Origin of the sequence: Paenibacillus sp., assembly GCF_048976745.1 — a bacterium.
Taxonomy (GTDB): Bacteria; Bacillota; Bacilli; order Paenibacillales; family Paenibacillaceae; genus Paenibacillus.
Map to the genome: position 1 here is coordinate 115,344 of NZ_JBHGUU010000014.1, position 57,671 is coordinate 173,014.

Here is a 57,671-nt window from a genome sequence, read left to right on the forward strand (position 1 = left end):
AAACATATGCCCACTTCTCCGTGTCCTTGAACAAGGATATTGTGGATCATACGTTCCAACCGACGGGATTTGACGGTTATGGTATCGGAATCACGACTTCGGCCAAAGATCCGGTACGTATTATCAAATTCATGGATTGGCTTGCTTCCGATGAAGGTCAGGTCCTGAGAAACTGGGGCGTTGAAGGCCAACATTATCAAGTCGAGAATGGGAAACGCGTCATTCCGGCTGACGTACAAGATCGCAAAACCAATGATAACTCTGCGTTTACGAAAGAATCAGGTGTAGGCATGTATAACATATTTAGCGCCAGATACGGTGATGGTGTGAAAGATGCCACGGATAACTACTACACAACGAACTTCCCTGAACAGATTCAAGCTGGTTACACTGCCGCTGAGAAGGAAACGTTGAAAGCGTATGGTATCACAACATGGAAAGATTTCTATCCTTCCGAAGAAGATCTGAAGCTGAAAGATTGGGGCGCAGCATACAACATGCCTGTACCTTCTGACACGGATTACAACGTAACGTTCCAGAAAACACAGGATATCGTCCGTAAACGTATTCCAGAGGCTATTCTTGCCAAACCAGAGAACTTCGACAGCGTATATGATGGTCTTCTGGCTGAACTCGATAAAGCGGGTGCAGTAGAGATGGAGAAACAATACACGGTTTGGATTAAGGAACGTGTAGCTCTCTGGACTGGAAAAGATGTGAAATAAGTTTGAAAACCAAGCATAAAAGCTATTGATTTTCATAGCGAAAAAAGCCCTTGAGAAAGGGCTTTTTTTATTGTTGACGTAGGGTGGTGGATAGCCTATAATCTATCATGTAAGCACTTTCAGTAAGCGTTTTAAGTTTATTTTCGAAAACGTTTTATGTCTGTTAGAAGAAAGATTTTTTCCTGTTTCCGAATCGAGGCGTCAGCTTCATACAAACGTCGGAATGAATGAGATCAAAAGCATATTTAGAAAAAAGTGGTATCCTCAGGCATAAAGCCTGTTATACAGATAAAACCTTCATAAATAATAGGGGGAACTAGACAATGAGAGGCAAAATGAAAGGTAATACACCCAAGACGTTTGCAATGTTGATGCTTGCAAGTGCGATGTTGGTCACAGCTGGTTGTGGGAATTCGGGTACGAAAGAGACTACGGAATCCAGTGGAACCGAACCAATTACAGTCTCGTTTTTTGGGGCAGATGCTAGTCCGAGCTGGAACAAGATGCAAGATGCAGTCGGGAAAGAAATTACCAAGCAAACAGGCGTTACAATTGAAGCAGAGTATGATGTAAACAATGGCGGTGATCAGAAGGTTGCACTTATGGCTGCCAGTGGTGATTACCCTGATATGATTTTCCCTAAAGGTAACTTGTCTAAGCTTGTGGATGCAGGGGCGATGCTGGATCTGACGGATCTGATTGAAGAACATGCTCCGAACCTGAAAAAAATCTATGGCGACCAGATGAACCGTCTGAAATACAGCACGGAAGATCAGGCGATATATACAATCCCAACGAACATGGGTGTAGATAATGTTGTGTTTGATGCAGGTGGTGGATTCGAAATTCAACAAAGAGTACTGAAAGAGCTTGGATACCCTGAAGTGAAAACACTTGAGGATTATGAGAACGTCCTGAAAGCCTATTATGAAAAACATCCAACCATTGATGGTCAGCCCACTATTCCCTTGACCTTGAATGCAGATGACTGGAAGATCATGATCACGGTAACGAACCCTGCATTCCAAGCAACGGGTGCACCGGACGATGGTGAATATTACATTAACCCCGAGACGTATGAGGCGATGCTTCACTACAAACGTCCAGAGGAGAAAGAATATTTCCGTTGGTTGAACAAAATGTATAATGAAGGACTCCTGGACAAAGATGCATTTGTTCAAAAAGATGACCAATATAAGTCCAAAATTGCCAGTGGTCGTGTACTCGGTCTGATTGACCAAGAGTGGAATTATCAAGAAGCGGAGAATGCACTCAAATCTGCGGGCAAGGACGATGCCACATATGCTCACTTCTCCGTGTCGCTGAATAAGGACATTGTGGATCATACGTTCCAACCAACCGGATTTGATGGGTATGGTATCGGGATCACAACTTCGGCTGAAGATCCGGTTCGTATCATTAAATTCATGGATTGGCTTGCTTCTGATGAAGGACAAGTATTGAGAAACTGGGGAATTGAAGGTCAACACTATAACGTAGAAAATGGCCAACGTGTGATCCCTGCCGAGATTCAGGATCGTAAAACCAATGACAACTCGAATTTCACTAAAGAAACAGGCATCGGATTGTATAACGTATTCAGTGCGAGATACGGTGATGGTGTGAAAGATTCCACAGAAAACTACTACACAACAAACTTCCCTGAGCAGATTCAGGCAGGTTACACTGCAGCTGAGAAAGAGACGTTAAAAGCGTATGGCATTACAACATGGAAAGATTTCTATCCTTCCGAAGAAGATCTGAAGCTGAAAGATTGGGGCGCAGCATACAACATGCCAGTACCTTCAGGTACAGATTATGAAGTAACGTTCCGTAAAACACAGGATATCGTTCGTAAACGGATTCCGGAAGCTGTCCTGACTACACCAGCGAACTTTGATGCTACCTATGACGCCTTCCTGGCTGAATTGGACAAAGCAGGCGCAGTGGAGATGGAGAAACAGTACACCGTCTGGGTGAAAGATCGTGTCTCCTTATGGACAGGAAAAGATGTAAAGTAACATGGATTAAAGAGAATCCATGTTACAAAAAGAGGCCCCCTATATAGGGGGCTTTTTTTGTAGGATGATATGATGATTTGCATTGACGCAAATTTTGAAATCACATATAATTTTATTATTGTAAGCACTTACCGAAAACGTTTTACGTCATTAATGATTTTATAGCTGATTCAGGAACAGGAGCTAATCATGTCCCAACACAATAACCAAACTAAAATCAATCGTTTATGGTATCGACAACCGGCACAACGCTGGGAAGAAGCGCTGCCAATTGGAAACGGCCGTCTTGGAGGCATGGTGTATGGCGGCGCAGCGGATGAACGAATTCAGCTCAATGAAGATACGTTATGGTCAGGGTTTCCACGGGATACGATTCAATACAGCAGTCAGCGGTATTTGAAGCAGACGCGTGAGTTGATCATGTCTGAACAGTATGGTGAAGCTGAGGATTTGTTGAACCGTGAAATGCTCGGCCGCGATGTGGAGGCTTACCAGCCAATGGGTCATTTTCTATTGCATCATGAGGGTCTAGAGGATCTTTCGTATGATGCTTTTGAACGTGAACTTGATCTGGAATTGGGTATTGCAGGTACGACCTACTCGTGGAAAGGAACTCGTTATGTACGTGAAGTGTATTCCAGTACTTCGGATGATCTGATGGTCTGCACACTGAGTGCTGATCGGAAGGGTGCTGTGAGTGTAAGTGTTACGCTAGACAGTCCCCATCCTTATCGTATTGAGACTTCAGGAGATGCACTAACCATGTTCAGTCGGTGCCCAAGTCATGTGGAGTCCAATTACTTCAGGGATCACCCGGAATCCGTCCTCTATGAAGAGGATCGGGGAACCGCTTACGCTGTGCGTTTAGCAGTTAAGGCAACAGGGAAGCAGGCAAAGGTCTCCAATCTGGAAGGCAAGTTACATATTACGGGTGCTGATCAGGTTGTTTTCTATCTGGCAGCGGCTACGTCCTTTGAACGTTACGATGTGTTGCCTGTGAAGGGTCATCTTGTATTGGAAGAGGAATGCAAGGAGATGATCTCCAGAGCGATCACCCATGACGCGGAAGTGCTTCGTGACCGACATGTTCAAGATCATCGTGCGTTGTTTAACAGAGTCTCTATCGATTTAGGGGTATCGGCTAACGCCGAATTACCTACGGATGAGCGGCTGCAAGCTTATCAGGCAGGGGAACAAGACCCGGGACTGGAGGCACTTTATTTTCAATATGGAAGATATCTGTTAATGGGCAGTTCGCGTCCCGGCAGCCAGCCTGCCAATCTGCAGGGAATCTGGAACCATCAGGTAGAACCGCCATGGCATAGTGACTACACAATCAACATCAACACGGAGATGAATTACTGGCCGGCAGAAGTCTGCAATCTCAGTGAATGTCATGAGCCGCTGTTTGATATGCTGACCGATCTCAGTGATACAGGACGCAGAACGGCGCGGATTCTGTATGGTGCCCGTGGATGGACTGCCCATCACAACGTGGATATCTGGAGAACCTCTACGCCGACAGGTGGAGATGCTAGCTGGGCTTTCTGGCCGATGGGCGGGGTATGGCTTACCTCGCATCTATGGGAGCATTATCAATTTACCGGTAATCAGCGTTTTCTTGAGGAACGTGCCTACCCCATCATGAAAGAGGCTGCGCTGTTCTGTCTCGATTGGCTGGTGGAAGGGCCTGATGGTTATCTGGTTACGATTCCATCCACTTCACCAGAGAACAAGTTTCTCACTGATGCTGGAGAGGCGCGGAGTATATCCATGGCTTCAACAATGGATATGAGCTTGATTCGTGAGCTGTTCAGCCGCTGCATTGAAGCCGCGAAGCGATTGAATATGGATGAGTCATTGGCAAGTGAGTGGAGTGAGGCCCTGGACAAACTCTATCCATTCCGAATTGGAAGCGAAGGACAATTGCTGGAGTGGTTTAAGGATTTTGCCGAATTCGAGCCAGGGCATCGTCACGTCTCCCATCTGTATGGACTGTATCCGGGGGAGCAGATCAATCGTGTGCACACACCGGAACTGGTGGAAGCAGCACGAATATCGCTTGAACGTCGTATCTCACAAGGTGGCGGGCATACAGGATGGAGCTGTGCATGGTTGATCAATCTGTATGCACGACTGCTGGATAGCAGCCAGGCACATCAGTTTGTACGCACATTGCTCGCCCGATCCACACATCCGAATCTGTTTGATGACCATCCACCATTCCAGATCGATGGTAACTTTGGTGGTACGGCCGGAATCGCCGAGATGTTATTACAGAGCCACTTGAACGAGTTACATTTACTGCCGGCATTGCCTGAACTCTGGACCCAAGGCCATGTGGAAGGACTTCGTGCACGGGGTGGTTATACGGTAGCTATAACGTGGACGGACAACAAGCTTGCGTCAGCGGTTATTCAAGCAGATCAAAGTGAATCGCTGACCCTTCGCAGTGCCTATCCGCTGCGTGTGGAAGGAAATGAACAAGCGAAGGCAGAGCTTACGCCTAAGGGCGATTATGTAATTATTTTAACGATGACCGCAGGACAGACGATCCGCGTGTCATCATGAGACGGAGGAGCCAACCATGACCATTTTTCAATTTCCACAAGATTTTCGATGGGGTACAGCAACAGCTTCCTATCAAATAGAAGGAGCGGCACAGGAAGGTGGACGCGGGGTATCCATCTGGGATACGTTTGCTCGCACACCTGGCAAGGTATTTAACGGAGACAATGGGGATGTCGCGTGTGACAGTTACCACCGTTATGAGGAAGACATCGAACTGATGAAAAAACTCGGGATTAATACGTACCGGTTCTCCATCGCGTGGCCGCGCATTATTCCTGACGGAGATGGGGAGATCAATCGGGAAGGATTGGACTTCTACCATCGCTTCGTGGATGCATTGATAGAGGCTGGTATCGAACCGTTCCTCACCCTGTATCACTGGGATCTTCCGCAAACGCTGGAGGATGACGGGGGCTGGGGCAACCGTAGAACTGTAGACGCTTTTGTGAAATATGCCGAAGTGATTTTCAAAGAATTCTCGGGCAAAATCAACTTCTGGCTGACATTTAATGAACCATGGTGCATCGCGTTCCTGTCGAACCTTCTTGGGATTCATGCGCCAGGAAACAAAGACCTGCAGACGTCAATTAATGTGGCACATGGATTGCTGGTTGCTCATGGTAAAGCCGTTCAATCCTTCCGTCGCTTGGGAACAACCGGTCAGATTGGTATTGCTCCGAACGTATGCTGGGCTGAGCCGTACAGCAAATCTCCTGAAGACCAGGCAGCGTGTGACCGATCAATTGCGCTTAATACCGACTGGTTCCTTGATCCGATCTACAAAGGATCGTATCCGCAATTTATGGTGGACTGGTTCGCAGAAGCGGGGGCTACCGTACCAATTCAGGAAGGCGATATGGAGATTATCTCGCAACCAATCGATCTGCTCGGCATTAATTATTACACGATGGGAATCAATCGCTTCAATCCGGAAGCAGGCGTTCTGCAATCGGAGGAAGTCGATATGGGCCTGACCAAGACGGATATCGGCTGGCCAGTGGAATCACGTGGTTTGTATGAATTCATGCATTACTTGCAAAAGTATGGCAATGTAGATGTGTATATCACAGAGAATGGCGCTTGCATTAATGATGATTTGGAGAATGGAAAAATCAACGATGATCGCCGAATTTCATATTATGAGCAGCATTTGGCTCAAATTCATCGCATCATTAATGATGGCATTAACCTGAAAGGGTATATGGCATGGTCATTGATGGATAACTTCGAGTGGGCAGAAGGCTACCGGATGCGTTTTGGTCTTGTGCATGTGGACTATCGCTCACTCGTGAGAACGCCGAAAGAGAGCTATTACTGGTATCAGAATGTCATCAAGAATAATTGGTTGGAGACACGGAACTAAGGGTATCCCATTTTGTATGAAAAGCCTAAAAAGACGGTAACATTGGAATATTCCAATGTGCCGTTTTTTTGTGTTTTTTACAAATCCAAATGAGTAGTTCATAAAGGTTTCATAAGGTCAAGTGCAGTTCCTGTTATGAAGAGACGTTTTTTGGGTTATAAGAAGTATGAAAGAAATGAAAAACGTTTTGTCAACGGTAGAAATCAAAATAAAGTGTCCAAATTGAGAATAAAATTTGAACATTTGTTGACTAAAATTCATACTGATGTGGTATATTGGTATAAGGAAAGCACTTACAAAAAGGGAAAAGGAAGTGTTTACTATGGCATCGAAGACAGCAATGGTCAGCCAATTGGAGCGCAAAGACAAAAATATGCGGCGCGCCGTCTTGACGATGACAGTTCTGGCATGGATCGCACTCATTACGGGAGTGGTCATGTGTCTGATTAATCTGAATGACTTTAATGATCGTAATCTTGGTTTGATGGTTGGTATTGGATTCCTTGTAGGTAGTGTGTTTATTTACGTTATTGCCAAAGCGATTGGCCTTGTTCATACACGCCGGGAAGACGAAGGCGCCGATTGATTATAATCCTGCGTTAATTCGTTCATAATAAGACTGGATAAGTTCCCGGAATCCAGTCAATAAAGCCCTTTGCGGATTCGTTGACACTGTTCAACGGGACTGCAAAGGGTTTTATTTTGTGACTTGAAGTGTAAAGATTACAATGTGCAAATATCAACCATGCAAGCGATTTGTGAGAAAAAATTCACACATTTAAGGTGTAAAATCGACAAATTTGTTAACAAGAACAAAAAAGTTGTTCATTTCTGATATCTTTAGTAGGAAGAGAGTAGTATACTGATTTTTCAGTATGAGCGAATTTAAGGAGAGGGGATCAAAATGAACAAGAAACCTAGGTCGCTAATCCGGATTATCATTCCGGTTGTCCTGACGTTGGTTACAATTGCATTGATTGTCTGGCCAATGCTGGCAGGCGGGCAGTACGTTGTTCTGGATCCGAAGGGGCCAATTGGCGCTTCGCAGAGAGATTTGATTGTCATCTCGACAATTTTGTGTGCTGTCATCATTGTGCCAGTACTCATTTTGTCTGCCGTAATCGTATGGCGTTACCGTGAGAAACCGGACAACAAAGCAGCATATGAACCTAACTGGGCTCATAGCACCAAAGCGGAGGTTGTATGGTGGACGATTCCAATTATTATTATTGGAATACTTGCAGTTGTAACGATTCGTTACACGTATGTTCTGGAGCCTTCGAAGCCGTTGGCTCACGAGAAAGCACCAATTACCATCCAAGTGTCTTCACTGGACTGGAAATGGCTGTTTATGTATCCTGAGCAAGGGATTGCAACGGTCAACACGCTGAATATTCCGGCAGACCGGCCCGTGAAATTTGAACTCACTGCGGATTCACCGATGAACTCATTCTGGATTCCGCAACTTGGAGGACAGATTTATACGATGTCGGGTATGGCGATGACCTTGTATCTTCAGGCAGATCATGAAGGCAAGTACTGGGGTTCAGGCGCTAACTTCACAGGTGAGCATTTTGGAGAAATGCGTTTTGATGTGAATGCTACATCAGACGACGATTTTGACAAATGGGTAACTGAAGTGAAACAGAATTCTCAGCCGTTGACTACAGAAGGTTACGCTGCACTGGCTAAACCGGGAACAAGCAATGTTGCTTATTATTCTGCCTTCCCAGAAGGATTGTTCCAAAATATTGTGACCAAGTATGTTGTAGATGGTCAAAGTGCTCACAGTAAGCATGGAAGTTCAAGTGAAGCTTCTGGAGCCATTCAAAGTCAAACCGATGTGTCCAATCAAGATGAGGACAAGAGTGCTAACTAAAGATTCGAAAGGAGGCCCCCAATGTTAGAGAGACTTAAAGAGTTTGCATCGGAGTTTTTCGTAACTGGCGACCCGCTGATCTATGGAGCAGATGTGGCCATCGGTATTACGATGATTACTATCGTAACGGTGCTGACTTATTTCAAAAAATGGGGCTGGCTCTGGCGTAACTGGTTAACTACCGTCGATCATAAAAAGATCGGTATTATGTATATCATTGCTTCCATTATCATGTTGTTCCGTGGTGGTGTGGATGCATTGATGATGCGTCTGCAGCTGGCTATGCCTAACATGGATTTCTTACATCCTGAACATTATAATCAGGTCTTTACAACTCACGGCACGATCATGATCTTGTTCATGGCGATGCCATTTATGTTTGGTCTATTTAACGTTATCGTGCCATTACAGATCGGAGCAAGGGACGTTGCCTTCCCGTTTCTGAATGCATTGAGCTTCTGGTTATTCTTCCTGGGAGCAATGCTGTTTAACCTGTCCTTCGTTATCGGTGGTTCACCGGATGCGGGATGGTTGAGTTATCCACCTCTATCGGAGCTGTCACACAGTCCGGGGGTCGGACAGAACTTCTATATATGGGGTATACAGATATCGGGTATCGGTTCCCTGGCTACCGGTATCAACTTCCTGGTTACCATCATTAAAATGCGTGCGCCAGGCATGAGATGGATGAAAATGCCGATGTTCACATGGTCGGTATTCTCCACATGTATCATGATCTTGTTTGCATTCCCGATCTTGACCGTGACACTTGCATTGTTATTCCTCGACAGGTTTGCCGGGGCGCATTTCTTCACACTTGATCTGGGCGGTAACCCAATGATGTATATCAACTTGATCTGGATGTGGGGTCACCCTGAGGTATACATTGTCGTTGTTCCTGCTTTTGGTATATTCTCCGAGGTGGTAAGTACTTTCTCGAGGAAAAAACTATTTGGTTACAAGTCAATGGTATTTGCAATGTTAATCATCAGCTTCCTGTCCTTCTTCACATGGGCGCATCACTTCTTCACGATGGGTTCCGGAGCGGACGTGAATGCATTCTTCGCCGTAACTACGATGTTGATTGCTATTCCAACAGGGGTTAAGATATTTAACTGGCTGTTTACCATGTATCGAGGAAGGATTCGCATGGCGACTCCGATGATGTGGACACTTGCCTTTATCCCGTGCTTTATTGTCGGGGGTATGACAGGCGTTCTGTTATCCGTTGCTCCTGCTGACTTCCAGTTCCACAACAGTTACTTCCTGATTGCCCACTTCCACCAAGTATTGATCGGTGGCGTTGTCTTCGGATACTTCGCTGGTTTGTATTACTGGTGGCCTAAAATGTTCGGTTTCCAACTCGAAGAGAAACTGGGCAAATGGGCATTCTGGACTTGGAATATTGGTTTCTATGTCTGCTTCATGCCGCAGTACGCTGTCGGTCTGATGGGTATGACACGTCGTCTGAGCACATACGGCTGGGATACCGGCTGGTGGGAACTGAACTTCGTATCCACAATCGGGGCATTCCTGATGGGTGTCGGATTCCTGTTCCAAGTTGCACAAATTGCAGACGGTATTCGCAAATACAAAACACTTAAAGCTTCCGGCGATCCATGGGATGGTCGTACGCTCGAGTGGTCGATTCCTTCACCAGCTCCTGAATATAACTTCGCTGTTACACCACGCGGAGATGATTTGGATGAGTGGTGGGAAGAGAAAGAACGTCGCGCCAAAGGCATTCATCCGCCAGAGCCTGTATATGAGCCAATTCATATGCCTAAGAATTCTTCGATTCCGTTCATTATGTCTGTCTTCTGGTTTGTTGCCGGTTTTGGCTTCGTATTCGGATGGCTGTGGATGGCGATTCTCGGACTTGCTGGCGTAGGCATCTGTATGATCGCCCGTTCATTCTCTTACGATACGGATTATTACATTCCGGTCGACGAAATTAAGCGTACCGAAGCGTCGTTAAGGGGGTCGGTATAGATGGCTCAAGCAGCCGCTAAGCACGGTGAGAATCATGCGCATGGTCATGACCATGGCCACCATGATCCACAGGAAATGAAAATTCTCGGATTCTGGTTCTTCCTGATTTCCGACGTTATCTTGTTCTCCGTATTGTTCGCAACCTTCATTGTGTTGCGTGACAATTCGGCGGGCGGACCGATTTTGTCCGAACTGATCAAAATGCCTGGCGTTATCGCTGAGACATTTATCTTGCTCACCAGTTCATTTACAAGCGGACTTGCCGTTCTGGCAATGAATCAGGGTAAAGTGAAACAATTGATTAACTGGCTGATTGTTACAGCCGTTCTGGGTGCAAGCTTTATCGCCCTGGAGGTTTACGAGTTTGTTGAGATGGTTCACGAAGGCTTTAGTTACACGACGAGTGCAGCATCTGGTGCATTCTTCACCCTCGTGGGTACTCACGGACTTCACGTATCGCTTGGTCTGATCTGGATGATTGGACTCATGTTCCAACTGAAAAAACGTGGAATTACTGACGTTACTCGCGGTAAAATCAACGTGATCAGCTTGTACTGGCACTTCTTGGACGTCGTATGGATCTTCCTCCTGTCGATCGTCTATCTCATGGGGGTGATGTAGATGGCAGAGCACAACTCACATGATTCCCACGGCCATGAACAACATGGCTCACTGAAGTCTTATGTCATCGGCTTCATTCTGTCTGTCGTACTGACAATCATTCCACTTGTGGTGGTTTTGAACGACATGATGGGCAAAACAGGAACACTCGTTGTGATTCTTGGTACAGCAGCACTTCAGTTTGTGGTTCAACTCTTCTTCTTCATGCATATCCGTGAAACAGAGAAACCACGCTGGAATGTAATGGCCCTTATATTCGGATTACTGATTATGATGACCATCGTAATTGGTTCAATCTGGATCATGCTTAACAACGCTGTTGCACATTAATATGTGAATCAAAGAAGATCTCCCGGTCTGTGTTACAGACTGCGGAGATCTTTTTTTTGTTCTTATTTAAGAAATAAACACCGTTAGTAATTAATGATATGAATTATTTTCGAAAATAAAGGTACACAAAAGATACATAATGAACTAAAATGAACTTATATGAACATTATCAAGCTCATTACCAACTAATTTAAATGACGAAAGGAATGGATTAATAATGGAAAATCGTTATGCTGCACATCCCAATGAAGTGAAAACGTATGATACATCTCGCCTGCGTGAGGAATTTTTGATGGAGCAACTGTTTGCAACCGATGAATTGGTAACGGTGTATTCTCATGTGGATCGTTATATTGTGGGAACGGCTGTACCTGAGAGCAAGGACATTACCCTTGAAGTGAACCTGAAAGATATCGGAACGAACTTTTTCCTGGAGCGTCGTGAAATCGGTATCATTAATGTCGGTGGTCACGGAACAGTGACAGCGGACGGACAAGGTTATGAGATTGGAGCGAAGGAGTGTCTCTACATCGGTAGAGGTGTGAAGGAAGTTGTGTTCACGAGCAGTGACAAGGCTCAACCTGCCCAATTCTATTTTGTATCCACACCAGCTCACCACACCTATCCAACGGTAAAAGCAACGCAAGAACAAGCTCAGCCGAATCATCTGGGCAGCATCGAAACTTCCAATGAACGTACAATCTATCGTTACATTCACCAAGGAGAAGGTGGAATTCAGAGTTGTCAGTTGGTAATGGGTATTACCGAACTCGACAAGGGGAACATGTGGAACACGATGCCTGCACATACCCATAACCGCCGTTCCGAAGTATACTTGTACTGGAACTTGCCTGAAGATGGTGTTGTATTTCATATGATGGGTGAGCCAAACGAAACACGCCATCTGGTTGTACGTGATCGCCAGGCGATCATTTCCCCAAGCTGGTCCATTCACAGTGGTGTGGGTACAAGCAATTACACCTTCTGTTGGGCGATGGCTGGTGAGAACCAGACGTTCGAAGATATGGACGGCGTAGCCATGAAAGACCTGAAATAATAAATTACAGATGTCTGAGTTAAATTGACAGGGTAGACACTAGAACGGAGGGTACAGAAAGGACCAGAAGAAGCGAAGCTAAAAACTTTTTGGAAAAAAAGCTGCTTCGGAAGCATAAGCTTGCCTTTATCCCCAAATTTTTTCCTTTAAAAAAGGGATTAAAGAAAATTTGGGGATAAGAGTGATCGGAAGGTTTTCTGTACCCAAAGTGTACGTGTGAAACTGCCATTTGACTCAGGTAGTATAGGAAGTTGATTAGGATGAATCCATTGAAAAGACATGAAAAAATTATGGAGGCTCTGCTGGAGCGCCAGGAAGTAACCGTCAGTGATTTGAGTGAGTTGTTGCAGGTGACTGGGAAAACAGTCCGAGAGGATCTCGACAAGTTGGAGAGTATGGGACTGCTCGTACGTGTCCATGGTGGTGCAATGCTGGCTCAGAATGACCAATATGGCATCTTGAATAGCCGCGGAGTTACCGAGAAGCATCATTCGGAGAAAACGGAGATTGCTGAACGTGCCCTGGCTTACATTCAACCTGGAGATATCGTTGCTCTGGATGGTGGCAGCACCACGCTGGAGATGGCCAAACGTCTCGATAATCAGCCACTGACAGTCGTGACCAATGACTTGTTCATTATTGCGGAGCTTACCAAGAAGGAACAAGTGCGACTGGTTGTGCCTGGCGGGGCTCGTGTACGGAATATGCTGGTGGGCGATGATACAGCTACCTTTATCTCCGGTCTTAACATTCATAAAGCTTTTATATCCACGACAGCCCTTCATCCGGAATTTGGACTATCCATATACACGGGAGATCTGGTTCCTTTGAAAAGAGCAATGATATCTGCCTCGCAGCAAGTATATGGCGTTGTGGATCATTATAAATTCGGACAATTTGCACTGCGAACTTTCGCCAAGTGTTCGGAACTGGACTACATTATCAGTGATAGTCGTTTGGATGAAGAGACAGCTGCCTTATACGAGCAGAGCGGTGTCACAGTGGATTATCAAAGTTAACCTCATTCATGTTTCATGGGATTAAAGAACAGACGGATCTATGGATTGCATATCACAACCATGCGGAGGGAATCATTCATGAACCCATTTGATTTAAGCGGACAAGTTGCACTGGTAACAGGTACCTCGGGAGGACTTGGACAAGGGATGGCCATTGGCTTGGCGGAAGCTGGTGCTGATGTGGTGCTGGTCTCTTATTCCAAACCTGCAGAAACGGCAAGTGCCATTGAAGCCCTTGGGCGCAAAGCTTATGTGATTGAAGCGGATTTAAGTCGTGAAGATGAGTTGTCGGCTGTGTTCGAACAGGCGCTTGCGTTCCAGGGCAGAATTGACATTCTCGTCAACAATGCCGGAATCATTCGTCGCACACCTGCGGCTGATCATGCAGGGCAGGACTGGCATGATGTAATTGGTCTGAACCTGAACACTGTATTTTTCCTGAGCCAATTGGCTGGCAGACATATGATTGAACGCGGAAGTGGCAAAATCATTAATATTGCATCCATGTTGTCCTATCAAGGTGGGATCAACGTGCCAGGGTATACAGCCAGTAAACATGGCGTAGCCGGTTTAACCAAAGCACTCGCCAATGAATGGGCAGGGAAGGGAATCCAGATTAACGGTATCGCACCTGGTTATATGGAAACCGATAATACGACCCAGATCCGTGCGGATGAGAATCGGTACCGGGATATTACAGCCCGTATTCCTGCAGGACGTTGGGGAACACCGGAAGATCTGAAAGGCCCGGTTGTCTTTCTGGCATCTGCCGCTTCGGATTATCTGAATGGTCATGTGCTGAATGTCGATGGCGGCTGGATGGCACGTTAATCACTTGATCATTGGATTAGTATAAGGAGGCAGTGAGATGAAACTTGGTATTCTGGCGCATACATTTGGCAAACAGCCTACAGCACAACTTGCGCAGACGATTGCGGATAACGGTTTTAATTCCGTACAGCTGGCGCTTGCCAAAGCATTATCCGATGTGGACTCATCAAATGGCAAGCTGAGTCCCGGTCTGGCGAATGAGATTGGAGATCAATTTGCACAGCGTGGGGTGAAGATTGCGGTACTGGGTTGTTATATTAATCCGATTGATCCTGATCCGGTAACACGGCGTGCGGACATTGATCGATTCAAGGAGCATCTGCGTTATGCCCGGGATTTTGGTTGCAGCATGGTGGCAACGGAGACCGGAAGCTTGGACACGTATCAGGATACGCATCCGGATGGATATGAAGAGAAGGCATGGAGCGTGCTGAAAGAAACGGTTGAGGAGTTGGCTGAAGAAGCGGAGAAGTGGGGCGTGCATGCGGCGATTGAGCCTGTGTCCACGCATACCCTTCATACTCATGAACATATGACCCGTTTGTTTGAAGAGATTCCTTCATCCAATCTGGGAATGCTGTTCGACCCGTGTAATCTGATCAAACAGCCACATGCAACTGATCAAGGGGCTTTTTTGCGTGAGGTGATGGAATCGCTGTATCAGCGCATGATTGTGATTCATGCGAAGGATGTAGCCTTCGATGCACAGGGTGAGAAGTTCAACCCAGTACCTGGGGCAGGCATACTGGATTACCCGTTATTTTTTGAATTGCTAAAAACGTATAAGCCACATATCGATATTTCACTTGAAGGTGTAACTGCGGAGGAAGCTGTGCCTGCGGCCAAACATTTGCGTGAAGTATGGAGTGCAGTTCGGGTCTAACCAAACCCTGGATGAGGTATAACATACCGAAGCCAAAGTAGCTGAAAAACCTTTGCGAGGGCAAAGGTTTTTTTGGTACAGAAATTAATCTTGTACATATTTAATATTTCTTATCGGAACAATCGGAAATAAGTCTTTTCAAATGCGACATCTTGTGAGAGAATATGGAAAACATATGCCACCATGCGAAGACATCCGGAACGTAAAGAACCTATATATCGAGGGAGGATTCAGATTTATGTCAAACGAACGTGAGCTTTCATTTGAAACATTGGCAATTCATGCCGGCCAGGAGATTGATCCAACCACCAACGCACGAGCTGTACCCTTGTATCAGACAACATCCTATGGATTCAAGGATACCGAGCATGCAGCTAACCTGTTTGGTTTGAAAGAGTTTGGCAACATCTATACCCGTTTGATGAATCCAACAACCGACGTGTTTGAGCAACGGATTGCCGCGTTGGAAGGCGGAGCGGGTGCATTGGCTACAGCTTCTGGTCAAGCGGCCATTACGTTTTCACTTCTGAATATTGCTGGTGCAGGCGATGAGATCGTGTCTTCGGCGAGTTTGTATGGAGGTACATATAATTTATTCTCGACGACTTTGCCGAAACTGGGTCTGGACGTGAAATTTGTGGATTCGAGTGATCCCGAAAATTTCCGTGCAGCAATTACGGAGAAAACGAAGGCATTGTATGCCGAAACAATCGGTAATCCGAAGGGGAATGTATTGGATATTGAAGCGGTGGCCGCCATCGCCCATGAACATGGCATTCCTTTGATCGTGGATAATACATTCCCAAGTCCGTACCTGCTTCGTCCAATCGAACATGGAGCGGATATTGTCGTTCACTCTGCAACAAAATTTATTGGCGGTCATGGTACATCCATTGGTGGCGTTATCGTGGATAGCGGAAAATTTGACTGGAAAGCAAGTGGGAAATTCCCTGGATTGACCGAGCCGGACGCCAGTTATAACGGTGTGGTATATACGGAAGCGGTCGGACCGATTGCTTATATTATCAAAGCTCGTGTACAACTTCTACGTGACTTGGGTGCAACGATCTCTCCATTTAACTCATGGTTGTTGCTGCAAGGACTGGAGACATTACATCTGCGTGTAGAGCGTCATAGTAGCAACGCCCTTGCGGTTGCGGAATTCCTTGAGAAACATGAGGATGTGTCTTGGGTAAGTTATGCAGGTCTGCCGAGCCATGATTCTTACGAGCTTGCACAGAAGTATCTGCCAAGAGGACAGGGTGCCATTCTGACCTTTGGAATCAAAGGTGGTGCGGACGCGGGTCGCAAATTGATTGAAAGTGTCAAACTGTTCTCTCACCTTGCGAACGTGGGAGACTCCAAGTCACTGATCATTCACCCGGCAAGTACAACTCACGCGCAGTTGACCGAAGATGAACAAACTGCGGCAGGCGTTAATCCCGAGTTGATTCGTCTGTCTGTGGGTACGGAGAACATTCAAGACATTATCTATGATCTGGAGCAAGCGATCAAAGCAAGTCAGGGTGCAAGCGTAGGCGCGTAAATGGTATCGGGTGGATGTGAAAATTCACTTAAGCGATATGCCATAGAATGGTCAAACGTATATCAATAGATGCTTCAAGCCGTTGTCCTCCGGGACAGCGGCTTTTTGCCTTTTTGAACACGCATTTAGGATTAACCGTCGCAAATTACCCATTTACAAATGAGGATCACAGGCATATACTGATTAAAAGTTGTATTGGGTAAAAATAATTGCATAAGTACAAAAATGATTATCATTCTCATTCGAGATTATTGCAAAATCATTCACAAAACCATGCTGCTGCGGGATTCCCGCAGCAGCATGTGTCATTTTTAGGGCATTAACAATGGCTCTCATTCTCAATACAACTTCATTTATGGAAGCGGAACTTGAGCACACTCATGATCCGCAAACCTACCATTCGAAAGGAACGTGATTTATATGCAAGCGATACATCAACCTCTACACAGACAGAACCAATCAGAACAACGCTCATCCCAAACACCCGGTCCCAATCGTGGCAAGAAGCCTGATTTTCGAGCCATGGTACAGAATAAAGAGATGCAATCTGCATTGGGCAGCGGGCTGTTGATGCTGATTGCCTGGGGAACTGCACCGTATTTTGGTACCTTATCCATCATGCTCTACATTGTGGCGTATGCCGTTGGCGGTTGGACCAAAGCGAAGGAAGGCATCGAGACACTGGTCAAGAACCGTGATCTGGATGTAAATCTGCTGATGATTGCCGCATCCCTTGGGGCAGCAGCCATCGGTTACTGGAATGAAGGTGCAATGCTTATCTTTATTTTTGCACTCAGTGGTGCGTTGGAAAGTTATGCGACAGAGCGCAGTCATAAGGATATCTCATCGTTGCTTGCGCTGAAGCCGGAGACTGCATTGCGAATTGAGGACGGACAGATGAACCTTGTGGCTATCGATGATCTGCAGCCGGGTGACTTGCTGTTGGTCAAACCGGGAGAACTCATCCCAGCAGATGGTGTCGTGTACCGGGGAAGTTCTTTTATCAATCAGTCGTCCATCACTGGAGAATCCCTGCCCGTGGACAAAGTTGCGGGAGATGAAGTTTATGCAGGTACGGTAAACGGGGAGGGCGCCTTATACGTAGAGGTCACCAAATCGGCTGAAGGGTCAGTGTTCGGCAAAATCATTAAACTGGTGGAAGAAGCGCAAGCGGAAGTACCGGATTCCCAGCGTTTTATGGAGCGGTTCGAAGGAATATATGCACGAATTGTTGTAGGCGTAACTTTACTCGTGATTGCTGGAACTCCATTGCTGCTTGGTTGGACATGGAATGAGGCATTCTATAAAGCAATGGTATTTCTGGTTGTTGCTTCGCCTTGTGCACTGGTGTCCTCGATCATGCCTGTCATGTTGTCCGCAATGTCCAGCAGCGCCCGCCGTGGTATTCTCTTTAAGGGAGGTGCTCATATGGAGAATATCGCTCGCACGCGGGTCGTGGCTTTTGACAAGACAGGTACATTGACCATGGGCACCCCGCAAGTCACAGATATTATTACAGCTGAACATGTAGATCGCACCCAGCTGTTAGCCGCGGTGGCAGCGATTGAGAACATCTCCATGCACCCCTTGGCTCGTGCCATCGTAGATCAGGCGAACAAGGAGAACATTACCCTTCAGGAAGCGGAACACGTACAGGCCCTAACAGGCTGGGGCATCGAAGGAACAGTGAACGATGTGATCTGGAGCATTGGCAAAACAAATGGGTTGGAATCGATGCAGTCTTCTGAATGGAATGATGTACGCTCCCGTCTTGAGGGGGAGGGAAAAACCGTATCCGTTGTGATGGCTGATGGTGAATTGGTCGGGCTGATCGCCATGCGGGATACGGTACGGCCTCAGGCAGCAGCTGCGGTGAGAAAGCTTGAAGCGATGGGTGTTAAAGTTGCGATGTTAACAGGAGATCGAGTCAGATCCGCTTCTGTGATTGCGCGTGAAACGGGAGTAAGCATGGTCTATGCAGACTTGCTGCCAGGAGATAAAGTGAAGCAGGTCCAAATGCTCCGCAAACAGTATGGTCCTGTGCTGATGGTAGGGGATGGCGTAAATGATGCACCAGCACTTGCGGCTGCCACTGTGGGTATGGGGATGGGATTATCGGGTAGTGGGACTGCACTGGAGGTCGCTGATGCGGTACTCATGAACGACAACATTGAAGAGATCGCTTGGGTGATTGGGCAGGCTCGTCGAGCACAGCGCACGGTGAAGCAGAATATGTTCTTTGCCATTACCGTTATTCTGGCTTTAATTGCGGGTAACTTCCTCCAAGACGTTGCATTGCCTCTAGGTGTGGTAGGTCATGAAGGCAGTACAATTCTGGTTATTCTGAATGGCCTTAGGCTGCTGAGGTAATCAGATTTTGGAGAGGAAAATGGTTACTAGGTTTCGCTGTAATATGCGGTGCCTCTGACAGACGATCCCAGTAATTTCATGGAATCTTCATTTGTGGCAAAACAAAGAACCCGGTCGACAGTCATGGACTGTTCACTCGGGTTCTTTATGTTGTGATTATACGGGATATCTTATTCGTTGTAATGTAAGTATTCGTTCTGCAATCAGAACAGTTCGGTCAGACCGATCATTGTGATGAGTCCGAGTAAAAACGAGATAGTTGCTACACGTGCATTACCGTCACCGTGACTCTCAGGAATGAGTTCCTTATAAACGATGAACATCATCGCACCGGCTGCAAATGCCAAACCATAAGGGACAAGGCCGGCTACGAGACTGCTTAATGTGTAACCAAGCATAGCTGTAATTATCTCTACCGCTCCAGTCAGGGTGGCAATACCCAGCGCTTTGAAGCGGCCAATGTTCTGATTCACTAAGAAAAGGGCTACCAGGAATCCTTCCGGTGCATTCTGCAATCCAATGGAAAAGGCAATGAGATTGCCCAAGTTCTCATCCGAGCTTGCGTAGCTGACTCCAACGGATAACCCTTCAGGCAGATTATGCATGGTAATGGCTGCAATAATCATGAAGGCTTTGGCTTCAATTTTAAAAGGCATTTTCTCGGGATTCTCCAGATCAACGTGTGGGATCTTCATCTCCAGCACCAGTAGAACCAGGCTACCAAGCATAATGCCAAATGCGAGTACAAAGAGATTTGATTGCCCAAGCGCTTCGGGAATGAGATTATACACCGAGGCCGAGGTCATAATACCCGCGGCGTATGCCAGCAAGATATCACGGAGACGGTGCGATATTTTGCGCATAAATAGAATCGGTACGGCCCCTAGGCCAGTAGACATGGCTGATATAAAACTGCCAATGAGTGCATCGTTCATGCTTCCATTTTCCCTCCTGATGAAGACTTCTTCATAATCGCTGCCGAGCATTGACACCGTACATAAAAGAGATCATAATGAACAACAGATTAGAATGATTATAAATTAGAATTCCGTTTCTGCATAGGGCCATTGTCATTTCACAGGCAAGTCTTGTGGACATGATCTAGGCTTTTCGTTCTAGTGTATGCAAAAGCATAGGCTTTTGATGCCGGAGGGACTAACCTTTTGCAGAACCCGGGGGAGGAACTATACATGTATAAATCAATTATTATTGGAACAGGCCCTGCAGGGCTGACAGCAGCAATCTATCTGGCACGTGCCAACCTGAACCCACTCGTTATTGAAGGACCACAACCTGGTGGCCAACTGACAACAACAACTGAAGTGGAGAACTTCCCAGGTTTCCCTGATGGCATTATGGGTCCTGAACTGATGGACAACATGCGTAAACAAGCTGAGCGTTTTGGTGCTGAATTCCGCACAGGTTGGGTGAACAACATCGACATGAGCGAGCGTCCATTCAAGATCCAAGTTGAAGGGATGGGGGAACTTGTATCCGAAACATTGATCCTGTCTACAGGTGCATCTGCTAAATACCTGGGTATCCCTGGTGAAGAAACGAATGTAGGACGCGGTGTCAGCACATGTGCAACATGTGATGGATTCTTCTTCCGTAACAAAGAAATCATCGTTATCGGTGGTGGCGACTCTGCTCTTGAGGAAGCAAGCTTCCTGTCCCGTTTCGGTTCCAAAGTAACGCTGGTACACCGTCGTGAAGAACTGCGTGGCTCCAAAATCATGCAGGATCGTGCACGCAGCAACGAAAAAGTAGAAATGGCTTTGAACCGTACACCACTCGAAGTACTTGCTGGCGACAACGGCGTAACCGGATTGAAAGTGTTGAACAATGAAACAGGTGTAGAAGAAGTGATTCCGGCAAGCGGCGTATTCGTAGCCATTGGTCACACACCAAACACCGGATTCCTTGGCGGACAGATCACTACAGACGAACACGGATATATCCTGACTACACCAGGCACATCCGAGACAAACATCCCAGGCGTATTTGCATGTGGTGACGTTCAGGATACACGTTACAAACAAGCGATTACAGCTGCTGGTAGCGGATGTATGGCTGCTATGGACACAGAGAAATACATTGAAAGCTTGGAGCACAGCGCAGTTGTTCTGTAATAAAATGAGCTGATTCCAAACAAACGATAGATTAATACAAACTATATGAGGTGAATTAAACATGGAAAACGTAATTGTATATACATCAACGAACTGCCCGAACTGCAAATCCGTAAAAACGTTCCTGGCTGACAAAGGTATCTCTTATGAAGAGCGCAACATCGAAACTAGCGATGAGTTTGCACAACAAGTATGGGACATGGGTGTACGTGCCGTGCCATTGACTGTCATTGGTGAACACCGCATTCTGGGTATGAACAAAACCCAATTCGCCAAAGCATTGGACGCTTAAATCAGGCTGATCATCTGGATCATCATGTGAAGAATGAGAGATTCAATTCATATGCAATTCCGGTTTTCGCGAGCCGTTAGGATATAGAAAGAACCGTACCCGGAAGGGTACGGTTTTTTGTGCAAACACAGAATATGATTTAGAAAAAAATACTCATGAAAGTCTGAAATACAACATACACCAGCAATCCTGACAGCATGTACATGAAACCAGCCTTCTTTTTGCTCTGAAACAATCGGAGTATGCCAAGGCTGAACAGGGGCGCAAGCACAATCAGGAACAGGAGGACGGTGACAAACATTTGCGCCGAGATATCTGAAGTATCCACGTAGGTCACGCTTTTTTTCACTCCGTTTCATTATCGGAATTAACACAGCTATATTCACACAGCCATGACAAAAATCACATAACCCCATTATACATCTGGATTTCTTTAACAAAAAGGGAGGAAATGGGGCAAAATGATGTCAATTTTCGTTTGTTATTAGACAGACACCCTAATTTTTCCTAGAAACTGGGAAATCGCAGAGTAAGCGGCACCAACACGGGTGGAACGGCTGCCTAGCGCTGCCCATTCAATCTGCAAACTGCGACGGTGATAAGGCAACGTACGTTCCTCGACAACCTGTTTTAACGCTGTTTCAATCCAGGGACCTGCTTCAGAGAGCGGACCACCAATGATAATACGTTCCGGGTTGAAACTGTTAACAATATTCGTAATGCCAATCCCCAGTTTACGTCCAATTGTGTCGTATAATTCTTGAACAGACTCGTTGCCTTGCTCCGCATAATGAATCAGCTCTCGTGTGGTATGAGCAGGTAATTTTAACTGATGCTCCGGGTGTTCGTATGCTTTTTCCGATGCGTATAACTCCCAACAACCGCGATTACCACAGGAGCAGGGCAGACCTTCCGCTTCAATGGACATGTGGCCTGTTTCCCCTGCGTAGCCCCATGCGCCTTTGTATAATTCACCATCCACCATGATGCCTGAACCAATCCCCATGCCTGCACTGATATAGATCATGTGACGGACACCGATGCCTGCCCCAAAATTCAACTCTCCATGAGCACCAGCATTCGCTTCATTATCGATGGTGACAGGCAGTCCAAATTCCTCTTCAAGCATGGAGCGCAGAGCTACCTTCTCCCACCCCAAGTTGGGTGCAAACAGGACCGTTCCTGCCTCATCCACCATGCCGGGCACGCCAATACCGATGCCAATGACACCGTGAGGGGAAGCGGGGGCGGCTTCAATGAGCTGTTTTGCTGCCAGTTTCAATTGCTCCAATACAGAAGACACGTCATGATGTTCCAAGGTCACTGCGTACTCTGTCATGATGTGTCCTTCCAGATCGGTAAGCACGCCTTTCAAATGGGTCACACTGAGTTCCAGCCCGACTGCATAGCCTGATGTCCCTCGAAACAGCAGCATGAGTGGTTTGCGTCCGCCACTGGATTCCCCAGGGCCGATCTCCTGCACCAGATCATCACTGATCAGATCAGCAACCAGGTTGGATACCGTTGCTTTGTTCAGCCCCGTAACCTCGGACACTCTCGCGCGAGAAAGAGGGGCATGGCGCCGGATCGTATCCAGAACGATCGATTTGTTTATTTTTTTGACCAGCATCTGGTCTCCGGTAATTTTCATATGATTAAGGCACTCCTATTCTTCTGATAAAAGGGAACTGACCCACATCCGAAACAAGTTATTCGACTATTATAGCGTAAACAAACGTGTAAAAAACAATTTTATTTTACTTTGTTTAACCAATAGACAAAGTAAATCCGATGTGATAGGATAACGGTGTAAACGATTTCTTAAAACTATTGAGGAGGCATTTTACACATGGCCTATTTTGAATCCGTTAATAAAATTTCATTCGAAGGTAAAGATTCCAAGAATCCTTTTGCTTTTAAACATTATAATCCGGAAGAAGTGGTAGCCGGCAAATCGATGGAAGAACATTTCCGTTTCGGCATGGCTTACTGGCATACATTAACTGCAGGCGGCAGTGACCCGTTTGGTGCGGAGACAGCTGTTCGTTCGTGGGATAAATACTCAGGTCTGGACCTCGCGAAAGTACGCGTGGAAGCGGCATTTGAATTTTTGGAAAAAATGAATCTCCCGTTCTTCTGTTTCCACGATGTGGACATCGCACCAGAAGGCAACAACTTGCGCGAATTCTACAGCAACATTGATACAATTGTTGATCTGATTGAGGATCATATGAAATCCAGCGGCAAAAAACTGCTCTGGAACACGGCAAACATGTTCTCGAACCCACGCTTCATGTTTGGTGCAGCGTCCACTTGTAACGCAGACGTGTATGCTCATGCAGCGGCACAGATCAAAAAAGGTCTGGAAGTGGGTAAACGTCTGGGCGCTGAAAACTATGTATTCTGGGGCGGTCGTGAAGGTTACGACACATTGCTGAACACAGACATGCAACTGGAGCAAGACAACATTGCCCGCATGTTCCACATGGCTGTAGACTACGCGAAGGAAATTGGCTTTGACGCACAATTCCTGATTGAGCCTAAACCAAAAGAGCCAACGAAACACCAATATGATTATGATGCAGCAACTTCCATTGCTTTCTTGCAAAAATACGGTTTGGACAAACACTTCAAACTCAACCTGGAAGCGAACCATGCTACACTGGCTGGTCACACATTTGATCACGAAATCCGCGTTGCTCGTACAAACGGTATGCTCGGTTCCCTCGATGCAAACCAAGGCGATATGCTGATCGGTTGGGATACAGATGAGTTCCCGGTTGATATGTACGATGCGACATTGACGATGTATGAAGTATTGAAAAACGGCGGTATCGGCCGTGGTGGAGTGAACTTTGACGCGAAAGTACGTCGTGGTTCTTTCGAAGCAGACGATCTGTTCCTGGCACACATCGCAGGTATGGATACGTATGCGAAAGGTCTGAAAGTAGCAGCAAAATTGATTGAAGATCGCGTATTCGATGACTTCATCGAAAAACGTTACAGCAGCTTCAGCGAAGGCATTGGTGCAGATGTGGTTGCAGGTAAAGCAACACTGGCTTCCCTTGCCGAGTATGCGCTGAACAATGAAAGCCCACGCAAAAACCAATCCGGACGTCAGGAATTGCTGAGAGCACAACTCAACCAGTACATCCTGGCTGACTAATAGCGGATTAGGCAGGGGTGGTGCAAGTCGATCACCGATGGTTAACCATAGGTGGTCGGACACTAGTAACCATGCCTGCCTCGCACAAGCTTGTACCACGGAACGCCTGAACAAGCATGACATTCGGACCGTCCCCGACTTTCCCCTGGGAAGGCGGGGGCGGTTTTTTGATGAAACATACAACGCGGTTTTTAAATTGCTGATATAAATGGTTGTCTAATATGGTGCATGCAAAACGGAGTGAGCAGAAAGGACCCGAGCAAGCAAAGCGTTCGCTAAGAGCTTTCTGAAAGAAAGCTGGCTTCGTAAGCATAGGCTTATCCCCGGATTTCACCCTTGCTAAAGGGTATAAAGAAAATCTGGGGGTAACGGCGATCCGAGGGTTTTCTGATCACGGAGTGGCCACATGAGCATCAAGGGTTTCATTTATACAATCCTGTTACAAACGAGAGGAGTTAACCTATGAGTTACGTAATTGGTGTCGATCTGGGAACCAGCGCGGTTAAAACTGTGTTGGTTAATCGTGAAGGAAAAGTGGCATTTGAAGCATCCGAGGCATACCCGTTGTATCAGCCCAAGGCTGGATACAGTGAACAAAATCCCGAAGATTGGGTAGAGCAGACCATTGTTTCCCTGCGTAAATTGCTCGAAGTGTCTGGCGTGCAGCCTTCGGAGATCGAGGGATTGAGCTTCTCCGGTCAGATGCACGGGCTGGTCTTGGTGGATGCTGAAGGCAAACCGCTGCGGAATGCAATCCTGTGGAACGATACACGCACAACGGCTCAGTGCCGCCGGATCGAAAAAGTACTGGATGGCAAGCTGTTAAGCATTGCCCGGAACCGTGCTCTTGAAGGTTTTACCTTGCCCAAAATTCTGTGGGTTCAGGAGAACGAGCCTGAATTGCTACAGCAAGCATCCTTGTTCCTGTTGCCAAAAGACTATGTACGTTATCGCCTGACAGGGGATTACGCCATGGACTATTCCGATGCAGCGGGCACCTTGTTGCTGGACGTTGCAGGCAAGCAGTGGAGCAAAGAGATTGCAGAAGCATTCGAATTGCCAATCTCCCTATGTCCACGTCTTGTGGAATCGTTTGAGGAAGTGGGCACCTTGTTGCCGGAGATTGCGGACCAAACGGGTCTGGCGACTGCGACAAAAGTATATGCAGGTGGCGCGGACAATGCATGCGGCGCCATTGGCGCAGGCATTCTGAGTGAAGGACAGACGATGTGCAGCATCGGAACGTCCGGGGTAGTGCTTTCCTACGAAGAGCGTAAAGATCTCGACTTCGAGGGCAAGGTCCACTTTTTCAATCACGGGGAGAAAGATGCCTTCTATATTATGGGGGTAACGCTTGCCGCAGGATATAGCCTGTCCTGGTTCAAGGATACGTTTGCGGCGGACAAATCGTTTGATGTGCTCTTGCAGGGCATTGATCAGGTTCCGGCGGGCAGCAATGGATTGTTGTTTACACCTTATATCGTTGGGGAGCGTACACCTCATCCGGATGCGAATATTCGTGGCAGCTTCATCGGTATGGATGCGGGACACAAGCTGGAGCACTTTGGACGTGCGGTGATGGAAGGCATTACGTTCTCGCTGCGCGAGTCCATTGATATTCTGCGTGGCGCAGGTAAAACCGTCAATGAAGTCATCTCTATTGGTGGTGGTGCCAAAAATGAAGCCTGGTTGCAAATGCAGGCGGATGTCTTTAACGCCACGATTGTGAAGTTGGAGAGCGAACAAGGGCCTGCAATGGGTGCAGCGATGCTGGCTGCCTATGGCTGTGGCTGGTTCCCATCCTTACAGGAATGTGCAACAGCGTTTATTCGTCCTGCGAAGTCCTATGAGCCGAACCCGGAAACGGTTGCTGTCTATGATGGATTGTTCGCACTGTACCAGGAAGTTTACGGACAGACACGTAATCTCAATGATCGTCTGGCAGAGTACCGCTAAAATCATACTATTAAACTTATATGACACATGCAGAAGCATCCGCGAAGGCGGGTGCTTTTTGACGTTCATCAAGACTAAACCCATGAAAGGTTTCCTTGGCCTGCATATCCGTATTCCGGCTCTGCATAGATTGAGAATAGAGGTTTGTGATCTGTCCAGACATCAGATGTCCGACGATTTTAATAGGTAGAAGTTTGAGGCGTGGGGGTGAAGCTTTGGATGAACATAAGGAGCATCGAAGACCACATATCACCTTGTCGATGATTGTTCGGAATGAGGAGAATCGGTATCTCAGGCAGGCTTTGGAGACACATCGCCCCTGGATTGATCGGGCAGTAATCATTGATGACGGAAGCACGGATGGAACGGTTGCGATGTGCCGGGAACTTCTGGACGGTATTCCACTCGTATTGGTGGAGAACTCTGCTTCTCGTTTTGCAGACGAAGTAAGTCTACGTAAACAACAATGGGAAGAGACAGTGGCAACCGATCCAGAGTGGATTTTGAATCTGGATGCGGATGAGATTTTAACCAGTGACTTTGGGTTGGTACGAGATCTGCTGCTCCGTGGCAACGAGGATGCGATCTATTTCAGATTGTTTGATATGTGGAGTGAGACGCATTACCGAGAAGATAAGTTCTGGCAGGCGCATGCCTATTATCGGCCATTTCTGATTCGTTATCACCCGGGGATGAGTTATGAATGGAAGGAAACACCCCAGCATTGCGGTCGTTTTCCGTTAACGATCCAGCATTGGTCCTATGGATGTCATGCTCCCCGGGTGAAGCACTATGGGTGGGCGCGGGAAGAAGACCGTATCCGCAAATATGAACGCTATCAAGCACTGGACCCTGAAGCAAGATACGGTTGGAAAGAACAGTACGAATCGATATTGGATCAAGAGCCGCGACTGTTGGCATGGTTCGAATAAGGAGAGGGGGAGTGAGCACGTTGAAGAAACCGTTACACCAATCGCAAGAAGAATCCAAACCTAACATAGAGCCGAATTCCGAAGAAAATGAGAATCAGAAAGGGAAGCAACATGAAATCCAACATGAAAACCAGATAGAGAACGAAATAAAGAACCAGAGTGATTATCGACCGTCCAGACGTTCTGCCAAATCGCAGGAAACCCGCCAATCGGAACAGCATGAAGCGCTTGATCTGCAAAAAGTACTGATCGCAAGCCCGGTTCGCCAGACAACCCCGGTGCTCCGTGAATTTCTGAATTCAATGCATGCACTGGAACGAACAACGGTGAAGACGGATTATCTGTTTGTTGACGATAACGTGGAAGAAGCCGCAACCAATATATTGCGTGAATTTGTGCTTCAGCATGAGGGAACGGTCATTCAAGCAGATGAACATGGCACTGACAACAAAGGGGTGTACACCAAGGATGAGGGAGGACACTATTGGCAGGATGAGCAGATATGGCGTGTAGCCGGTTTGAAAAATCGCATATTGCAATATGCACACGACAACGACTACGATGCGGTCTTCCTGATTGATTCTGACTTGGTGCTGCATCCGCGGACGCTGGAGCAACTCGTATCGAGTGGTAAAGACATTGTATCCAATATTTTTTGGACCAGATGGCAGCCGGGGGCTAGGGAGATGCCACAAGTATGGTTGCAAGATGAGTATGCTTTGTATCGCCGCGGCGGCAAATCATCAACGGGGAACGAGGCGGAAGACGAGGACGCGCAAACGACTGCTTTTCTGAATCAACTGCGGATCCCGGGTTGCTACGAGGTTGGCGGGTTGGGGGCATGTACGCTCATTCGCAAAAATGTTCTGGCAGCAGGGGTTTCATATGACCAGATTCCCAATGTATCCTTCTGGGGCGAAGATCGACATTTCTGCATCCGTGCTCAGGCACTGGGTTTTCGTTTGTTCGTTGATACTCATCTCCCGGCGTACCACATCTATCGTTTGTCCGAACTGCCAGGGGTAGCTGCTTTTAACCGCAGAGCCAGACGCGGGGAGGAGACGATCAGCATTACGCTCTGTATGATTGTGAAAAACGAAGAAGCTTCCCTCGCCAGATGTCTGGACTCGGTCAACGGCATTGCCGATGAGATTGTGATCGTGGATACCGGTTCAACGGACCGTACCCGTCAGATCGCTTCCAGATATACGGATCGGATCGTTGATTTTGAATGGGTCGATGACTTTGCAGCAGCACGCAACTTTGCCTTTGATCAGGCAAAGAGCGAATATATTCTGTGGCTGGACGCTGACGATGTGTTCGAACCGGAAGATCGAGCGAAACTGATCGCCTTGAAACGTTCGCTGGACCCGGAAGTTGATAGTGTCACGATGGATTACAATCTGTCTTTTACAGCAGATGGCAAGGTTGCCTACAGCCTACGCCGGAATCGCCTGGTGCGTCGGGATCGGCAGTTTCGCTGGATTGGCGCGGTACATGAATATCTGGCTGTAGCGGGTAATCTGCTGCATAGTGATATCGCGGTTACCCACAAAAAAGATAAGGAATATACTGATCGCAATCTGCGGATCTATCGCAAAAGGGAGCAGGCCGGAGAGGAATTCGGGCCGCGTGACTTGTACTATTTCGGTAATGAACTGAAGGATCATGGGCAGCATGAGGATGCGGTGAAGTATTATGAGAAGTTTTTGGATACCGGGCTGGGCTGGGTGGAAGATCAGATCGCTGCTTGCCAGAAAATTGCAGATTGTGAAGCTGCACTTGAACGTCCGGAACAGGAAGTCACGGCGTTGTTCCGATCGTTTGCTTATGATTTGCCAAGAGCCGAGATCTGCTGTCGATTGGGTGGTTATTTTGCCGACCGTGAAGATTATCGCAAAGCCCTGTTCTGGTACGAACAGGCGACTCGTGCCGTACGTCCTGATGATCCTATGGTGGTGCTGAATGAAGCAGCCTGGACCTGGATGCCTCATCTGCAACTCTGTGTCTGTTATGACCGGATGGGTAACCGTGCCAAGGCCAGGGAACATAATGATATTGCACTCGCCTATCATCCAACACATCCAAGCATGTTATATAACGATCGTTACTTTAAAGATTTGGAGAAGGATAACGTATTGGAAAAAGCTTAGGTTTCCGACGGAAATGATGCCTCTTTTGTGGAATGGATGGGTGAATCAGTCCCATGTTCCATAAAGAGGTTTTTTACGTTGAAATACAATCACTTTATTGTATCTATCAAAGACGGATTCACTTCGGAAATGGATTAATGTATTTCATCCAGGGGAGGATATGCTTTACAATAATGAATAACGGAAAAGCGGTGAACATGATTACCTGTCTTCGGCTGCCGAATTGATGAAGCAAGGGGAACTGGATATGAATCTCACGGAAGTATTATTGGAATCGAGGTTGGTCGCGATTGTGCGCGGTATCAGCCGTGAAGCGGCAGTAACAGCTGGACAAGGTATGACAAGTGGTGGAATCCGACTGATGGAAGTCACACTGAACACATCTGGAGCACATGATATTATTGCAGACTGGCGGGAGCGGCATGAGGGTAAGGCCTATATAGGAGCTGGTACAGTACTGAATGTGCAGATGGCCAAGGAAGCGGTCGCCGCAGGAGCACAATTTCTGGTGTCCCCTAATGTCGATCTGTCTGTCATTGAATATGCTGTAGAACATGGTGTCGAGATCTGGCCTGGAGCCATGACACCTACTGAGATTGTTGCTGCCCATGAAGCGGGAGCACGTGTTGTGAAGCTGTTTCCGATGGCGAGTCTGGGTATACCCTATTTGCGGGAAATTAAAGCACCGCTGAACCATATCCCGCTATTGGCAACAGGGGGGGCCACACTGGAGAATATTGCTGACTACTATGCAGCAGGTGCTGCTGCAGTAGGACTGGGAAGTGCACTTTTACCACGAGAAGCCCTTGTAACAGGAGATGATGAGCAGATTGCAGCTTGTGCACAGAAATTTGTGGAAGCAGCTAAAGTATAGGCTCCAGTGTCAGATGGGGGATATGTAATTTGGGTATATACGAAGGTGCCTTTAGATTAATGTTGGATCAATTGTTATCATAAAAACCGATGTCGTTTAACGTGCCGTTCATTCTAATGTTTTATGATGGATATATGCCAGAATTCGGAGAGGAGAGATGCCCTGTGAAAGCTAAAACAATGATAGGCGGCATGCTCGCCGTGGCCGCAGTAACGGCAGGTGGATTATGGAAGGCAGCGGTTAAGAGCCAGACACCCAAGAAAATCCCCATTACCCTGACACCTCCAATGCCATTTGAGGACGTGACCTTTGACAGTGGGGGAGGTCGGGTGCATGGCTGGTTCATCCCGGCTAGAGCTGACATTCCGAAACCTTGGCCGCTCGTTATTATTGCACATGGCTGGGGCTCCAATCGCTCCCGTGTTCTTCGTTATGCAAGGCCGATCTGGGAAGCGGGATATGCCTTGTTTATGTATGATGTCCGCAGTCATGGGGCCAGTGATCCGGTTCGTGCTGCATCTGCCTATCTGTTTCGGGATGATCTGCTGGCGGCATTGCAATATACGACTGCACGACCAGAGATTGATGCGGATGCTATCGGAGTGCTTGGACATTCTCTGGGTGGACTGGGTACGATTCTTGCAGTGACGGAAGGAATTCCTGTATCCGCAGTGATAACGGATTCCATGCCATCGCAATTTGAGGTTATCGTCAGTTCAGAGCTGAGACGCCGGCGTCTACCCCTGTTTCCACTGGCCCAGTTAATTCCGAGAATCTGGTTCTGGCGACTGGGCGAATCTCTGAAATCCTATCGTCAGCGTGATCCGGTGATGATGCTGAATGAACGGCGCAGGGGGATGCAACTGCCGATGCTTATGGTGCACTCCAAGGGAGATAATTTTATTCCCCCGAGTGAGCTTGAATATTTTATGTCCAAAGCCGATCCGCCTGTGGAACATCTATGGGTCAACAGCGGAGGACACAGTTGTTCCGAGGAAGATCCCGCCTTCTGGGATACCGTTATTCCATTTTTGAAAACCCATGTCCATGGTCAGGCGAAGTCGAATGATTCGTCTATAGCGAGTAGTTAACAGGGTAGAATCAGCCTACATAAGAGTGCAGGCTAACCGAGAAAACGCCAACGTATTTGGCGTTTTTTTTGCTTTTAAGAGCAATATGCAGAAATTCACATTTGTAAAATTGCCCGGAAAATGACGATTAAAAAGGAAGCTTATGGTATCATAGAATAGACTGGCAATATTCATGCGAGGTTATTTGTTATGTTTCTTTGTATGAAATTGAAGGGAGAGGTCCAGATTTGAGTTTGAATTGGAAGTTTAACGTACGTATCAAAATGTTTGCAACCAAAGCAACAACCGCAGCGATGGCAACACTGCTGCTTGCTTCGCAAACACCAGGTTTTGCAGGCAGTGCATCAGCCGCGACAGCTGAACAGGTGACCGAAGCGACAACGGGGGAAAATGAACAACTAGACGCAACCAGCAATGACGTGCCCGAGGGAGCGAAAATCTCATCCAGGCAAGCCAGTGAAAATATACTTAAATTATTTCCATTGTTAAAAAAAGCAACGATCTCATCTGCACGATTCGATTCACCTAATTCCTACCCACCGCCAGACTACAAGGCATGGGAGATTGGATTCCAGATTACACAAGGCAATCATACATCAGGATTCAGTGCAACTGTACATGCAGGCACAGGGGAAGTGTTAAGTGTACATTTGCCGTCGGATATCCTGGATAAACATGTCTCGGAATCGGATGTGAAGCTAACCAAAGCTGAAGCTGAAGAAAAGGCCGTGGCGTTGTTGTACCAAGCAATTCCAGGTCTTAAGGACAATGAGTATGCTCCGTTTGGAGATCTGTATTCTTCGATCGAACAACAGTCATTGTTTGGTAGAACAGAGTATCGATACGGATACCAGTTAAAACATGACGGATTGTTATCTGATGCAGAGACAGTCTACATCAATGTGGACGAAAGTGGTTTGGTGACAGGTTACTCACGAGGCACTACCGAAGCCAAGTATCCCTCATCAAAACCGGCAGCTTCAGAAGAGAAGGCCAGACAGCTGTTTGAAGAACAGTTCGATGTGGAACTGGCTTATATCTCCAAAGAGCGTCTGTCTTCCAAGCAGGGTCAGCAGTATTACCTCGCATATACACCGAAAAATATCAGTATCGTTCCGATCGAAGCCAATACGTTGGAACGGATTAATACATTAACAGGTAAAGCTGTAGATGAGAACTCTTTACAGCAGGATACGAAGTTAAAAGGTGATGTGACTCCTTTTGTCCCGGCCAATGGTACGAGATTAAATGTTCAGCAGGCCGCCAATCGGGTCGCAACGAACTTTGATATTCCCAAGGGTTATAAGCTGGAACATAGCCAGTTGAGCAAGGGGCATTACTCAAGTCCGAACAATCAGGTATGGAGTCTGAGCTGGAGCGATCGAAGTGCCAATATGTCCTATATGTTCATGCGGGATATCTCAGCACAGGTCGATGCAGTCACTGGACAGATCTACAGCTACACAATGATGCAACGAATGGGACCGGAGATGGAGCAGGAGAAGCCAGCTGAAGAGAAGGCAGGCCAATTGGTAACGCGGAAGCAGGCTGAGAAATTGGCGATGAACACGGTCATTGCGCTAGTTCCAGATGCAACGGAGCAGTTCAGGCTGGCTAACGTGATTGAGGTGGACGATGCTCGCACATTTTTGTTCCAACGTTATCTGAACGGAATTCCGGTTAAGGATGATACGGCACAAGTACAGGTGTTGAACAACGGTACGATTAACGAGTTCTATACGCGTATTGCGGCTACGTCTGAACAACTACCGGCAGATCTTAAGCCAGCCATCAGTTACGAAGAGGCCAAGGCAATCTATCTGAAGGAGTTCAAGTTGGTTCTGGCGTATTCTCGTTACGGTGGATGGGGTACGAACAGCGGTGAAGTCATCCCGGTGGGAGTTAACCTAGCTTATATGCCTACACGAGATGATCATTCGATCTACGGCAATTATGAAGTGCTGGATGCGAACACAGGAGAGTGGAGGCTTTTATACGGAGACACAAGCTCTGCAACCAAGGCTGAACCTACGGATATCTTGGGTCATGTGGCCGAAGCAGCTCTTCGCAATATGACACAGCATGGCGTATTGCTTGCTGATGAGCAGGGACGTGTATTCCCGGATCGTGTGATCACCCGGGGAGATTGGTTTAACTATTTGGCAAGAGCCATTAATCCAAATATGGATCTGTACTACAGTGGGGACGGAGAAGACAAGTTATACGCTGATGTGACGCCTGATAGCCCGTATTATAAAGCAATCAAGGTGTTAATCGATCAGCGCTGGCTTGCCGGATCGGACCCTGAACAGAATTTGAATCCGCAGGAAGAGATGACGCGTGAAGAATTGGCCGTGTTGCTTGTACGTATACTGCGCTATGAGAAGCTGGCCGGATTCTACACGTTGCCGTCCGATCTTCCCAACATCGCGGATGCCAGTGCCATTTCGAGTAAAGGGGCTGTTTCCCTGAGTTTGAAGCTGGGATTGCTTCCTTCCATAGAAGGACGATTCATGCCTGCACGCAAAGTGACGGTAGCTGAAGCTTCACAGGTATTGGAACGGCTTGCCAAGCTTCAAGGCAAGACAGATACGTTTATGAGTGGGAATCGTCTGTACTAGACGAGGAATCACTCATATCGTACCCGTGCGAATCATAGGATGAAGATAACGGGTAATTGTGATTCATTGAACTGAGGATCAAAGGGACCTTCCATAGAAGGTCTCTTTTGATTTGCTTTGACAAAACTACAATGACGATAGAGCCTTTTGTGATACAATAGGGCGTGAGAACTTTGCAAAGAAGGGTGGGTTCCTTTCATGGGTAAGAACGGGAAACGAATTATCACCATACTGCTGGCAGGCTGTCTGATTGCTGTAGCGTTACCACGTACGGTTGATCTGGATCAACTGTATGCTGCATCAGGGACATCGGATATTTCCACGGCAACAGATTTGCGCCAGACCTTGCTTACCGCAATGTCACAGCGAACAGAGGAACTTGTTTTTACATACAAAGGCAATGTGAAGGGCCTCAAAAAACAATTACAAACCTCCATCGATGAGGCAATGAAGAGTGACCCCTATATCCAATATACCGTTAAAAGTTATGCATTTAATTATAAAGGCTCCAATGTATCGGCCGAAGTACATGTGACTCTCTCCTATCGGGAGACCAAGGAACAGACCGATTATGTAAATCGTAAAGTCACAAACGTGTTGAAAGAAATCATCAAACCCGGCATGACGGATCATGAGAAGGTCAAGGTCATTCATGATTGGATTGTGCTTAACCTTTCCTACGATACTTCGCTCAAGAAATATACGGCCTACGACGGGCTTGTTACAGGCAGTACCGTCTGTCAGGGATATTCATTGCTGGCTTATCGGATGCTGGAGCGAGTAGGTATCGAAAACCGGATTGTGGAAGGTACAGCAGGCGGGCAGCTTCATGCCTGGAATATTGTGAACCTGGACGGCAAGTGGTATCACATGGACACCACCTGGGATGATCCTACCCCTGACCGGAAAGGTAAGGTAAGCCACAGCTATTATTTGCTGAGCGATGATGAGATGGCACGTGACCATATCTGGACAGGCAAAAGCAAGTATCCCGCTGCGCCGGTTCCATATCGGGAGGCTCTATTAAAGCTGGTGAAAGCTGGAGACAGCAAAAAAGCAGCATATCAGAAGCTGTATCATGCTCTGGACTATTCCCTGTATGATGAACAGGATGCTGTTCAAGGTCATGCTGCGCTGAAGACCAAGGTTCAAAGTACACTGAAGGAAGGCGGAACCTCGCTCACGTTCAGGTACAAGGGTACGGAGGCTGGACTGATTGAAGATTTGCAGGGTTTGTACCAGCTTGGTATGAAATCGATCTCTTATTATGTGTCCAAAATGGAAGGTACTGCCGATCTGCGCGTCAAAATTAACTGGACACGATAACAACCGTTTTGAACAGGATGCTCCGCTTACGGAGTGTCCTTTTTTTGCATTCAATTTTGTGTTCAAAAACGAGGGTTTTAGTGTTGTCTATTTTTTGTATAGGTCGCTTTGCTATTCTAATCTTCGGCGTATGCCAACACTACGTACGAGGAGGATATGCAAAAAATGAGGAAAAAAGTGAGCCTAGTGATCATTGCTCTGTTGCTGGTCACGCAAATGATGCAGGGTTGGATATTTACACCAACCATGCACGCTCAGGATGAATTGACTAATTTGCCAGCCAGTGCAATGAGTGATACAGCGTCAGAAGAAGGTTTGGCAGATTCGGAAGAGGTGAACAACCTTGCTGCCACTCCGGAAGAAGAGGAGGGAGATCTTGACCAGAGTAGTTTAGCTATGGCAGCTGCTGGTCCGGTAATTACAGAACATTTGATTACCAGTGTGCAGATGTACAATCAGGCACCGCAAGACAATGGGAATGGAACGATCGAAATCAAAGGCGAGAAGATTGAGGATATTCGTCCACGTATTCAGGATGAGGTGGCTGTCGTCTTTACATGGGGACTTGCAGATGACAATCATAATTATAGCGATGGTTCCACATACACCTTCAACTTGCCCGATAAATTCATCATAGGATCACAGCTTAAAGGTAATCTGGATGGTGGTGTTGGAGAGTATGTGGTGAATCCAGATGGCACAATCGTGTTTACCTTTAATGAACTGATCGAGCATGCACAGCTGGAAGGTAACTTCTATGTGTGGATTAAGTTTGATGAGAGCAAGATGGAAGATGGCTTGAAACAACAGATAGATTTTAGTTCCGTGGGGCAGGGCAGCATTGATGTACATTTTGCCAACACAGCCATAGATAAGTTGACGAAATCGGGAATCGCAAACAAAAACAACTTCAACTCCGACGAAATTAAATGGACCGTAGATTTTAACCAAGGCGAGAAGACGTTGAAAAATGCGGTTCTTACAGATACGTTGCCAACAAACCTTGAACTCAAGGGCGATATTGAAATTCGCGAATTGGAAGTGCAATTGAATGGATCTGTAAAAGAAGGTCCGGTAGTTCAAACGGAACCACAGTTTCCCATTCATTTGGGAGACACAGATAAGGCTTATCGCGTAATTTATACGACGAGTGTTAAAGCACCAACCACTGCTCCGTTCACCAACGTGGAGTATCAAAACCAGGTGGAGCTTACAACGGATCAGAGCGAACACGATGAAACAGCTATTGGCCGAGTTCGTGTAAGTTTTAATGAGCCATTGAACAAGTCAGGGCAAGATAGTGCGTATGATCCAGTGACACAGACAATCACATGGAAAGTGCAATATAACTACAATCAGCAAGAAATCATGCAAGCGAATGCATGGATTGAAGACCGTTTTGATACGGCAAAACAGCAACTGATCAACGATTCCGTCAAAGTGTACCAAGTGGACATTAGTGAAAGTGGAGTTGCTTCGAATAGAACACTGATCGATCCAAATGAATACACACTCGAAGCGATCAATACCGGATTTGATGACGGCTTCAGATTACATTTTAAGAACGACAGTAACAAGGCCTATGAGATCGAATATGATACACAATCCATTCATCGTGTTTATACGAATGACACCATTACGAACACAGTGAGCATGTATGATGGCACTTCCAAAACAGGCCGGAAAGACATTCGGGAAGTCATTTTTGCAAAAAGCGTAAAAAGTGAAAACTTCAATACCAAAGAAATCGAATGGCAGATGGTGCTCAACCGTGATTTGCAGGACATGACGGATATCGTCATCACCGATAATTACGAAGGCAGACACATGAAACTGATTCCGGGTAGTCTTCAAGTAAGTGGGGTTAACCAAGACGACTTCGAACTGACTCCAGACCCGGCTGATCCAACGTATGAAAAAGGATTCTCCGTTCGCCTGAAGGACGGTGTTACCATTAACACGCAACATGTCATTACCTATAAAACAAGCTTTGACCCGACGGCAGGTATGCCTACGGATAATGAGTATCGCAACTCGGCCAAGATCAATTGGGAAGAGTCCAATGTAGCACAGACTGCAATTACCAAATCGGCTGTGGTCAAACCGCAAGAGTACACCATTCAAAATGGTAACAAAAAGGGCGAATACAGCGCCAAAGACAAAACGATTACCTGGACAATTGATGTAAACTACAACTTGTTTGATATTCAGGAGGCTATCCTCAAGGATGCCTACACGGGTAACCAATCTTTTGTAGAAGGTTCATTGAAGGTTCATGAGCTGGTGTTGCAGGGAGAAAATAATGTTACTGCTGTAGGTGGCGAGGTTCCGCTCACACCTGGTCAATTCCAGCTAAACCCGGACGGTAAAGGTTTTGTATTGGATCTGGGCAACTTCGGCAAAGCAGCTTATCGCATTCAGTATCAAACGAGCCTGGATGGACCTTATCCCGTCGAAGGCACGTATGCCAACCAGGCTGTACTAACCGATGGTGACGGCGGTGAAGAGCGCTTTAACAGATCAGCGAGTGTCACGCCAGCTCACGGTGGTGTGTATGTACAAAAAACAGGTCAACAGATCGGTACAACGGATAAAGCATCATGGACGGTAAATATCAATCCAAGTCAATCTTATGTTCCAGCGGGTTCTCAATTAACAGATAACCTATCGGAGAACCAAATTTTATTGGCTGATTCATTGAAATTATATGCAACGAACCTGCCTGCCAACAATTCAGGCAATGTATCCAATAAAGCTGGGCTGGTTGATCCGGCTGATTATGAATTGGCTGTGGAGGGCAATAGATTCACCTTCACCTTCAAGAAAGATATCCATACTGCATTCATTCTGGAATATCAGTCCTATATTAATGCCGATCATGGCGCTCGAATTGAGAATAAAGTTGAATTTGCAGGCCAATCTTCTTCGGTGGTAGGGGAAGGAAATCAGGCGGGTATTAAAGTTTCATTAGCTGGAGCAGGTGGAGGAGCCTCCACAGGTTTAGGCAAAATCAGAATTCACAAAGTCAGTGATACCGGAGTTCCGCTGGAAGGAGCGATCTTCGCAATCTATAATGCGTCTGGGACTACGCTTCTGGAAACATTGAAACCAACGGATGAGAATGGAGTAGTTGAAAGCTCCAGAAACTATCGATTAAACAATCTGACCAATGGTGTACCTTATAAATTAAAAGAATTGTCTGCACCGGCAGGATACTTGGTTGATCCTGAATATGGCTCTGCCTCAGGTAAAACGATTGAATTCAAGGATGCGGATATCGCTTTTGAAATTGAAAATAAAAAAATTCGTCAAGGCTTCGAATTAACCAAGGTGGATGCGGTGGACTCCTCCAAGAAACTCCAGGGTGCAACGTTTGAATTGTACTGGAACAATGGCGCAACCCGAGAGAAAATAGACGAGTTAACGACAGGGGAAGATGGGAAAATCGCCAAAGGGGATCTCTTGCCCGGGGATTATGAATTGGTCGAAGTTGTGGCACCCGAATTTTATCAGTTGGATGCTACCCCGATTCCCTTCACCATTGTAGAAAATCAGACTCAGATTATTACACTGACGAAGTCGAATGCGATGGGAACAGGTGGTAAACTTGTCGTTACCAAAGTCAATGCCAAGGATCATTCCGTATTAAGTGGAATTGAATTCGAATTGCGTGATCGTTCCAATGCGATCATTGATACGAAAGTAACGGATCTGAACGGGGTCATTGAATTTGATAACTTGCCGTATGGTCCATATACATTGGTAGAGACCAAGGCAGAAGGCTATGTTATTGAACAGCCAGAGACGCTTGTATCGATTATCAAACCGGAAACTCAATTGACGATTGAAAATAAAGAAAATGATCGTTCCGTGAAATTGATTAAATATAATTCAGGACGAACGCAGCATCTGCAGGGAGCTGTGTTTGAATTACAGGCTCAAACTGCATTGATGGATGCCAATGGGAATTGGGAGTTCCACAAGGTAACAGGTCTGGATGAAGCTACACTGACAACCAATCAACAAGGTGAAATTGTACTTAAAGACCTGGATATCAATAAATATCAGTTGGTTGAAATAAAAGCACCTAATGGATATGTTTTAGACCCAACACCCATACCATTTGAAATTACGAATACACAAACCGAAGCCGTAGTTGTGGAAAAAACGAATCAGGCTATCCCGGTATCGGGCGGTGGTTCTAGTGGACCTTATAATCCGGGAACACCTACTACGGGTGTAACACCAGATCCCGAGAAACCAGTAACATCGGGACCGGAAAAACCAGGAACGTCTGTCCCAGGTACAGTGGTTACTGGACCTACTGAACCTGGAGGCGGAACCGAACTTCCAACAGATGAAGATAACGGAGTAACTCCTCCTTCGCCTGGCGTATCCAACGGTGACGACACTGCACCTGCCGATGGGGATACCGATGCAACGGACGGGGATGGTGCACTGGCACCTTCTGCTGGAACGGATACAGATGGATCACATGGAACTGGCAATGCTGTATCACAGCAGACCGGAAACGTTGTATCAGAGGGAATGCTGCCGAAGACAGGCGAAGAGAGCACATTGGCTTTCACTGTCGCAGGCATGATGCTGATGGCATTAGGTAGTGCGGGATATATCTACTTCCGTCGCAGACAATTGCTTCAGCGCTAGATCGCGGCACGTAATGCAGGAACAGATCATATTTGGATAATAAAACACCCTCTAGCTTTCACAAGTGACCAAGAGTCACCGTGTGAATTACTAGAGGGTGTTTTATTTTATTTCAGCTGCACCTTAGGGAAGATCAAGATCCGGCAACCTTCGGATTCACTTCAATAGCTCTTACAATTAGTCGATGTGTTGGATTGACGAGTGGATCACAGGTAATCAAGGTGAGGATCTGTCCAAGTCCGGGGTCTTCCAGCACAGACAAGTCATTTGGCTCCACAACGGAGATCTGATCTACCTTATATTGAATCATCGTTTGATCTGCCAAGGTGACTTTCATTGAATCACCAATCTGGAGTTCTCCCAGACGATTGAACAGTCGTCCTTTTTTGTGGGCGCGATGAGCGGCTATGGCAGCATTCCCCTTGTTACCGATCCTAGTGGTTTCAACAAGATGGGTTGCAGCTACCTTCATGTTGGCCTCCGTTGCACCCTCCAGGATCGGTAAGCGGACATCAATCTTGTCGATCGATAGTATCCCCAACGTATCCGAAGAGGCATCTTGCACTATATCTGTACTATCCGTAGTTGGCTCGGCAGAAGCTGCATCCTGCATGCCCTGTTCGAAGGAGTGATTAAGCTTGGACAAGCCGTTTTGCAATTGCTCCAGATCGTTCATCACACGGGTTTGCTGCCAGTCATAATACGTGTCCCGCAGGAAAGGAAAGCTGATGATCAGCATGCCCAGCAGAATAAGCAGCATAGAGAATTTTTTCATTATGCATCAACTCCTGTTGTCCAAGAAAAATAGTATACCTTTCTCTATTTTTACTTACCGACCTATACAAAATATGGACAGGAGACGAAAAGACGAGGACGTACAGGAAAGTTCGAAGGGTAGAGTGGACCCAAAACAAAACCTCCCCGTGGCGTTACAGTAGGAAAACTGCAACGCCACGGGGAGGTCTTATTATATGGGGTCAGATTGTATCAGCTGTATAAGTTAAACTAGCCATTTACATGAGAACGTAGAGGACAGAAATAACGTGAAGAAGCGAAGCTAAAAGCTTTCTGCAAGAAAGCTACTTCGTAAGCATACGCTTCGCCGTTATCATTAGATTTTCACCTTTGTAAAAGTGAATCAAAAAATCTGGGGATAACAGCGATCAGAAGGTTATTCTGTCATCGAAGTGGCAAATGTAAAATTGTCTCGTTAGTGCTTATTAGCTGATGCATCAGTAGGTGTGAAATCACATTCCTTCAGTGGCACCACTTTGGTCTTTTTGATCCATTTGTAACCCAGCCACAACACCAGGAACAGTGGTACGCTCAGGTAGGCAACGATGGCTCCACTCCAGTCGATCTTCTCACCCGTAAATGCCTGATAGTTCTGTCCAATGATCACGATGATACACAGGACAAAAGCAAAGATTGGCCCAAACGGGAACCAGCGTGCCCGGTAAGGCAGATCACTCAAATCCCTGCCTTGTGCAACGTATGCACGACGGAAGCGATAGTGACTGATAGCGATACCTAGCCAAGTGATAAAACCACACATACCGGATGCATTCAGCAACCAGGTATACACAATTCCATCGCCGAACAGGGAGGCAAGAAATGCCAACATGCCAACGGCTGTTGTAAGCAGCAAGGCATTCATGGGAATACCTTTTTTGTTCAGCTTACCGAGGAAACGAGGGGCTTTACCGTCTCGGGCAAGGGCATAGAGAACCCGGCTTGAAGCATACATGCCTGAGTTTCCGGCAGAGAGTACAGAAGTCAGAATAACAGCATTCATGACGGAAGCCGCAATAGCAAGTCCGGCTTTCTCAAACACCAGCGTGAACGGGCTGACACCGATATTTTCCAGATCACCTTTGAGCAGGTTCGGATGCGTATACGGAATGATCAGACTGATCACGGTAATCGCCAAAATGTAAAAAATCAGAATGCGCCAAAATACCTGACGAATTGCACGAGGTACATTTTCGCGCGGGTTTTCACTTTCACCGGCGGCTACCCCGATAAGCTCGGTACCCTGGAATGAGAATCCCGCGGCCATGAATACACCTAATACGGCGAAGAATCCGCCATGGATGGGCGCATCACCGATGGTGAAGTTGCTGAAACCAACTGCTTCTCCACCCATAATACCAAAGATCATGAGCACACCAACGGCCAGGAAGATGATCACGGTAGCTACCTTGATAATGGCGAACCAATATTCGGACTCCCCGTAGCCTTTGACGGAAAGCACATTCAAGGCAAAGATCAATACGAGAAACAACAAGCTCCATAACATGGACGAACTGTCGGGGAACCAGTATTTGATGAGTACTGTAGCGGCAGCAAGCTCTGCTGCAATGGTTACGGCCCAGTTGTACCAGAAGTTCCAGCCCATGGCGAACCCAAGAGCAGGATCGACAAAACGTGCGGCATACGTATTAAATGAACCGGAGTCCGGCATAAAGGTCGCAAGCTCACCAAGGCTGGTCATCAGGAAATAGACCATAATGCCGACAGCCGCATAGGCAATTAAAGCTCCACCAGGGCCTGCGGTTGAGATGGCGGTACCACTTGCAAGAAACAGCCCGGTACCAATCGAGCCACCGAGGGCGATCATCGTCATATGGCGTGCGCGTAATCCTTTTTTCAGGGAAGGTCCAGTTGTTGTTGGGTCACTGCGGTCTTGCATGGAAACACTCCTTCATTCGATATACTGATGTTTGCGATAATTGCTTCATAAACAAAAAGACCACAGGCATCAGCCTGCGGTCTTTAATATTTCAATGTCCGCACCATGTCCCAGATGATTAAGATAGCTCAACACAGAAGAATTCATACCTTTATATAAAGGAAATGTACTTCCGTGACAGTTCTGCGCCTTTCGACAGCAGCCCCAGCCCACCGGACCGTATAAGGAACGTCCAGTGAGCTTCGGCGGGTGCACCTTTCGGCTGATCTCATAAGCGGCTCCTTAGCGCCTCCATCAGCGTACTGATCGCACCCGCGACCTCTACCTCACCATCAATGGATGAGGTGTATCTATTGTCTATGAAATTATGAACGACACAACTTAACACGATGTGTCCTGTTTAGTAAACAGACAATCAGTATAACGCGCATGGTTTTCCAGTGCAATAACAATTGTTGGATGTGAGGTTTGAGGGACGACTAATCCTCTTTTTTGTTCCGGCCAGCCATCTGCTGCCATACCGTTCCGGCAGCCTGTTCGCCCGATTCGATTCGCTCCAGAGCCATCTTGGCCTGCAGGCTGACTTCAAACTCGGGATCTTCAGCTGCAACTCGCAACGCTTGCTCCGCTTCTTCAGTTCCGACCTCATAGAGAAAACGTGCTGCTCGCCAGCGTACAAGTTTACTTTTATCGGATAACGTGGCTGTCATCGCTGGAGTAGCGGCAGGGTCACCGATATCCGACAAGGTGTCACCGGCAGTACGGCGTACCGCAGGTGAACTGTCCTGAAGCGCTTCATACAGCAGTTCCATCGCTTCCGGTGTACGGATGTCACCCAGGTATACGACAGCCAAGCGACGTATCTGCATTTTGTTGTCATGCAGGGCATGGGCTACGAGAGGCAGTCTTTCGGCTGTAGGCTCCATGCCGTCCAATGCCGCATAGCGAACATTCCAGTCCTCGTTTCGCAGAGCCTCTTCAAGCTCAGCTCCATCCAATTCACGGCGGCGCTCAACGAATTCTTCGGATTTGGTACCATGTTCAATGGCCTGTTTGATGACCTGCTCCAATCGTTCCGGCGGGTAAGCGGCTTCCAATTCCTGCTCGACTTCACGTGCAATATCAGGCAATTCACCATATCGAACGCCGTAATCACTTAGTTTGCGTTCTTTGATCATTGTCGCACTGGCGACTTCTGTCACTGCTTTGACAAAGCGGTCCGACAACGAGATTCGTTCTTCCTTGACCCCGGCTTTGACCCTGATTTGCATCGGTACGCCTCGGAAAAATTGTACGAATACCTGTGCTTCTCCGAAGTGCTCTCCTGAGGCATCTTCGGATTCAATCCAGTCCAGATCAATGCCTTGCTGTCCAAGACGGTTTTGGACTTCGCCCAAGATAACGGACCAGTCGGCATTCCCTTTACGATCAAGTGCGACAAAGTCTGTCGTGTGGAACACACTTTTTACACCAGGAATATGAAGCATCTGGCGAATGAACGCCGGAGCAGATCGTTCGTTGTCGAGTGTATATGTTTTGCGAATTCCGTCCTCCAGACGTTCATCGAGATGCAGCATCATCGTATTTGGGCTGGGTGTTGGTTCAATGGATACAATATTCATCAGTGTAACCTCCTATAATACCAGATTCATTCTTCCCTTCCCGTAAATTAAATCACACGGGTATTTCTCTATTTTACATCAATGTGTGGAATCTGCGAAATCATCGAGAAGTGAAGTGGACGTGACTAACACGTAATGTGAAGAAATGCGAAATTTGTTAACACTTCTTTCATGTTCACGCACAAACATTTTTAAACGTAAATTGGCACAATAGAGATATGAATCAACTGGAGGTTATACCTATGGAACCCATTACCGTGCTCTCGGATGGAAAACGTCGTATTGCATATGAGAATATTATTCAATTGTTCAGGGACTGGATTGAGGACTCAACATCTGGTTCTGCGATAGAAACACATCGGGGAAGTTGGGAAAATGCCCGTTATTGTATTGTTGATTATCAGAATGCCGAAGAAGCGGTGTCAGCAGCAAATGCTATTCGGGCCTTTATGCCACAACTTCCGTTGCTTGTCATTACGGATTTCAAATCCCTTATTCGGAAGCGCCACCTGCAACAGATTACAGGTACAGGCGAGATGAAGATGATTCTCTGGAACGAGCAAGACCCAAATCATCTCATCAAGGATATGGAGAGTTGGTTGCATTCGTCGTCTGTCCATAAATCACAAATAGCCATACCGCCCATCTTATCCATGAGATAAAAGAAGGATATGGCCAAAGGTTTTGACTTCAATCGTTACGATCGAATCAGAACACGTATTTATAGCCTGTTCCCCAAACCGTCTTAATATAACGTGGGTTTTTGGGGTCAGGCTCAATTTTTTTACGCAGACTTGAGATATGAACATCAATGGTACGATCCAGATAGGCGCGTTCGGAGCCTTTGATCCGATCCATCAGTTCATTACGGGTGAACACTTTACCCGGATTTCGGTACAATTCCTTCATAATCTCAAACTCAATATGAGTGACCTCGATTTCAACGCCATCCACAAACAGGGTTCTTCTGTACTCGTTCACATTCACATGCCCAGTAACCTCTGCCTGCTTGTCTTCTTTGACCGGTTTATCCTGATAGGAAATGATTGATCTTCGCAGCAGTGCTTTAATCCGGGCATCCAACTCTTTCAAACTAAATGGTTTGCACAGAAAGTCATCCGCACCATTATGCAATGCGCGAAGTCGATCGTTCAGCATGGTACTTGCCGAGATCATCAGAATGGGCACAGTGGAGTGCTGGCGAAAGGCTTCTACGAGATCATTTCCATCCATTTCAGGAAGCATGAGATCCGTTACAACAATATCCGGCTGGAATTGTGGAAACAGTTGAAGTGCCTCGCGGGCATGATGAACCCGTTCAGTGATGTATCCTTCCTCCTCAAGAAAGAAAGCAATCATGTCGGCCAGATTTTTCTCATCTTCTATAAGAAGTACTTTGATAGTCATAGGGTCACACTCCTGGTGAAAATAATATGTTAAGAAAATACTAAAAAAACAAGCTGAATTGCGAATAAATACCGCAAATTTTTTAATGTTTCTATTCCAAAATATAGGATGTATATGTAGAGAAGATCTAGGCTTTTTGAATGAATCTCAATATTTTAGCATGGATGTAGTTGGATTGCCGATCAATCAGAATTTCCCAAATCTACACCAACTAATAATTACAGTATAATGGATCAGAACGAGTTAAGGGGAAAAAAAGTAGATTGTATCCGCTTAAGTTTATAGGGGGAACCAACGTTGTTGTTGAAAACAGAAGAAAAAATGATCTATGAGGGCAACTACATATGGATCGTATAAAGGCAAGAGAAATGCTGGATTGGGTAGTATTGAAGCTGAGAATACCCTGGATTGGGACCACCATTCTGATCATTCTGGGATCACTAAGCACTATTTTTCCGGTACCTTTATTCTATGGTGTACAGTTTATGATTGTTAGCGCGGCAGCACTCGTTGCTCTACGTTTGCATGGGGCCATCTATGGATTTGTCACCCTTATAGTCATCCATCTGCTGATTACTGTCTGTGTTGGCTTCCAGCCGCACCATGTATCTATAATGCTTGCCCACTTCATGGAATTGATCTGGATGCTCGTTTGGCAGATTCGTTGGAAGAATGGCAGCTTAATCAAGGCTAATGCTGTCTTTTGGGTAGTCATGTTATTTCCCGCGATCTATGCCGGGCATTTTATATTGGGTTTGAATATAGACGATTTGAAGTATGAGTACATGTATATTGCTGTAATTGGTATGGTGAATGCGCTGATTGCAGGAATTGTAGTCGATTTCTGGATCACCACAGGTGAACACAAATCAAAGCGGACGGGTACTATTCCACTCACAAGAATTGCGTTTAAATACGTAGTCGCCTTTGTGGTATTTGTTTCTCTCGTACTGTTATCCGCAGATAGCCGCAGACAATTGAGTCAGCTGGATGATGCCATATTACGTGATATGAAATATGCAGCGAGTGCGGTTACTCAGGATATTGATGAAGGGTACATTACCTCCGACAATATGGATCAGAATATGGCGCGTTATCATCATCTATTGGGTGTGAATGTGATTCTGCTGAATCGGGATGATACTGTCGTTGCTTCTGGTTTGAATACACTGCAGGCGGGCGAGTACCTGGACATGGACAGCTTCCGTCTTCTGAAGTCGAGAGAGAACCTCATTCTCTTAAGTTCCGCAAATATCCATTACAGTGATGTATTAAATCATTGGAAACAAGCCTCCTTTATCTATGAAGCAGAAATGACAAGAATAACACCTTATCGGGTATTCATTGTGACCGACTCGTCCAAGTATTACCCCCGAATTGAATCGATTTACCTGACCACACTGCAATCCCTGTTCATCATCATCGTGGCTTCTATGATTGTAGCAGCTCCGCTCAGCAGTAAGGTCGTTAGCCCGCTGTTAAGACTGACCAGGATGACAGGCTCTCTGCCGAGACTGCTGTTTCGAAATGGGAAGTTGGAGTGGCCAACCAGCCATGTAACTGAAGTACAGATCCTGATTGGTAATTTGCGCAAAATGGCCGATGTGCTGCTGGAACAGTTCGAACAGATTCGTCACGACAAGTTAACGTTGGAGGACAGGGTCATAGAGCGGACCAAGGAACTCAAGAACAGTGAAGAGGTCAAACGTGCCATTATTGAATCCTCCATTGACGCGATTATCGCTGTGGACTCCAATGGGATGATTGTTGAGTTTAATCCGGAGGCTGAAAGGATGTTTGGGTTGCGCCGGGAGGAAGTGATCCTGCACAAGGAAGCGCCGACTCTTTTCCAAGGGGCAAGTTGCGTGGAGATCAAGAAATTGTTGGAGCGATTTGACTATGTTGAAGGTAAGAGATACACAACCGTAGATGAAATTTCAGGAATTCGCCGGGATGGTTCCGTCTTTCCGATTGAGTACAAAATTGTAGAAATTCAGCTTGGCAAAAATGAGACGTTATATAACCTGTTTATCAAGGATATTACCGAGCGGACCAGAGCAGAAGAAGATCGTGTGCGTCATGCCCTTGCGTTGGAGAAGTTGAACTCGGAGTTGTTCAATGAAAAGATTGCCATTCAGGAACAGCGAGATATCAGTGAGCAATTTATTGAATCCGTACGGGAAGGGCTCGTGATGTCTGATCGATCAGGGACCATAACCATCGTCAACCGAAGGATAGAAGAGATGTTTGGTTTGGGTGATTTTCTGGGCAGATCTATCGAAGATTTGGCGCAGGCGATTGATACAATGGTATTAACGGACAACTTCAATCTGATGGAACAGACTAGAGCATTCCTGAATGGAGAAACGGCGTTTATCGAGACCGAATTTATATTTAATAATGTGGATAAAAGTGTGTTTTCCTTGTACATGAAACAGATGGATGTCCCGGGTAAGAACCATGGTTTTCTGCTGGTGTTCCGTGACCGGACCGGAGAAGAGCGGCTGGATCGGATGAAGAATGAACTGATCAGCGTAGTATCTCATGAGCTTCGAACACCTGTAGCCACCATTATGGGGTATGTGGAATTAATGATGATGTATGACCTTCCGGCAGCTCAGCAGCAGGAATTCATGCAGACCATCGCTTCGGAGGGCAAGCGGCTGAGCAGTTTGCTCGATGATGTACTCGATATTCAGCGACTCGATAACGAAGGCATGACTTACCATATGACGTATGTACCGCTGGTTGAGTTGGTAGAAGGGGTTGCCGAACAGTGGAATATGAAGTCTGCCCAACGAATCTACGTGCATACGTTTAATGGAGACTTTTTTGCTTATGCTGACCAGAACAGAATGGTTCAGGTTCTGCACAATCTGGTGGGCAATGCAGTCAAGTATTCTCCGGGAGCTGACCGCATTGATGTGACGTTATGGGAAGAAGAGGAATGGTTATGTCTTGATGTGCGTGATTATGGTATAGGGATTGCGGAGCAAGAGAAGGACATGTTGTTCAACAAGTTCTATCGAGTGGATAATTCGGATCATCGGCAGATTGGTGGAACAGGAATCGGGTTGTACATTTCCCGTAAAATTGTAGAGGATCACAAGGGGACGCTGACCTTTATATCTGCACCGGACAAGGGAAGTACGTTCAAGGTACGACTGCCCAAGCAGGACGTATTGGTTTAAATGTATTGATGGATGAAGAGATGCATTCCACTTTATTTATGATCAATATTAAGTATGAGACCTGCGAATAGAGCCTTTGCCCTTCAGCGCGTAAGCGTGATAAGGGGAAAGGCTTTTTTTGTTTTTCAATTTCCCGGATAAAAAAACAACTTCTTTTGCAAACTGTCTATAGAGCCATAATTTGCATCCCATGCAAAAGGAGGACGGAAGGTATATGTTCCGTAAACAAGAGAAAACACTCATCATCGTCTGTCTGGTTGCAGCTGTGGTTGTGCTGTATGCCGTTGTGAAAAGCATCATCCGGATCATGAGTTATTAAGATACACGTTTAAGCAGAGGAACTGCTGTTGTACATAACGATTATGTGAAAGAGGAGTGTAACCATGTCATCCCTGGACCCTGTTTTGCTCAGCCGGATACTAACCGGTCTTACCCTGTTTGTACACATTGTTTTTGCCTCTATCGGTGTAGGTGTACCACTCATGATTGCCTTGGCCGAGTGGCGAGGACTACGAACCAATGATATGCATTACACCTTGCTGGCACGGCGGTGGGCACGAGGTTTTGTCATCACCGTTGCCGTTGGCGTCGTTACAGGCACCTCGATCGGATTACAGCTCAGTCTGCTGTGGCCGATGTTTATGCGGGTAGCGGGCCAGGCAATCGCCCTGCCGCTGTTCATGGAGACGTTTGCCTTTTTTATAGAGGCGATCTTTCTTGGGATTTACCTCTATACGTGGGATCGTTTCAAAAAGAAATACACGCATATGCTGCTGTTGATTCCGGTAGCTCTTGGCTCATCTGCATCTGCGATTTTTATTACGACGGTGAACTCCTTCATGAACCAGCCTCAGGGATTCACCCTGATTAATGGCATCATGAAGGACATCCATCCGATTGCAGCCATGCTGAATCCGGCAACACCAACCAAGGTGTCTCATGTGCTCGCTTCATCCTACACTCTGAGTGCAGGTGTTCTGGCGGGGATAGCCGCTTTCAGTTTGCTTCGGGGACGGGACCATGTGTATTACAAAAAAGCACTGAAACTCACGACGGTATCTGCGCTTGTATTTGCCATCAGTACCGTCATGATCGGCGACTCCTCCGGTAAATTCCTGGCGAAATATCAGCCGGAGAAACTGGCTGCCGCAGAATGGCATTTTAAGACGATGAAAGAGGCACCGCTTGTTTATGGCGGCATTTTGGATGAGAACAATGAAGTGAAATACGCGATTGAGATTCCTTATGCACTTAGCATTTTGGCGGGGAATCGTCCCGATACGGAAGTGAAAGGTCTCGAAGAATTTCCTGCGGATCTAAGGCCACCCCTGTCCATTCATTATATGTTCGACCTGAAGGTCACAACCGGAGTGATCATCCTGATGATTCCTGTGTTATATGTGCTGCGGCGCTGGTTGCCCGGGCGCAAACCATATCCCAAATGGCTGTTGCTCGGCATTGTTTTGCTCGGACCGCTAGCCATGATTGCAATTGAGCTGGGGTGGATGTTCGCCGAAGTTGGCAGACAGCCTTGGATCTTACGCGGGTATATGAAGGTGTCGGAAGCGGCCACGACTTCAACATCGGTAGGGTGGATGCTGGTGTTGTTCATCTTGTTGTATCTGATTCTCTGTTTCTCGTGCATTCGGGTACTCAGCAAGCTGTTCCGTAATAAGGAAGCAGAGAAGGAACTGGAGTCTCTGGGGCTTGAAGGAGGGATCGTGCATTGAGCTTCGAAATTGCAGGTATTGCGATATTGTGGACGTTTTTGTTCGGTTACCTGATTGTCGCTTCGATTGATTTTGGCGCCGGGTTCTTCAGCTTTTACAGCATTTTGACCGGGCATGAGAACAAAATTCATAACATCATTCAGCGCTACCTGTCTCCCGTGTGGGAAGTGACGAATGTGTTTCTGATCTTTTTTGTGGTCGGACTGGTTGGGTTTTATCCGGACAGCGCCTTCTATTACGGGACTGCCTTGCTGGTTCCGGGTTCTTTGGCCATTGTACTGCTTGCTATCCGGGGGGTGTACTACGCCTACAATACCTATGGCAACCATGGGCAGAACAGCCGGATCTACATGGCATTGTACGGAGCGACGGGATTGCTGATTCCAGCGGTATTCTCCACCATTTTGGCGATATCCGAAGGCGGAATCATTGAGCAGGTGGGCGAACAGGTATTTTTTCGCTGGCGTGAATTTTTGACGAATCCATATACCTGGTCGGTTGTTTTGCTTGCACTAGTCAGTGTGTTGTACATCTCGGCGATGTTTCTTTCCTATTATGCCAAACGGGCAGGGGATGAGCCGGCATTTGAGGTGCTTCGAGAGTATGCACTGCTCTGGAGCTTGCCAACCATTTTTGCGAGTTTTCTGGCATTTCTGCAGATTAACAAACAGAATCCCGCACATTTTGAGCAGATGGTGAATATTTCATGGATGTTCATTGCTTCGTTTATCTGTTTTGTCATTGCGGTGTCGCTGGTGTGGAAACGCAAATATCTGGGCTGGTGTTTTATCGCTGTCATGCTTCAGTTTGCCTTTGCCTGGTATGGTTACGGGCGATCCCACCTTCCGTATATTCTGTATCCGTACATTAATATTTATGACAGCTTTACAAATCGGACGATGGGGATTGCGCTTATTACGGCGTTCAGCCTGGGGCTGCTCGTGCTCATTCCGTCACTTGTGCTGATTATGAAGTTGTTCCTGTTTGATGCCAATTATGTACGCGGTAATTCTGGTAAAAAGAAAGGATGAGTCTGTTCATGTTGCTGAACATGTTCTTACTTATGACTCCCTTGCTGTACCCACTATCTGCTGAGGGAGTCACGGGGATACCCGGCATAACCGGGTTGAGTTTTTTTGAGACATTCACCATCATGTACGCCCCACCACTCATTATTATGGCTGCGGTTGTCTTTTTGTTCATATATCTGGCCGTATGCAAAAATCCGAAGGATTGATTGACTGGTACGTACATTCCCATTTGGGGTAATCTGTTGTTAAGAAATAGGAAGGGAGGAGGCCCCTTTCATGCCTAAAATCCGTTATAACAATATTGATAATGTAAGTACGGACAAAACGCTGAAGGAATTCAAGCAATGGCGGGAGCAGCGGCGCAATAAAGTGAAGGACTACTCCTACACCGTTCCCAAACACCCGCCTGAACTGGATTATCTGCATGCCAATCGGGAGGACACGAGTATCACCTGGATTGGTCACTCCACGTTTTTCATTCAATATTATGGATTAAACATCGTGACTGACCCGGTGTGGGCCGAAAAAATGGGATTTCAACGAAGGCTCGGTGCCCCCGGCATTCCGATTCAGGATATTCCACCGTTGGATGTCATTCTGATATCCCATTCCCACTATGATCATCTGCATCTGGCTTCCTTGCGTAAGCTGGTTACCGCCAAGACATTGCTAATTGTCCCTGATGGTCTGAAGCGAAAGATGATTCGCAAAGGATTCCATCGGTGCCAAGAGATGAAGTGGTGGGATCATATTACACTTGGCGGAGTCAAAATAACCTTTGTCCCTGCACAGCACTGGACGCGCCGAACGCTGTTTGATACCAATACGTCCCACTGGGGCGGTTATGTGTTGGAGCAGAACCATGCGGCGACGACTTCAGCAGCGGAAAGTGCTGCAACAGCGAGCAGTCAGGATGAATCATCGGAGCAATCACGGGTAAACATAACCGCCAAGAAATCAGACGGCCCACCTGTATTGTATTTTGTAGGGGATACAGGTTACTTCCAGGGATTCAAAACGATTGGAGAGCGCTTTGACATCGGTATTACTCTGATGCCTATTGGTGCCTACGATCCGGAATGGTTCATGACGTCCCAGCATGTGACACCTGAAGAAGCACTGCAGGGGTTCGTTGAATCCGGTTCCCAGCTCATGGTGCCAATGCACTATGGCACATTCAAGCTGGCGGATGATACACCCAAGGAAGCATTGGATCGGCTGGAAGTTGAACGTGAGCGGTTAGGCATTGGTAAAGAACGGATTCGGGTGCTTGGTCATGGTGAAACTCTGCGGATACGGCATGAGAAAAGCAAACAGGACTAACAAAAGCAAGCCAAATATGTTAATGTAGGGATATGCCTGCATGAACAGTACATTTACCAAATCTTTAATAAGTAAAAAGCGGCCAATTTTCGAATTTGCCGCTTTTTTGTGTTATAATATGGTGCCAGAATAGGCATCGGGATATTGAATCCATGATTTACGCAACTTGCTATTCATGCAGTATGCAGATTAACCAATAAAGGATGGTATGCTTAATGATCAGTACAAGCGGCATCACGCTCCGCTACGGAAAACGTGCACTTTTTGAAGATGTAAATATCAAATTCACACCAGGAAACTGTTATGGCCTCATCGGCGCCAATGGAGCCGGTAAATCAACATTCTTGAAAATTTTGTCCGGTGAAATTGAATCCAACTCGGGAGAGGTGCACATCACCCCGGGCGAACGTATGGCCGTTTTGAAGCAAAACCACTTTGAATATGATGAGTATCCGGTTCTCGAAACGGTAATTATGGGTCATAGTCGTCTCTATGCCATTATGAAAGAAAAAGATACGCTGTATGCCAAAGCGGACTTCACTGAAGAAGACGGCCTGCGTGCAGGTGAGCTTGAAGGTGAATTTGCGGAGCTCAATGGCTGGGATGCTGAGCCGGATGCAGCGGCACTCCTGATCGGTCTGGGTATCGACCGTGACATGCACGATAAGAAAATGAATGAACTAAGTGGTAACGAAAAAGTTCGTGTCCTGCTTGCACAAGCATTGTTTGGTCGTCCAAACAACCTGTTGCTCGATGAGCCTACCAACCACTTGGATCTCGAATCCATTCAATGGCTTGAGAACTTCTTGATGGACTATGAAGGTACTGTTATTGTGGTATCCCATGACCGTCACTTCCTGAACAAAGTATGTACGCACATTGCGGATATCGACTTTGGTAAAATCCAGTTGTATGTAGGTAACTATGACTTCTGGTATGAATCCAGCCAATTGGCACTTGCGTTGCAACGTGATGCCAACAAGAAAAAAGAAGAGAAGATTAAAGAGCTTCAAGCCTTTATTCAACGTTTCTCTGCGAATGCCTCGAAATCAAAACAGGCAACTTCCCGGAAGAAACAACTCGACAAAATCACACTGGATGATCTTCGTCCATCGAACCGTAAATATCCGTTTATCAACTTCAAACCTGAGCGTGAAGCCGGTAAACAATTGTTGACCGTAGATCGCATCAGCAAATCCATTGATGGTGTGAAAATGCTGAATGATATCAGCTTTGTCGTGAACAAAGGGGATAAAATCGCATTTGTGGGTCCAAACGGGAATGCCAAGTCACTGTTGTTTGATATTCTTATGGGTGAAACGGAATTGGATAGTGGCGAATACACTTGGGGTGTAACAACAACTCAAGCTTATTTCCCGAAAGACAACTCCAAATATTTTGACGGTGTAGACATGACGCTTGTGGATTGGCTCCGTCAATATTCCAAAGATCAGGATGAAACGTATCTGCGTGGATTCTTGGGACGTATGTTGTTCTCAGGTGAGGAATCCTTGAAAAAGGCAAGTGTACTCTCCGGAGGCGAGAAAGTTCGCTGTATGCTGGCGAAAATGATGCAGACTGGTGCTAACGCATTGATTCTGGATGAGCCTACGAACCACTTGGATCTCGAATCCATCACAGCGCTGAACAATGGTATGATTGATTTTGACGGCACAATGCTGTTCACATCCCATGACCATCAGTTCATTCAAACCATTGCTAACCGGATTATCGAAATTACGCCGAATGGCATCATTGATCGCCAAATGAGCTATGACGAGTATCTGGAAAGTGATGAAATCAAAGAACTGCGCAATAAAATGTATCCGGTAGAAGCTTAAACCAAGCATCATCTACGGCACATGATTATAGGAACACCAAAGAACCGCAAGCCTCTGTGAAGAGGGCTTGCGGTTCTTTTTGTAATCCAATGGGTTTCACTGCGGTTTAAAACCTAAGATCCACCAGTACGGCGACGTTGGTTGTTAGGCTTTTTGTTGTTTTGACTCTTCATCGCTTTAGGTCCGCCTTCAAAGTAGGCGCTGGATTGGTTACCGGAATTTGCTTGTTCTTTCTTTTGCGCCAGCTTTTGGCGTATAGCATCCTGCAAACTGACCTTTTTCGGTTCGTTATTTTCGCTCATCGTTATTTCCCTCCCGGTCTTACAGTGAGCCGTCCAAATTGGACGGGATGTACCTATTTTATACGTTTTATAAAAGCCCCACAAGGGCAACCTGATAAAATGCTCAAAACCTTTGGTTTTACCCAGGCCAACATTTTTTCTCATTAACTACAGCCCTGCCGTCTGGCAACTTTGTTTCGGCTTGCCTACAGCAATGCAGCCTGGCAACACTGTTTCTGTAGACCCACACGCTCCGCATTTGGTAACATGGAAAAACCGTAATACGAAACGTTAAAGGAGTGTCGCCCGGTTTGAACGCTTATGAAGAAATTCGAAAAGGGGAGCGAGGGGCCTGGGTTAGTATTGTAGCCTATCTCATCTTATCCGCCTTTAAGCTGATCTGTGGATATTTATTTGCTTCCAGCGCCTTGCTGGCCGATGGTTTTAATAACCTTACGGATATTGTGGCATCCGTTGCTGTATTGATCGGGCTTCGGATTTCCCAGAAACCACCTGACTCGGATCATGCCTATGGTCATTTTAGAGCGGAGACTGTTGCTGCCTTGGTGGCTTCATTTATTATGGCTATGGTTGGACTGCAAGTATTGGTTGAAGCCGTTCGCTCCTGGTATGAAGGAGCCTTTGTGGCTCCCAACTTGTGGGCAGCAGCGGTGGCTGTAGTCTGTGCTGTGGTGATGTTAGGCGTGTATCGTTACAATCATCGTCTGGCTAAACAAATTAATAGTCAGGCTCTGATGGCAGCGGCAAAAGATAATCGTTCGGATGCCTGGGTCAGCATAGGCGCTGCAGTTGGAATTATAGGTGCGCAGTTTGGACTTCCATGGCTGGATAAAGTAGCTGCCATTGCTGTAGGTCTGTTGATCTGCAAGACGGCTTGGGAGATTTTTCGGGATTCTACACATCGTCTTACCGATGGATTTGATCAGAAGGAGCTGACGGATCTCAGATCCTCAGTAGCTCGCGTTCCAGGTGTTGAGATGATCAAGGATGTGAAGGCACGTGTGCATGGCAGTCATGTACTCGTGGATGTGGTCATTGAAGTGGACGGAAGCCTAAGCTTGATTGAAGGCCATCAGATCTGTGACCGAGTGGAAGAGCGTTTGAAGCGATCGCATAATATCATGCATGTACATGTGCATGTGGAACCGAAGACAGAAGAAGTCACAGGTAACACTTGAACAGGGCGTGAACATCTTGAAAAATCAAAAGAGGACAGCCGCGATTGTGCCTGCTGTCCTCTTTACTTATCGTTAGAACGATTATACGATGTTACTGAATGGCAACGTGGATCCACGCTTTGCCTTTCCAAGTGTACACTTGCACCCACTCGCCACCGTCGAATCCGTCAACCACTTCACCTGTTGTATCGATGACTTGGGAGCTCAATGCACCGATTGGTTTACCGTTAGGTGCATCATAGAACCAAGTGCGCTCCAGAAGGTTCAGCAACATTGTAGGTGCCAGTACTTCATCACCTGGTTTTACAAGTGGCTCTTCAAACATTTTATCATCTGTAGTCGTAGCAGGCGTTTCAGTTGTTGTTGAAGTACCTTCTGTGCCTGTAGTGTCTGTTGTTGTACCGGTTACTGTCTCAGCAGTACCTTCTACTGTGTCTACAGCAGGTTTGTTCACTTCAACAGCCGGAGTTGTTGTTGTTGTTGTTGTCGTAGCTTCTGTTCCTTTTTCCGGAGTCACCGTTCCGGTAACCGCTTCCTCAGCACCAGCAGCGGCAGCCATCGAACCCATCAACGTTAAAGCAGCGGCAAAACTTACGATTTTTTTCATTTGTTTTTCCTCCTCGGTTGGGTATGTAATTTGTTGTCCTGTGTTTAAAGTAACCAAGCAAGCTCACCTGTGAATCACAAATTATAACAATATTTTCTTGCATTCTCCAGTGTCAACTGGCGCATATGTGGGTATATAGCAAGCCTGTAAATATCATACTTCGGTGGGATAAAACCGGGTTGGCTATCTCAAAAAGGTCCTGTTTTTTTGAAATTCATGGGAGAGCAGCTTGGAATAAAGCGGGAAGGAGTGCAATACATAATATAGAAAAGTTGACCCATGCCTAAACGCACAAAAGCCAATCGGCTGCGTAGCACGATCGGCTTTT

General features: G+C 46.6%; 43 protein-coding genes and 1 riboswitch (1 of these 44 only partly in view). Of the genes, 34 read left to right on the forward strand and 9 right to left on the reverse strand.

The annotated features are described in order from the left end of the window. From ACE3K2_RS21455 to ACE3K2_RS21525, 15 genes are all read left to right on the forward strand, one after another. Window positions 1-725 carry the final stretch of an ABC transporter substrate-binding protein gene (locus ACE3K2_RS21455; protein WP_421894808.1) on the forward strand. The gene continues 979 nt to the left of window position 1, outside the view, so only the last 725 of its 1,704 coding nucleotides appear in the window; its start codon lies off the left edge, out of view; the stop codon is at window positions 723-725. Window positions 726-1,048: 323 nt separating this feature from the next. Next, window positions 1,049-2,746, forward strand: a complete 1,698-nt coding sequence (locus tag ACE3K2_RS21460) for an ABC transporter substrate-binding protein (RefSeq protein WP_421894811.1) — start codon at window positions 1,049-1,051, stop codon at window positions 2,744-2,746. Between the two features lie 189 nt (window positions 2,747-2,935). Further along, window positions 2,936-5,317 (forward strand): glycoside hydrolase family 95 protein, encoded by a 2,382-nt coding sequence (locus tag ACE3K2_RS21465; protein ID WP_421894814.1) that lies wholly within the window; start codon window positions 2,936-2,938, stop codon window positions 5,315-5,317. A 16-nt stretch (window positions 5,318-5,333) separates the two neighbouring features. Then, on the forward strand, window positions 5,334-6,680 hold the full coding sequence (locus tag ACE3K2_RS21470) for a GH1 family beta-glucosidase (RefSeq protein WP_421894817.1): 1,347 nt from the start codon (window positions 5,334-5,336) through the stop codon (window positions 6,678-6,680). 322 nt (window positions 6,681-7,002) lie between these two features. Next, window positions 7,003-7,266 carry a hypothetical protein gene (locus tag ACE3K2_RS21475; protein ID WP_124118139.1) on the forward strand — a complete coding sequence of 88 codons (264 nt, stop codon included), beginning with the start codon at window positions 7,003-7,005 and terminating at the stop codon, window positions 7,264-7,266. A gap of 318 nt (window positions 7,267-7,584) precedes the next feature. Next, window positions 7,585-8,559 (forward strand): ubiquinol oxidase subunit II, encoded by a 975-nt coding sequence (gene cyoA / locus ACE3K2_RS21480; RefSeq protein ID WP_421894822.1) that lies wholly within the window; start codon window positions 7,585-7,587, stop codon window positions 8,557-8,559. Between the two features lie 21 nt (window positions 8,560-8,580). Then, complete coding sequence (locus tag ACE3K2_RS21485; RefSeq protein ID WP_421894825.1) at window positions 8,581-10,551, forward strand: cbb3-type cytochrome c oxidase subunit I; 1,971 nt, start codon at window positions 8,581-8,583, stop codon at window positions 10,549-10,551. Next, on the forward strand, window positions 10,552-11,172 hold the full coding sequence (gene cyoC / locus ACE3K2_RS21490; protein ID WP_091038523.1) for a cytochrome o ubiquinol oxidase subunit III: 621 nt from the start codon (window positions 10,552-10,554) through the stop codon (window positions 11,170-11,172). Continuing rightward, complete coding sequence (cyoD, locus tag ACE3K2_RS21495; protein ID WP_215077953.1) at window positions 11,173-11,502, forward strand: cytochrome o ubiquinol oxidase subunit IV; 330 nt, start codon at window positions 11,173-11,175, stop codon at window positions 11,500-11,502. Between the two features lie 217 nt (window positions 11,503-11,719). After that, window positions 11,720-12,559 (forward strand): 5-dehydro-4-deoxy-D-glucuronate isomerase, encoded by an 840-nt coding sequence (kduI, locus tag ACE3K2_RS21500; protein WP_036606918.1) that lies wholly within the window; start codon window positions 11,720-11,722, stop codon window positions 12,557-12,559. Window positions 12,560-12,819: 260 nt separating this feature from the next. Continuing rightward, window positions 12,820-13,578, forward strand: a complete 759-nt coding sequence (locus ACE3K2_RS21505; protein WP_421894829.1) for a DeoR/GlpR family DNA-binding transcription regulator — start codon at window positions 12,820-12,822, stop codon at window positions 13,576-13,578. Window positions 13,579-13,656: 78 nt separating this feature from the next. Next, the gene (gene kduD, locus ACE3K2_RS21510; protein ID WP_062836432.1) at window positions 13,657-14,409 is read left to right on the forward strand and encodes a 2-dehydro-3-deoxy-D-gluconate 5-dehydrogenase KduD; all 753 of its coding nucleotides are present in this window, start codon (window positions 13,657-13,659) and stop codon (window positions 14,407-14,409) included. 37 nt (window positions 14,410-14,446) lie between these two features. Then, entirely contained in the window at window positions 14,447-15,292 is an 846-nt protein-coding gene (locus ACE3K2_RS21515; protein WP_421894832.1) for a sugar phosphate isomerase/epimerase family protein, read from the forward strand. A 238-nt stretch (window positions 15,293-15,530) separates the two neighbouring features. Continuing rightward, on the forward strand, window positions 15,531-16,838 hold the full coding sequence (locus ACE3K2_RS21520) for a homocysteine synthase (RefSeq protein ID WP_421894834.1): 1,308 nt from the start codon (window positions 15,531-15,533) through the stop codon (window positions 16,836-16,838). Window positions 16,839-17,258: 420 nt separating this feature from the next. Beyond that, entirely contained in the window at window positions 17,259-19,208 is a 1,950-nt protein-coding gene (locus tag ACE3K2_RS21525) for a heavy metal translocating P-type ATPase (RefSeq protein ID WP_421894835.1), read from the forward strand. A 203-nt stretch (window positions 19,209-19,411) separates the two neighbouring features. On the opposite strand, the gene ACE3K2_RS21530 is transcribed toward ACE3K2_RS21525, so the two are convergent. Then, window positions 19,412-20,143, reverse strand: coding sequence for a ZIP family metal transporter (locus ACE3K2_RS21530; protein WP_421894838.1), 732 nt, complete (start codon window positions 20,141-20,143; stop codon window positions 19,412-19,414). A 255-nt stretch (window positions 20,144-20,398) separates the two neighbouring features. Between ACE3K2_RS21530 and trxB the strand changes: the two genes are divergently transcribed. Beyond that, complete coding sequence (trxB, locus tag ACE3K2_RS21535) at window positions 20,399-21,340, forward strand: thioredoxin-disulfide reductase (RefSeq protein WP_105601888.1); 942 nt, start codon at window positions 20,399-20,401, stop codon at window positions 21,338-21,340. 61 nt (window positions 21,341-21,401) lie between these two features. Further along, window positions 21,402-21,632, forward strand: a complete 231-nt coding sequence (locus tag ACE3K2_RS21540; protein ID WP_036668031.1) for a glutaredoxin family protein — start codon at window positions 21,402-21,404, stop codon at window positions 21,630-21,632. Between the two features lie 139 nt (window positions 21,633-21,771). Here the strand turns inward: ACE3K2_RS21540 and ACE3K2_RS21545 are convergent, their stop codons facing one another. Together ACE3K2_RS21545 and ACE3K2_RS21550 are read right to left on the reverse strand one after the other, a co-directional pair. Further along, entirely contained in the window at window positions 21,772-21,969 is a 198-nt protein-coding gene (locus ACE3K2_RS21545; protein ID WP_017692236.1) for a hypothetical protein, read from the reverse strand. A gap of 147 nt (window positions 21,970-22,116) precedes the next feature. Then, entirely contained in the window at window positions 22,117-23,283 is a 1,167-nt protein-coding gene (locus ACE3K2_RS21550; RefSeq protein WP_421894843.1) for an ROK family protein, read from the reverse strand. A gap of 198 nt (window positions 23,284-23,481) precedes the next feature. Here ACE3K2_RS21550 and xylA point away from each other — a divergent pair, with 198 nt between their 5' ends. The 9 genes from xylA (at window position 23,482) to ACE3K2_RS21595 (ending at window position 40,419) form a co-directional block, all read left to right on the forward strand. Beyond that, on the forward strand, window positions 23,482-24,798 hold the full coding sequence (gene xylA / locus ACE3K2_RS21555; protein ID WP_091019299.1) for a xylose isomerase: 1,317 nt from the start codon (window positions 23,482-23,484) through the stop codon (window positions 24,796-24,798). 462 nt (window positions 24,799-25,260) lie between these two features. Continuing rightward, window positions 25,261-26,754 (forward strand): xylulokinase, encoded by a 1,494-nt coding sequence (gene xylB, locus ACE3K2_RS21560; RefSeq protein WP_421894846.1) that lies wholly within the window; start codon window positions 25,261-25,263, stop codon window positions 26,752-26,754. 215 nt (window positions 26,755-26,969) lie between these two features. After that, complete coding sequence (locus ACE3K2_RS21565; RefSeq protein ID WP_421894849.1) at window positions 26,970-27,686, forward strand: glycosyltransferase family 2 protein; 717 nt, start codon at window positions 26,970-26,972, stop codon at window positions 27,684-27,686. Window positions 27,687-28,768: 1,082 nt separating this feature from the next. Continuing rightward, entirely contained in the window at window positions 28,769-29,839 is a 1,071-nt protein-coding gene (locus ACE3K2_RS21570; protein ID WP_421895010.1) for a glycosyltransferase, read from the forward strand. A 247-nt stretch (window positions 29,840-30,086) separates the two neighbouring features. Further along, the gene (locus ACE3K2_RS21575) at window positions 30,087-30,713 is read left to right on the forward strand and encodes a bifunctional 4-hydroxy-2-oxoglutarate aldolase/2-dehydro-3-deoxy-phosphogluconate aldolase (RefSeq protein WP_421894852.1); all 627 of its coding nucleotides are present in this window, start codon (window positions 30,087-30,089) and stop codon (window positions 30,711-30,713) included. A 164-nt stretch (window positions 30,714-30,877) separates the two neighbouring features. Further along, window positions 30,878-31,804, forward strand: a complete 927-nt coding sequence (locus tag ACE3K2_RS21580) for an alpha/beta hydrolase (RefSeq protein WP_340912790.1) — start codon at window positions 30,878-30,880, stop codon at window positions 31,802-31,804. A gap of 227 nt (window positions 31,805-32,031) precedes the next feature. After that, window positions 32,032-34,425 (forward strand): S-layer homology domain-containing protein, encoded by a 2,394-nt coding sequence (locus ACE3K2_RS21585; RefSeq protein WP_421894856.1) that lies wholly within the window; start codon window positions 32,032-32,034, stop codon window positions 34,423-34,425. A 198-nt stretch (window positions 34,426-34,623) separates the two neighbouring features. Next, window positions 34,624-35,751, forward strand: a complete 1,128-nt coding sequence (locus ACE3K2_RS21590) for a transglutaminase domain-containing protein (protein ID WP_421894859.1) — start codon at window positions 34,624-34,626, stop codon at window positions 35,749-35,751. A 165-nt stretch (window positions 35,752-35,916) separates the two neighbouring features. Next, entirely contained in the window at window positions 35,917-40,419 is a 4,503-nt protein-coding gene (locus ACE3K2_RS21595) for a collagen binding domain-containing protein (RefSeq protein ID WP_421894862.1), read from the forward strand. A gap of 133 nt (window positions 40,420-40,552) precedes the next feature. Here ACE3K2_RS21595 and ACE3K2_RS21600 read toward each other — a convergent pair whose 3' ends face one another. From ACE3K2_RS21600 to ACE3K2_RS21610, 3 genes are all read right to left on the reverse strand, one after another. Continuing rightward, window positions 40,553-41,194: a class D sortase gene (locus tag ACE3K2_RS21600; protein WP_421894865.1), complete on the reverse strand. Its 642-nt coding sequence runs from the start codon at window positions 41,192-41,194 to the stop codon at window positions 40,553-40,555. A 435-nt stretch (window positions 41,195-41,629) separates the two neighbouring features. After that, window positions 41,630-43,111, reverse strand: coding sequence for an amino acid permease (locus tag ACE3K2_RS21605; RefSeq protein ID WP_421894868.1), 1,482 nt, complete (start codon window positions 43,109-43,111; stop codon window positions 41,630-41,632). Window positions 43,112-43,227: 116 nt separating this feature from the next. Continuing rightward, a riboswitch (Lysine riboswitch) is annotated at window positions 43,228-43,443 on the reverse strand. 147 nt (window positions 43,444-43,590) lie between these two features. Continuing rightward, entirely contained in the window at window positions 43,591-44,733 is a 1,143-nt protein-coding gene (locus ACE3K2_RS21610) for a virulence factor (RefSeq protein WP_421894871.1), read from the reverse strand. A gap of 242 nt (window positions 44,734-44,975) precedes the next feature. Between ACE3K2_RS21610 and ACE3K2_RS21615 the strand changes: the two genes are divergently transcribed. Further along, a complete protein-coding gene (locus tag ACE3K2_RS21615) occupies window positions 44,976-45,395 on the forward strand; it encodes a hypothetical protein (protein WP_421894874.1) in 420 nt (139 codons plus the stop codon). Window positions 45,396-45,441: 46 nt separating this feature from the next. On the opposite strand, the gene ACE3K2_RS21620 is transcribed toward ACE3K2_RS21615, so the two are convergent. Then, window positions 45,442-46,140 (reverse strand): response regulator transcription factor, encoded by a 699-nt coding sequence (locus tag ACE3K2_RS21620; protein WP_421894877.1) that lies wholly within the window; start codon window positions 46,138-46,140, stop codon window positions 45,442-45,444. 344 nt (window positions 46,141-46,484) lie between these two features. Here ACE3K2_RS21620 and ACE3K2_RS21625 point away from each other — a divergent pair, with 344 nt between their 5' ends. The 6 genes from ACE3K2_RS21625 (at window position 46,485) to ACE3K2_RS21650 (ending at window position 55,256) form a co-directional block, all read left to right on the forward strand. Continuing rightward, entirely contained in the window at window positions 46,485-49,331 is a 2,847-nt protein-coding gene (locus ACE3K2_RS21625) for an ATP-binding protein (RefSeq protein WP_421894880.1), read from the forward strand. A 383-nt stretch (window positions 49,332-49,714) separates the two neighbouring features. After that, entirely contained in the window at window positions 49,715-51,061 is a 1,347-nt protein-coding gene (locus ACE3K2_RS21630) for a cytochrome ubiquinol oxidase subunit I (protein ID WP_421894883.1), read from the forward strand. Continuing rightward, entirely contained in the window at window positions 51,058-52,092 is a 1,035-nt protein-coding gene (locus tag ACE3K2_RS21635; RefSeq protein ID WP_421894886.1) for a cytochrome d ubiquinol oxidase subunit II, read from the forward strand. Before ACE3K2_RS21630 ends, ACE3K2_RS21635 begins: the two co-directional genes overlap by 4 nt. 8 nt (window positions 52,093-52,100) lie before the next feature. Next, on the forward strand, window positions 52,101-52,298 hold the full coding sequence (locus tag ACE3K2_RS21640; RefSeq protein ID WP_421894889.1) for a hypothetical protein: 198 nt from the start codon (window positions 52,101-52,103) through the stop codon (window positions 52,296-52,298). A gap of 70 nt (window positions 52,299-52,368) precedes the next feature. After that, window positions 52,369-53,415: an MBL fold metallo-hydrolase gene (locus ACE3K2_RS21645; protein ID WP_421894892.1), complete on the forward strand. Its 1,047-nt coding sequence runs from the start codon at window positions 52,369-52,371 to the stop codon at window positions 53,413-53,415. 215 nt (window positions 53,416-53,630) lie between these two features. Continuing rightward, window positions 53,631-55,256, forward strand: a complete 1,626-nt coding sequence (locus tag ACE3K2_RS21650) for an ABC-F family ATP-binding cassette domain-containing protein (RefSeq protein WP_091038559.1) — start codon at window positions 53,631-53,633, stop codon at window positions 55,254-55,256. A gap of 113 nt (window positions 55,257-55,369) precedes the next feature. On the opposite strand, the gene ACE3K2_RS21655 is transcribed toward ACE3K2_RS21650, so the two are convergent. Then, window positions 55,370-55,558, reverse strand: coding sequence for a hypothetical protein (locus tag ACE3K2_RS21655; RefSeq protein WP_017692261.1), 189 nt, complete (start codon window positions 55,556-55,558; stop codon window positions 55,370-55,372). A gap of 290 nt (window positions 55,559-55,848) precedes the next feature. On the opposite strand from ACE3K2_RS21655, the gene ACE3K2_RS21660 reads away from it, so the two are divergent. Next, window positions 55,849-56,736 (forward strand): cation diffusion facilitator family transporter, encoded by an 888-nt coding sequence (locus ACE3K2_RS21660; RefSeq protein ID WP_421894895.1) that lies wholly within the window; start codon window positions 55,849-55,851, stop codon window positions 56,734-56,736. A 91-nt stretch (window positions 56,737-56,827) separates the two neighbouring features. Here the strand turns inward: ACE3K2_RS21660 and ACE3K2_RS21665 are convergent, their stop codons facing one another. Continuing rightward, the gene (locus ACE3K2_RS21665; protein ID WP_421894898.1) at window positions 56,828-57,343 is read right to left on the reverse strand and encodes a hypothetical protein; all 516 of its coding nucleotides are present in this window, start codon (window positions 57,341-57,343) and stop codon (window positions 56,828-56,830) included. Window positions 57,344-57,671: the final 328 nt, after the last annotated feature.

Excerpts from the sequence above, each read along its gene's own strand:
- kduD (WP_062836432.1), top strand. The coding sequence starts at position 13,657 with ATGAACCCATTTGATTTAAGCGGACAAGTTGCACTGGTAACAGGTACC.
- ACE3K2_RS21460 (WP_421894811.1), top strand. The coding sequence starts at position 1,049 with ATGAGAGGCAAAATGAAAGGTAATACACCCAAGACGTTTGCAATGTTG.
- ACE3K2_RS21600 (WP_421894865.1), bottom strand. The coding sequence starts at position 41,194 with ATGAAAAAATTCTCTATGCTGCTTATTCTGCTGGGCATGCTGATCATC.
- cyoA (WP_421894822.1), top strand. The coding sequence starts at position 7,585 with ATGAACAAGAAACCTAGGTCGCTAATCCGGATTATCATTCCGGTTGTC.
- ACE3K2_RS21530 (WP_421894838.1), bottom strand. The coding sequence starts at position 20,143 with ATGAACGATGCACTCATTGGCAGTTTTATATCAGCCATGTCTACTGGC.
- ACE3K2_RS21515 (WP_421894832.1), top strand. The coding sequence starts at position 14,447 with ATGAAACTTGGTATTCTGGCGCATACATTTGGCAAACAGCCTACAGCA.
- cyoD (WP_215077953.1), top strand. The coding sequence starts at position 11,173 with ATGGCAGAGCACAACTCACATGATTCCCACGGCCATGAACAACATGGC.
- ACE3K2_RS21645 (WP_421894892.1), top strand. The coding sequence starts at position 52,369 with ATGCCTAAAATCCGTTATAACAATATTGATAATGTAAGTACGGACAAA.
- ACE3K2_RS21575 (WP_421894852.1), top strand. The coding sequence starts at position 30,087 with ATGAATCTCACGGAAGTATTATTGGAATCGAGGTTGGTCGCGATTGTG.
- ACE3K2_RS21505 (WP_421894829.1), top strand. The coding sequence starts at position 12,820 with ATGAATCCATTGAAAAGACATGAAAAAATTATGGAGGCTCTGCTGGAG.
- ACE3K2_RS21595 (WP_421894862.1), top strand. The coding sequence starts at position 35,917 with ATGAGGAAAAAAGTGAGCCTAGTGATCATTGCTCTGTTGCTGGTCACG.
- xylB (WP_421894846.1), top strand. The coding sequence starts at position 25,261 with ATGAGTTACGTAATTGGTGTCGATCTGGGAACCAGCGCGGTTAAAACT.
- ACE3K2_RS21625 (WP_421894880.1), top strand. The coding sequence starts at position 46,485 with ATGGATCGTATAAAGGCAAGAGAAATGCTGGATTGGGTAGTATTGAAG.
- cyoC (WP_091038523.1), top strand. The coding sequence starts at position 10,552 with ATGGCTCAAGCAGCCGCTAAGCACGGTGAGAATCATGCGCATGGTCAT.
- ACE3K2_RS21540 (WP_036668031.1), top strand. The coding sequence starts at position 21,402 with ATGGAAAACGTAATTGTATATACATCAACGAACTGCCCGAACTGCAAA.
- ACE3K2_RS21650 (WP_091038559.1), top strand. The coding sequence starts at position 53,631 with ATGATCAGTACAAGCGGCATCACGCTCCGCTACGGAAAACGTGCACTT.
- ACE3K2_RS21520 (WP_421894834.1), top strand. The coding sequence starts at position 15,531 with ATGTCAAACGAACGTGAGCTTTCATTTGAAACATTGGCAATTCATGCC.
- ACE3K2_RS21470 (WP_421894817.1), top strand. The coding sequence starts at position 5,334 with ATGACCATTTTTCAATTTCCACAAGATTTTCGATGGGGTACAGCAACA.
- ACE3K2_RS21590 (WP_421894859.1), top strand. The coding sequence starts at position 34,624 with ATGGGTAAGAACGGGAAACGAATTATCACCATACTGCTGGCAGGCTGT.
- ACE3K2_RS21610 (WP_421894871.1), bottom strand. The coding sequence starts at position 44,733 with ATGAATATTGTATCCATTGAACCAACACCCAGCCCAAATACGATGATG.
- ACE3K2_RS21550 (WP_421894843.1), bottom strand. The coding sequence starts at position 23,283 with ATGAAAATTACCGGAGACCAGATGCTGGTCAAAAAAATAAACAAATCG.
- ACE3K2_RS21605 (WP_421894868.1), bottom strand. The coding sequence starts at position 43,111 with ATGCAAGACCGCAGTGACCCAACAACAACTGGACCTTCCCTGAAAAAA.
- ACE3K2_RS21620 (WP_421894877.1), bottom strand. The coding sequence starts at position 46,140 with ATGACTATCAAAGTACTTCTTATAGAAGATGAGAAAAATCTGGCCGAC.
- xylA (WP_091019299.1), top strand. The coding sequence starts at position 23,482 with ATGGCCTATTTTGAATCCGTTAATAAAATTTCATTCGAAGGTAAAGAT.
- ACE3K2_RS21570 (WP_421895010.1), top strand. The coding sequence starts at position 28,769 with ATGATTGTGAAAAACGAAGAAGCTTCCCTCGCCAGATGTCTGGACTCG.
- trxB (WP_105601888.1), top strand. The coding sequence starts at position 20,399 with ATGTATAAATCAATTATTATTGGAACAGGCCCTGCAGGGCTGACAGCA.
- ACE3K2_RS21465 (WP_421894814.1), top strand. The coding sequence starts at position 2,936 with ATGTCCCAACACAATAACCAAACTAAAATCAATCGTTTATGGTATCGA.
- ACE3K2_RS21630 (WP_421894883.1), top strand. The coding sequence starts at position 49,715 with ATGTCATCCCTGGACCCTGTTTTGCTCAGCCGGATACTAACCGGTCTT.
- ACE3K2_RS21615 (WP_421894874.1), top strand. The coding sequence starts at position 44,976 with ATGGAACCCATTACCGTGCTCTCGGATGGAAAACGTCGTATTGCATAT.
- ACE3K2_RS21485 (WP_421894825.1), top strand. The coding sequence starts at position 8,581 with ATGTTAGAGAGACTTAAAGAGTTTGCATCGGAGTTTTTCGTAACTGGC.
- ACE3K2_RS21525 (WP_421894835.1), top strand. The coding sequence starts at position 17,259 with ATGCAAGCGATACATCAACCTCTACACAGACAGAACCAATCAGAACAA.
- ACE3K2_RS21475 (WP_124118139.1), top strand. The coding sequence starts at position 7,003 with ATGGCATCGAAGACAGCAATGGTCAGCCAATTGGAGCGCAAAGACAAA.
- ACE3K2_RS21640 (WP_421894889.1), top strand. The coding sequence starts at position 52,101 with ATGTTGCTGAACATGTTCTTACTTATGACTCCCTTGCTGTACCCACTA.
- kduI (WP_036606918.1), top strand. The coding sequence starts at position 11,720 with ATGGAAAATCGTTATGCTGCACATCCCAATGAAGTGAAAACGTATGAT.
- ACE3K2_RS21665 (WP_421894898.1), bottom strand. The coding sequence starts at position 57,343 with ATGAAAAAAATCGTAAGTTTTGCCGCTGCTTTAACGTTGATGGGTTCG.
- ACE3K2_RS21655 (WP_017692261.1), bottom strand. The coding sequence starts at position 55,558 with ATGAGCGAAAATAACGAACCGAAAAAGGTCAGTTTGCAGGATGCTATA.